60 protein-coding genes and 4 tRNA genes (1 of these 64 running past the window's edge) are annotated in these 57,671 nt (G+C 35.4%); 41 read left to right on the top strand and 23 right to left on the bottom strand.

The annotated features are described in order from the left end of the window. From N3C60_00860 to glnA, 6 genes are all read left to right on the top strand, one after another. A protein-coding gene (locus N3C60_00860; GenBank protein ID MCX8083460.1) for an ABC transporter permease crosses the window boundary here: on the top strand, window positions 1–107 show its 3' end. 670 nt of this gene lie to the left of the window's left edge; the window shows 107 of its 777 coding nt (coding positions 671–777); the start codon falls outside the window, past its left edge; it ends in the stop codon at window positions 105–107. Beyond that, complete coding sequence (locus N3C60_00855) at window positions 104–613, top strand: hypothetical protein (protein ID MCX8083459.1); 510 nt, start codon at window positions 104–106, stop codon at window positions 611–613. The genes N3C60_00860 and N3C60_00855 overlap by 4 nt, the downstream gene beginning before the upstream one ends. Further along, window positions 586–1,581: an MlaD family protein gene (locus tag N3C60_00850; GenBank protein MCX8083458.1), complete on the top strand. Its 996-nt coding sequence runs from the start codon at window positions 586–588 to the stop codon at window positions 1,579–1,581. Before N3C60_00855 ends, N3C60_00850 begins: the two co-directional genes overlap by 28 nt. Before the next feature lie 11 nt (window positions 1,582–1,592). After that, window positions 1,593–2,258 carry a hypothetical protein gene (locus N3C60_00845; GenBank protein MCX8083457.1) on the top strand — a complete coding sequence of 222 codons (666 nt, stop codon included), beginning with the start codon at window positions 1,593–1,595 and terminating at the stop codon, window positions 2,256–2,258. 78 nt (window positions 2,259–2,336) lie between these two features. After that, window positions 2,337–2,675: a P-II family nitrogen regulator gene (locus tag N3C60_00840; GenBank protein ID MCX8083456.1), complete on the top strand. Its 339-nt coding sequence runs from the start codon at window positions 2,337–2,339 to the stop codon at window positions 2,673–2,675. 18 nt (window positions 2,676–2,693) lie between these two features. Continuing rightward, window positions 2,694–4,106 carry a type I glutamate--ammonia ligase gene (gene glnA / locus N3C60_00835; protein ID MCX8083455.1) on the top strand — a complete coding sequence of 471 codons (1,413 nt, stop codon included), beginning with the start codon at window positions 2,694–2,696 and terminating at the stop codon, window positions 4,104–4,106. A 37-nt stretch (window positions 4,107–4,143) separates the two neighbouring features. Here glnA and dinB read toward each other — a convergent pair whose 3' ends face one another. The 6 genes from dinB to N3C60_00805 all read right to left on the bottom strand — a co-directional run bounded on the left by dinB (window position 4,144) and on the right by N3C60_00805 (window position 7,931). Continuing rightward, complete coding sequence (gene dinB, locus N3C60_00830) at window positions 4,144–5,352, bottom strand: DNA polymerase IV (GenBank protein ID MCX8083454.1); 1,209 nt, start codon at window positions 5,350–5,352, stop codon at window positions 4,144–4,146. After that, window positions 5,349–5,597: a hypothetical protein gene (locus tag N3C60_00825; GenBank protein ID MCX8083453.1), complete on the bottom strand. Its 249-nt coding sequence runs from the start codon at window positions 5,595–5,597 to the stop codon at window positions 5,349–5,351. Before N3C60_00825 ends, dinB begins: the two co-directional genes overlap by 4 nt. After that, on the bottom strand, window positions 5,578–6,192 hold the full coding sequence (gene lexA / locus N3C60_00820; protein MCX8083452.1) for a transcriptional repressor LexA: 615 nt from the start codon (window positions 6,190–6,192) through the stop codon (window positions 5,578–5,580). The genes N3C60_00825 and lexA overlap by 20 nt, the downstream gene beginning before the upstream one ends. Window positions 6,193–6,326: 134 nt before the next feature. Beyond that, the gene (locus N3C60_00815) at window positions 6,327–6,647 is read right to left on the bottom strand and encodes a metalloregulator ArsR/SmtB family transcription factor (GenBank protein MCX8083451.1); all 321 of its coding nucleotides are present in this window, start codon (window positions 6,645–6,647) and stop codon (window positions 6,327–6,329) included. Between the two features lie 77 nt (window positions 6,648–6,724). Next, on the bottom strand, window positions 6,725–6,958 hold the full coding sequence (locus N3C60_00810; protein ID MCX8083450.1) for a thioredoxin family protein: 234 nt from the start codon (window positions 6,956–6,958) through the stop codon (window positions 6,725–6,727). Between the two features lie 25 nt (window positions 6,959–6,983). Next, window positions 6,984–7,931 carry a permease gene (locus N3C60_00805; GenBank protein ID MCX8083449.1) on the bottom strand — a complete coding sequence of 316 codons (948 nt, stop codon included), beginning with the start codon at window positions 7,929–7,931 and terminating at the stop codon, window positions 6,984–6,986. 207 nt (window positions 7,932–8,138) lie between these two features. Between N3C60_00805 and N3C60_00800 the strand changes: the two genes are divergently transcribed. The 4 genes from N3C60_00800 to N3C60_00785 all read left to right on the top strand — a co-directional run bounded on the left by N3C60_00800 (window position 8,139) and on the right by N3C60_00785 (window position 11,287). Next, a complete protein-coding gene (locus tag N3C60_00800) occupies window positions 8,139–9,089 on the top strand; it encodes an energy-coupling factor ABC transporter permease (GenBank protein MCX8083448.1) in 951 nt (316 codons plus the stop codon). Window positions 9,090–9,096: 7 nt separating this feature from the next. Next, window positions 9,097–9,861 carry an energy-coupling factor transporter transmembrane protein EcfT gene (locus N3C60_00795; GenBank protein ID MCX8083447.1) on the top strand — a complete coding sequence of 255 codons (765 nt, stop codon included), beginning with the start codon at window positions 9,097–9,099 and terminating at the stop codon, window positions 9,859–9,861. Beyond that, window positions 9,858–10,574, top strand: coding sequence for an energy-coupling factor ABC transporter ATP-binding protein (locus tag N3C60_00790; protein MCX8083446.1), 717 nt, complete (start codon window positions 9,858–9,860; stop codon window positions 10,572–10,574). Before N3C60_00795 ends, N3C60_00790 begins: the two co-directional genes overlap by 4 nt. Window positions 10,575–10,693: 119 nt before the next feature. Beyond that, window positions 10,694–11,287 (top strand): hypothetical protein, encoded by a 594-nt coding sequence (locus tag N3C60_00785; GenBank protein MCX8083445.1) that lies wholly within the window; start codon window positions 10,694–10,696, stop codon window positions 11,285–11,287. A 24-nt stretch (window positions 11,288–11,311) separates the two neighbouring features. On the opposite strand, the gene N3C60_00780 is transcribed toward N3C60_00785, so the two are convergent. The 5 genes from N3C60_00780 to mdh form a co-directional block, all read right to left on the bottom strand. After that, window positions 11,312–11,854 (bottom strand): 2-oxoacid:acceptor oxidoreductase family protein, encoded by a 543-nt coding sequence (locus N3C60_00780; protein ID MCX8083444.1) that lies wholly within the window; start codon window positions 11,852–11,854, stop codon window positions 11,312–11,314. Window positions 11,855–11,863: 9 nt separating this feature from the next. Next, window positions 11,864–12,673 (bottom strand): thiamine pyrophosphate-dependent enzyme, encoded by an 810-nt coding sequence (locus N3C60_00775; GenBank protein ID MCX8083443.1) that lies wholly within the window; start codon window positions 12,671–12,673, stop codon window positions 11,864–11,866. Further along, the gene (locus N3C60_00770) at window positions 12,674–13,810 is read right to left on the bottom strand and encodes a 2-oxoacid:acceptor oxidoreductase subunit alpha (GenBank protein MCX8083442.1); all 1,137 of its coding nucleotides are present in this window, start codon (window positions 13,808–13,810) and stop codon (window positions 12,674–12,676) included. Between the two features lie 31 nt (window positions 13,811–13,841). After that, entirely contained in the window at window positions 13,842–14,045 is a 204-nt protein-coding gene (locus N3C60_00765) for a 4Fe-4S binding protein (protein ID MCX8083441.1), read from the bottom strand. A 104-nt stretch (window positions 14,046–14,149) separates the two neighbouring features. Beyond that, window positions 14,150–15,124, bottom strand: a complete 975-nt coding sequence (gene mdh / locus N3C60_00760; GenBank protein MCX8083440.1) for a malate dehydrogenase — start codon at window positions 15,122–15,124, stop codon at window positions 14,150–14,152. A gap of 611 nt (window positions 15,125–15,735) precedes the next feature. On the opposite strand from mdh, the gene N3C60_00755 reads away from it, so the two are divergent. Next, window positions 15,736–17,961, top strand: coding sequence for an NADP-dependent isocitrate dehydrogenase (locus N3C60_00755; protein MCX8083439.1), 2,226 nt, complete (start codon window positions 15,736–15,738; stop codon window positions 17,959–17,961). Between the two features lie 34 nt (window positions 17,962–17,995). On the opposite strand, the gene N3C60_00750 is transcribed toward N3C60_00755, so the two are convergent. The 5 genes from N3C60_00750 to N3C60_00730 form a co-directional block, all read right to left on the bottom strand. Then, window positions 17,996–21,343: an AAA family ATPase gene (locus tag N3C60_00750; GenBank protein MCX8083438.1), complete on the bottom strand. Its 3,348-nt coding sequence runs from the start codon at window positions 21,341–21,343 to the stop codon at window positions 17,996–17,998. A 2-nt stretch (window positions 21,344–21,345) separates the two neighbouring features. Then, window positions 21,346–22,140, bottom strand: a complete 795-nt coding sequence (locus tag N3C60_00745) for an ABC transporter ATP-binding protein (protein ID MCX8083437.1) — start codon at window positions 22,138–22,140, stop codon at window positions 21,346–21,348. Next, window positions 22,137–23,030 carry an ABC transporter permease gene (locus tag N3C60_00740; GenBank protein ID MCX8083436.1) on the bottom strand — a complete coding sequence of 298 codons (894 nt, stop codon included), beginning with the start codon at window positions 23,028–23,030 and terminating at the stop codon, window positions 22,137–22,139. Before N3C60_00740 ends, N3C60_00745 begins: the two co-directional genes overlap by 4 nt. A 53-nt stretch (window positions 23,031–23,083) precedes the next feature. After that, window positions 23,084–24,037, bottom strand: a complete 954-nt coding sequence (locus N3C60_00735; GenBank protein ID MCX8083435.1) for an ABC transporter substrate-binding protein — start codon at window positions 24,035–24,037, stop codon at window positions 23,084–23,086. A 130-nt stretch (window positions 24,038–24,167) separates the two neighbouring features. Beyond that, the gene (locus N3C60_00730; protein MCX8083434.1) at window positions 24,168–24,791 is read right to left on the bottom strand and encodes an outer membrane lipoprotein carrier protein LolA; all 624 of its coding nucleotides are present in this window, start codon (window positions 24,789–24,791) and stop codon (window positions 24,168–24,170) included. Between the two features lie 63 nt (window positions 24,792–24,854). Between N3C60_00730 and N3C60_00725 the strand changes: the two genes are divergently transcribed. The 3 genes from N3C60_00725 (at window position 24,855) to N3C60_00715 (ending at window position 28,741) form a co-directional block, all read left to right on the top strand. Further along, complete coding sequence (locus N3C60_00725) at window positions 24,855–25,211, top strand: hypothetical protein (GenBank protein ID MCX8083433.1); 357 nt, start codon at window positions 24,855–24,857, stop codon at window positions 25,209–25,211. 158 nt (window positions 25,212–25,369) lie between these two features. Continuing rightward, window positions 25,370–26,749, top strand: a complete 1,380-nt coding sequence (gene pepD, locus N3C60_00720) for a beta-Ala-His dipeptidase (protein MCX8083432.1) — start codon at window positions 25,370–25,372, stop codon at window positions 26,747–26,749. Further along, window positions 26,750–28,741 (top strand): cation:proton antiporter, encoded by a 1,992-nt coding sequence (locus tag N3C60_00715; protein ID MCX8083431.1) that lies wholly within the window; start codon window positions 26,750–26,752, stop codon window positions 28,739–28,741. Here N3C60_00715 and N3C60_00710 read toward each other — a convergent pair. Further along, a tRNA-Ala gene (locus tag N3C60_00710) sits at window positions 28,733–28,805 on the bottom strand. The two genes, N3C60_00715 and N3C60_00710, sit on opposite strands and share 9 nt — an antisense overlap. Window positions 28,806–28,864: 59 nt before the next feature. Here N3C60_00710 and N3C60_00705 point away from each other — a divergent pair. From N3C60_00705 to N3C60_00655, 11 genes are all read left to right on the top strand, one after another. Further along, window positions 28,865–29,533 carry a ComF family protein gene (locus N3C60_00705; GenBank protein MCX8083430.1) on the top strand — a complete coding sequence of 223 codons (669 nt, stop codon included), beginning with the start codon at window positions 28,865–28,867 and terminating at the stop codon, window positions 29,531–29,533. Continuing rightward, window positions 29,530–30,870, top strand: a complete 1,341-nt coding sequence (locus N3C60_00700) for a hypothetical protein (GenBank protein ID MCX8083429.1) — start codon at window positions 29,530–29,532, stop codon at window positions 30,868–30,870. The genes N3C60_00705 and N3C60_00700 overlap by 4 nt, the downstream gene beginning before the upstream one ends. After that, complete coding sequence (gap, locus tag N3C60_00695) at window positions 30,848–31,846, top strand: type I glyceraldehyde-3-phosphate dehydrogenase (GenBank protein ID MCX8083428.1); 999 nt, start codon at window positions 30,848–30,850, stop codon at window positions 31,844–31,846. Before N3C60_00700 ends, gap begins: the two co-directional genes overlap by 23 nt. A gap of 52 nt (window positions 31,847–31,898) precedes the next feature. After that, window positions 31,899–33,068: a phosphoglycerate kinase gene (locus tag N3C60_00690; protein ID MCX8083427.1), complete on the top strand. Its 1,170-nt coding sequence runs from the start codon at window positions 31,899–31,901 to the stop codon at window positions 33,066–33,068. 117 nt (window positions 33,069–33,185) lie between these two features. Next, window positions 33,186–33,611, top strand: a complete 426-nt coding sequence (locus N3C60_00685) for an ATP synthase F0 subunit B (protein MCX8083426.1) — start codon at window positions 33,186–33,188, stop codon at window positions 33,609–33,611. A 10-nt stretch (window positions 33,612–33,621) separates the two neighbouring features. After that, complete coding sequence (locus N3C60_00680; GenBank protein MCX8083425.1) at window positions 33,622–34,176, top strand: ATP synthase F0 subunit B; 555 nt, start codon at window positions 33,622–33,624, stop codon at window positions 34,174–34,176. A gap of 5 nt (window positions 34,177–34,181) precedes the next feature. Next, window positions 34,182–34,715, top strand: coding sequence for an ATP synthase F1 subunit delta (atpH, locus tag N3C60_00675; protein MCX8083424.1), 534 nt, complete (start codon window positions 34,182–34,184; stop codon window positions 34,713–34,715). A gap of 25 nt (window positions 34,716–34,740) precedes the next feature. Beyond that, window positions 34,741–36,249 carry a F0F1 ATP synthase subunit alpha gene (gene atpA, locus N3C60_00670; protein ID MCX8083423.1) on the top strand — a complete coding sequence of 503 codons (1,509 nt, stop codon included), beginning with the start codon at window positions 34,741–34,743 and terminating at the stop codon, window positions 36,247–36,249. Between the two features lie 13 nt (window positions 36,250–36,262). After that, a complete protein-coding gene (atpG, locus tag N3C60_00665) occupies window positions 36,263–37,117 on the top strand; it encodes an ATP synthase F1 subunit gamma (GenBank protein ID MCX8083422.1) in 855 nt (284 codons plus the stop codon). A gap of 25 nt (window positions 37,118–37,142) precedes the next feature. Next, entirely contained in the window at window positions 37,143–38,549 is a 1,407-nt protein-coding gene (gene atpD / locus N3C60_00660) for a F0F1 ATP synthase subunit beta (protein ID MCX8083421.1), read from the top strand. 2 nt (window positions 38,550–38,551) lie between these two features. Next, window positions 38,552–38,971 (top strand): F0F1 ATP synthase subunit epsilon, encoded by a 420-nt coding sequence (locus tag N3C60_00655; protein ID MCX8083420.1) that lies wholly within the window; start codon window positions 38,552–38,554, stop codon window positions 38,969–38,971. A gap of 28 nt (window positions 38,972–38,999) precedes the next feature. Here N3C60_00655 and N3C60_00650 read toward each other — a convergent pair whose 3' ends face one another. Further along, window positions 39,000–39,515, bottom strand: coding sequence for a ferritin family protein (locus tag N3C60_00650; GenBank protein ID MCX8083419.1), 516 nt, complete (start codon window positions 39,513–39,515; stop codon window positions 39,000–39,002). A 132-nt stretch (window positions 39,516–39,647) separates the two neighbouring features. Between N3C60_00650 and N3C60_00645 the strand changes: the two genes are divergently transcribed. The 5 genes from N3C60_00645 to N3C60_00625 all read left to right on the top strand — a co-directional run bounded on the left by N3C60_00645 (window position 39,648) and on the right by N3C60_00625 (window position 43,125). Then, complete coding sequence (locus N3C60_00645; GenBank protein MCX8083418.1) at window positions 39,648–40,955, top strand: aminotransferase class I/II-fold pyridoxal phosphate-dependent enzyme; 1,308 nt, start codon at window positions 39,648–39,650, stop codon at window positions 40,953–40,955. Window positions 40,956–40,999: 44 nt separating this feature from the next. Continuing rightward, window positions 41,000–41,587: a sulfurtransferase-like selenium metabolism protein YedF gene (gene yedF / locus N3C60_00640; GenBank protein ID MCX8083417.1), complete on the top strand. Its 588-nt coding sequence runs from the start codon at window positions 41,000–41,002 to the stop codon at window positions 41,585–41,587. 1 nt (window position 41,588) lies between these two features. Next, window positions 41,589–42,617 carry a selenide, water dikinase SelD gene (gene selD, locus N3C60_00635; GenBank protein MCX8083416.1) on the top strand — a complete coding sequence of 343 codons (1,029 nt, stop codon included), beginning with the start codon at window positions 41,589–41,591 and terminating at the stop codon, window positions 42,615–42,617. A gap of 351 nt (window positions 42,618–42,968) precedes the next feature. Beyond that, window positions 42,969–43,044 (top strand) — tRNA-Phe (locus tag N3C60_00630). 5 nt (window positions 43,045–43,049) lie between these two features. Beyond that, window positions 43,050–43,125: transfer RNA gene (locus tag N3C60_00625), tRNA-Gln, on the top strand. Here the strand turns inward: N3C60_00625 and hypF are convergent. Genes hypF through N3C60_00605 form a run of 4 tightly spaced genes read right to left on the bottom strand, consistent with a single transcriptional unit; the run spans window position 43,126 to window position 48,396 of the window. Continuing rightward, entirely contained in the window at window positions 43,126–45,360 is a 2,235-nt protein-coding gene (gene hypF / locus N3C60_00620; protein ID MCX8083415.1) for a carbamoyltransferase HypF, read from the bottom strand. Then, window positions 45,360–46,097 (bottom strand): methyltransferase, encoded by a 738-nt coding sequence (locus N3C60_00615; protein MCX8083414.1) that lies wholly within the window; start codon window positions 46,095–46,097, stop codon window positions 45,360–45,362. Before N3C60_00615 ends, hypF begins: the two co-directional genes overlap by 1 nt. A gap of 6 nt (window positions 46,098–46,103) precedes the next feature. Further along, window positions 46,104–47,498, bottom strand: coding sequence for a cardiolipin synthase (cls, locus tag N3C60_00610; GenBank protein MCX8083413.1), 1,395 nt, complete (start codon window positions 47,496–47,498; stop codon window positions 46,104–46,106). After that, the gene (locus tag N3C60_00605; GenBank protein MCX8083412.1) at window positions 47,473–48,396 is read right to left on the bottom strand and encodes a TIGR01212 family radical SAM protein; all 924 of its coding nucleotides are present in this window, start codon (window positions 48,394–48,396) and stop codon (window positions 47,473–47,475) included. The genes cls and N3C60_00605 overlap by 26 nt, the downstream gene beginning before the upstream one ends. Window positions 48,397–48,470: 74 nt before the next feature. Between N3C60_00605 and N3C60_00600 the strand changes: the two genes are divergently transcribed. Genes N3C60_00600 through rsmI form a run of 11 tightly spaced genes read left to right on the top strand, consistent with a single transcriptional unit; the run spans window position 48,471 to window position 57,593 of the window. Beyond that, window positions 48,471–48,656 (top strand): Trm112 family protein, encoded by a 186-nt coding sequence (locus tag N3C60_00600; protein ID MCX8083411.1) that lies wholly within the window; start codon window positions 48,471–48,473, stop codon window positions 48,654–48,656. Between the two features lie 4 nt (window positions 48,657–48,660). Next, window positions 48,661–49,653, top strand: a complete 993-nt coding sequence (gene rfaE1, locus N3C60_00595; protein ID MCX8083410.1) for a D-glycero-beta-D-manno-heptose-7-phosphate kinase — start codon at window positions 48,661–48,663, stop codon at window positions 49,651–49,653. A gap of 6 nt (window positions 49,654–49,659) precedes the next feature. Further along, on the top strand, window positions 49,660–51,165 hold the full coding sequence (locus tag N3C60_00590; protein MCX8083409.1) for an NAD(P)H-hydrate dehydratase: 1,506 nt from the start codon (window positions 49,660–49,662) through the stop codon (window positions 51,163–51,165). Beyond that, window positions 51,146–51,565 carry a tRNA (adenosine(37)-N6)-threonylcarbamoyltransferase complex ATPase subunit type 1 TsaE gene (tsaE, locus tag N3C60_00585; GenBank protein ID MCX8083408.1) on the top strand — a complete coding sequence of 140 codons (420 nt, stop codon included), beginning with the start codon at window positions 51,146–51,148 and terminating at the stop codon, window positions 51,563–51,565. Before N3C60_00590 ends, tsaE begins: the two co-directional genes overlap by 20 nt. Window position 51,566: 1 nt before the next feature. Further along, window positions 51,567–51,767: a hypothetical protein gene (locus N3C60_00580; protein MCX8083407.1), complete on the top strand. Its 201-nt coding sequence runs from the start codon at window positions 51,567–51,569 to the stop codon at window positions 51,765–51,767. A gap of 5 nt (window positions 51,768–51,772) precedes the next feature. Further along, window positions 51,773–52,024 (top strand): hypothetical protein, encoded by a 252-nt coding sequence (locus tag N3C60_00575; protein ID MCX8083406.1) that lies wholly within the window; start codon window positions 51,773–51,775, stop codon window positions 52,022–52,024. Window positions 52,025–52,033: 9 nt separating this feature from the next. Next, window positions 52,034–54,658: a valine--tRNA ligase gene (locus tag N3C60_00570; GenBank protein ID MCX8083405.1), complete on the top strand. Its 2,625-nt coding sequence runs from the start codon at window positions 52,034–52,036 to the stop codon at window positions 54,656–54,658. Then, on the top strand, window positions 54,655–55,497 hold the full coding sequence (nadC, locus tag N3C60_00565) for a carboxylating nicotinate-nucleotide diphosphorylase (GenBank protein MCX8083404.1): 843 nt from the start codon (window positions 54,655–54,657) through the stop codon (window positions 55,495–55,497). The genes N3C60_00570 and nadC overlap by 4 nt, the downstream gene beginning before the upstream one ends. Continuing rightward, entirely contained in the window at window positions 55,494–55,760 is a 267-nt protein-coding gene (locus tag N3C60_00560; GenBank protein ID MCX8083403.1) for a hypothetical protein, read from the top strand. Before nadC ends, N3C60_00560 begins: the two co-directional genes overlap by 4 nt. A 9-nt stretch (window positions 55,761–55,769) precedes the next feature. Continuing rightward, window positions 55,770–56,735 (top strand): thioredoxin-disulfide reductase, encoded by a 966-nt coding sequence (gene trxB / locus N3C60_00555; GenBank protein MCX8083402.1) that lies wholly within the window; start codon window positions 55,770–55,772, stop codon window positions 56,733–56,735. A gap of 36 nt (window positions 56,736–56,771) precedes the next feature. Next, window positions 56,772–57,593: a 16S rRNA (cytidine(1402)-2'-O)-methyltransferase gene (gene rsmI, locus N3C60_00550; protein MCX8083401.1), complete on the top strand. Its 822-nt coding sequence runs from the start codon at window positions 56,772–56,774 to the stop codon at window positions 57,591–57,593. 4 nt (window positions 57,594–57,597) lie between these two features. Here rsmI and N3C60_00545 read toward each other — a convergent pair. After that, window positions 57,598–57,670, bottom strand: a tRNA-Gly gene (locus N3C60_00545). Window position 57,671: the final 1 nt, after the last annotated feature.

Raw genomic sequence — 57,671 nt, 5'->3', positions numbered from 1 at the left:
TGGGCGTAGGTAAAGCCACTACAGATGTTCCTATAGCATTACTAAGAGGGATGATGAGGGTCTTTTATGGCTTGATGTTTGTTGAAATTACAGGGGTATTTATATGAGAAAATTTGTAAAAATAAATATAAAGCATGTAGATGACATCCTTGAAAAAGTTTCCCTTTGTAATGCTATTGAACTAAAATATTATATCATCTACAAACAGTTACCTATAATAGGTAACCTCTCCGTTTTAGAAAATATTGCTCTACCTATGTCTTATCACAAAGGCATGAAAATAAAACAATTAATAAGCACAATACAAGATTATCTAAATATATTTAATCTATCAGAAAAGATCCATAACCGGAGAGATACACTCTCTAATTACGAAATTTTTTTAGTAAAATATATTACAGCGCTTATGTTTCCAGTTGAGTTAATACTCTTTATAATGCCTTTGGATCATGTAGGTATTGAACACTCACACCATTTAATGGATTTTTTTATAAAATGTAATGAAAATTATGCAATTTTAGATTATAATGAGAACTACGATAAATATGCACAAATATCTAATATTATAAAATTGGAGTACGATGAATGGCTGACCCAAGATTTAAGGGTATAGAGTATAAAGTTGGTCTATTTATACTATTGGCTGTTTTAACCATTTTAATTGTCATTGGGCTTATTGCCTTTAACAAAAAAATCCTTACCCCAAAGGTAAAGATTAAGATATATTCCGAAAATGGTGAAGGACTTACGAATGGAATGCCAGTCATTTTTTCAGGATTTCAGATAAGTAGAGTTCAGGATATCAATCTTGAAGATGATGGTAGGGTTACCATGACAGTAAAAATTCCAAAAGACTATATTAAATGGATAAAAATAGATTCCGAATGTAAGTTAGAAGCTAAAAATATATTGGGTGCCACAAGTATAACATTTTCAGGGGGTAAAGGTAGAGTTATTCAGGATGGGGATAAATTTCACTTGATAAGAAGTAAGGGGTTGGAAGAGATAATAGAAAAAGCAAAACCTGTATTAGACGATGCAAAACAGATCGTTGCAAATATACGGGATATAACAGATGATTTGAAAAACCCAGATGGAGATCTGACAAAACTGATGAGGGGCTTGGGACATGTAGGGGATGATTTAACCCTCAAAAGAGGTTCCTTAGGCAAATTAATAAGAACCGATGATCTTAATAACAAAATTCATAAAATAACTGATGATATCCAGATGCTACAAAAAAACCTTAATGAGATCTCCATAAAGGTAGCAAATATATTGGATAAAGTTGATCAAAGGGTAGTAACAACGGAAGAAACGATAAAAGATGTAAATAACTTAATCAAAAAATCTAACACACTTATAAACGACATAAACAAGAGGGTAAATGAATTAGAACCTATTATCAAGAACACAGAAATGATTACAAAAAATGTAGCTGAAACCACCGATAACCTAACTCATATAAAAAAAGAAGCAGATGAAATACTCAATTCTACAAACAGACTGTTGCTAAATCTTGAACAGAGATGGCCGTTTTCCGGTCCCAAAAAATCTGAAGGAAGCATAAAAATACCTTAGGAGATCGTTAAGTGAAAAAGATTTTTATAGCACTACTACTCTTTTTAATTGGGTGCTCATCAAAAAAAGTATCGGATGGTTTTTTATTAGCAGAACGTTATTTTGAAAATTACATTAGATATTACAACTCTGGAGATTTTAAGCTATCGGAAATAAATTTTCTAAAATCTGTTGATTCACTTCAAAAAGCTGATGACAATTGCAATCTATCAAAGATTTATATCGGCAGATACCTTTTAGAAGATAATGCCACTTATATTGAATACGCAAAAAGATACGCTCTTATCGGTCATTGTGAAGATGAAATCAATAGCATAAACTTCCTTGTAGGACAAAAATATGACTATAAAAAGTTACCCAAAAGCTTACAACTACAAGCAAAACATTATAACTCATCACAAGATGCCATAAAAGAGCTCTCAGATGAGACCATACCAGATTGGACAAAATCAAGACTTGGTAGAAATATAACCCTTCGCTTTATAAATATCAATCTCTTAGAAGAAGCCAACAAACTTATAGAATTTGTCCTACAAATAGATAGGTACAACAGCTGGACCTATAATCTAAAAAAAGATCTAACGATTAAAAAAGATATATGTAACCTTAAAAAAGATAATTGTGAATTTATCGATGAAAGATTAGACATGATAAACAAGAAACTGAACAAAAATTAAGCGCTTTACTACAATTTGTCATGTTTTATACAAAAAATAATTGGCATTAGGATTGCATAAATAAAAAAAGGAGGAATGATGAAAAAAATAGAAGCGATAATCAAACCTTTCAAGCTTGACGAAGTCAAGGAAAAACTAACCGAGATAGGTATAAGGGGTATCACCATAAGTGAGGTAAAAGGCTTTGGTAGACAGAAAGGTCATACAGAGCTTTATAGGGGAGCAGAGTATGTAATTGACTTCATACCCAAAATCAAAATAGAACTTGTGCTACCCGATGAGATGGTGGATGATGCAGTTAGAGTAATTGCTGAAACCGCAAGAACAGGAAGAATAGGTGACGGCAAGATATTTGTATCATCTATAGATTCAGTAGTAAGAATAAGAACTGGCGAAACAGGTGAAAATGCACTTTAATAAATAAATGGAGGCCTTATGACACCAAAAGAGGTTTTAAAGCTCATAGAAGAGCAAAATATCAAGTTTGTTGACCTACGTTTTGTAGATTTCTTTGGGCTGTGGCAGCACTGCTCCTATCCAGTATCTATGTTTGATGAAGATACCTTTGAAGAGGGTTTAGGATTCGATGGTTCCAGTATTAGAGGTTGGCAAGCAATCAATAACAGCGATATGTTGATCATCCCTGATCCATCCACGGCAAAGATAGATCCTTTCACACAAGTTCCTACTTTAATTATGCTCTGCAAAATAGTAGATCCTATTACAAAAGAGCCATATTCAAGGGACCCAAGAAACATAGCAATGAAAGCTATCAAATACCTTAAAGGTACCGGTATTGCAGATACAGCTTATTTTGGTCCAGAGGCTGAGTTCTTTATCTTTGATGATGTCAGATACGCATGCAACCCAAATGAAAGCTTCTACTATTTTGACTCTATAGAAGCAGCGTGGAACACAGGTAGAGAAGAGTTACCAAACTTGGGTTACAAAATAAGACATAAAGAGGGTTACTTCCCTGTACCTCCCCACGATACCCTTATGGATATTAGAGCCGAAATGGCCCTTGCAATTGAAAAGTTTGGTATCGAAGTTGAGGCTCATCACCATGAAGTGGCCACTGCTGGTCAGTGTGAAATAGATATCAAATTTGCCTCATTGGTGGAACAGGCTGATAATTTAATGTTCTACAAGTATGCAATTAAAAATGTAGCAAAAAAATATAATAAAGTTGTTACCTTCATGCCAAAGCCTATGTTTGGGGATAACGGTAGTGGTATGCACTCCCATCAATCTTTGTGGAAAGACGGTAAGCCTCTTTTTGCAGGGGATGAATATGCCGGATTGAGCGAATTAGCCCTCTACTACATCGGTGGTATTATCAAACATGCAAAAGCTATAGCTGCATTCACAAACCCATCCACAAACTCTTATAAGAGACTTGTACCTGGCTATGAAGCACCTGTTAATCTTGCATACTCTTCAAGAAATAGAAGCGCAGCAATAAGAATTCCAATGTACTCAGCATCCCCAAAATCTAAGAGAATAGAAGTAAGATTCCCTGACCCATCTTGCAATCCATACCTTGCATTCACAGCTATGCTCATGGCTGGTCTTGATGGTATAGAAAACAAGATAGATCCAGGTGAACCAATGGACAAAAACCTCTACGATCTTGATCCTATCGAGCTTTCAAATATTCCAAAGATGCCAGGATCCCTCGAAGAGGCCCTCGATTGTCTTGAAAAAGATCATGAGTTCCTACTCAAGGGTGATGTGTTCACAGAAGATGTTATTTCGACATGGATAGCTTACAAGAGACAAAACGAAATATCTGCCGTAAATATGAAACCTCATCCAATGGAGTTCATGCTATATTTTGACTGCTAAAAATACCATCTAAAAGGGGGCTTAGGCCCCTTTCTTATTAATTTGACGTGACATGTACATTTCTTACCCCGTCTGGACGCCAGGCAGGGGAGATGGTTTTACTACCTATTCTTGAACAACTTAATACAGATGCTGGACATATAGTCCAATTGCCATAACGATTGTTTATTTTATCTACTGCATTATAAATATCCACCAATCTTGGGTTATCAAAAAGATTAATTAACACTTTACAACCATGAATAAGGTTACCTATAGATAAACCTATGAGTCTTACACCCATAGTTATGTTAAAACCCTTTAAAATATCCCTTGCAACGTCATAAACATGATGAGTAGCTGACGTATAATAGGGTAAAGTAATACGCCTTGAGTCCTTTTCCATATTGGCATATTTTAAAAAAACAGTTATGGTTTTACCTGCAATATTGTTGTTTCTGGCTCTTGCAGAGACCATTTCAGAAAGCTGTAAAACATAAGGTAAAAGCTCCTCCATAGAATAGATATTTCTGGGTAGTGTCATACTATGACCAACAGATTTGACAAGCGGCTCATCAGAAATCAATGGGCTATGCCTTCCGTTAGCAATTTCATAGTAGTATATACCGTTCTTACCGAACCGTTTCACCATCTCCTCTACCCCTAAACGCCTTATATCCCTTAGAGAAGATATCCCCTGGGAAAGAAATCGAGATTCAAGCTTTTTACCTATTCCCCATATATCCGAAAGCCTAAACTCATCCAAAAATGATATGCTATCATCCTCTTTTACAAAATAATAACCATCAGGTTTGTTTACTCCACTGGCCATTTTGGCTATCAGCTTATTGGCACCAATACCTATAGAACAGGTAATGTCAAATTTCTCTTTTATCCAGCTCTTTATAATATAAGCAATATCAGCATAGGTGAGATCTTTTATATGGGAAAGATCAAAGAAAGCTTCATCAACAGAATATGCTTCCACAACAGGAGATAACTGGGATAAAAACTCCACTATCTGTTTTGAGATATAGATATATTTCTGATTATTCCCCACCACAAGAATTAAATCGGGATATTTAGCCAGAGCTTCATACTTGCTCATACCAGTCTTTATACCATACCGTCTTGCTTCATAGGAACAGGTGACAACAACAGTCCTCTCTTTAGCACCTATTACTGCAATAGGTTTACCCTTTAAAGCTGGATTCGATGCCTGTTCCACAGATGCAAAAAAAGCATCCATATCGAGACAGCCTATCAATGCACTCCCTCCACAGTAGATATCAAGTACCACCGCTGTAAATGGGAGTTAAAAGCAATTTCATATAGATTTTCCCCGTCCGTTACAGTAAATTTATAAATAAGATAGTACCCTTCTCTCTCATGCCACTTATAGATGATCCTCAAGATCTTGATCTTATTGCCATTTTTTAAGAACCATTTTGGCCTTATATCACCTTTATCAAATATGACCGCTGCAGCGATCTCAATATTTTCTTGCCTCATAATGATCCCCAAAAAGTCTAACAACCATCCTCAATACCCCAATAACTTCAAACATATCCCCATCCCCCACATATATAGGTAGATAACTATCATTTTCAGGTTTAAGACAGATCTCACCATTTTCAGAAACTTTAAAGGTCTTAAGTGTAAACTCCCCATTTATCATAAAAGCCCCAATCTGATTATTAAAGATATCTGGCTGTTTTTTTATTATCACCAAATCTCCATCGAATATACCTCTTCCCATCATACTGTCCCCCACGACTCTTAGACCAAAATATCTATCATCACCCACAAACTCATCAAGTGACAAATAACCCTCAATATTCTCCTCAGCAGTAATGGGAAGCCCTGCAGTAATCTTTCCAACTATCGGTAACCCCTTTTTGGATATAAGATCTATCCCCCTTGAAATCATTGGATTTCTTTTGATAAGCCCTTTATCCTGAAGAGCTTTTAATAGCTTAAACCCTGCATTTTTAGATTTTATCTTCAGCCCATCACATATCTCTTGAACCGTAGGTGGATAGCCATACTCGGCTATATAATCTTTTATGAAAGAAAGACATTCCAACTGCCTTTTACTGATCTCCATAAAAAACCTCATCAGGTGAACTTATGTTTACCATATACTTTTCTCAAAAAATGTCAAGAGGTTAAAATAAAATATAATCCTATCAATCAGGGTAAATAATTATAACAACAAATCACAAACAGCTTCTAAAACACCTAACAAAATCTATCCATCTCCTTTGTATCATTTTTGTGTAAGTTCTTTATAAGTCGTTCTCTTTCAATGGCAATATCGATATCATCTATACGTTCTATAGTGGAGAGCAAAAGTACCCGTTTAAACATATCATCATATCTCAATGAATAATAAGACCATTTCCCCTGTTTTCTGTCCCGAACCAAGCCCGCCTCTTTTAATATGGATAGATGAAAAGATATCTTTGGTTGAACAGTATCGAAAGCATGAGCAAGTTCACAAACACAGAGCTCACCATGTTCAAGGATCTTTAAAATCTTTAAACGCGTTTTATCAGACAAAGCTTTATAAGTTAACAGTAGGTCATTAAAAGCCAATATTTATACCCCTAACATTAAAATAGATCTTAAAAAGTCTCCTATTTACTAATAATTTTTTTTATCTTCTCCAGATCAGGTAGAGGTTTTCCAGCATGTACCACGTTACCATCTACTACAAGAGCCGGTGTGGTCATAGAATATTTCATAATTTCAGCTATATCCTCCACCTTTTTTAGATCAGCCTCAATATTCAGTTCTTCCAAAGCTTTTTTGGTCATTTCATATAAATTTCTACAATTTTGACATCCAGTTCCTAACACTAAAATTTCCATAACAACCTCCTAAAAACCGTTCTATCTATAAGATCATATTAAACATATAACCAACAAGTATTATCGACACAGTCATAATACCAACGAATATAAACAAGAGCTTTGGTTTTAACACTTTCCTTAAAATGATCATCTCAGGAAAGGACAAAGCAGTAACCGCCATCATAAAAGCAAGAACAGTCCCGATGGATAGACCTTTGTGCATGAGGGCATATACTATTGGGATCACACCTGCTACGTTGGAGTATAAAGGAACTCCGAGAACAACAGCAATAGGTACAGCAAATATATTATCTTTTCCAGCATATCTAACAAGAAAATCCTCCGGAACATAGCCATGTATAAACCCACCTATGGCAATAGCAATGATTATATAAAGCCAAACCTTTTTTAAGATCTCAAGGGTATTAACCTTAGCATAATCGATCCTTTCCCTAAAAGTCGGAGACATTACTTTGACATCCCCTATCTTAATATTATAAACATACTCTTCAACATACTTTTCTAACCTAAGCCTACCTATAATTATTCCCCCAACGATCGCAACTGTAAGTCCAGTTATAAGATAAATAGTGGCAATCTTCCAGCCAAAAAGACTAAAAAGCATCACAAGCGCGACTTCATTAACCATAGGTGATGAAATCAAAAAAGAAAAAGTGACACCAAGTGGAACACCAGATTCTACAAATCCGATAAACAAAGGTACTGCAGAACAGGAACAAAATGGTGTAACAATACCCAAAAGAGCTGCAAGGATATTACCTATAAACTCTTTTTTATGTGACAAATACTTTTTTGTTTTTTCCGGGGGGAAAAAACTTCTTATAAAAGATACAGTAAATATCACAACAACAAGAAGGGTAAAAATCTTTAAGGTATCATATATAAAAAACTCTAAAACAGCAGAAAACTTCATACTTCTCTGAAGAGACAAAAGATCATAAACAACATACTTCGCAATAAGCTCAAACACAAACGACTCCACAGATATAATTTTTTTTATATAACTAATACCTTAATATTCAATTGTCAAGGTTTATTCCATAAAACCCTTTTTTATATGAGGATGTTAAAAAATATTCAAAAGATCATGATAGAGTATTTAAAAACAATATCAAATTGACTTAGTGAAAAAATATTATATAATGTATATACAACGTGTAATTATACGGAGGTGTTTATGCATATGTCAGATGCTCTTATATCGATACCTGTGGCAACATCCTTTTGGACAATTACAGCAGGAACAGTTGTTTATTCATCTATAAAGTTTAGAAAAAATTCCCATGATAATATAATACCACTTATGGGGGTTATTGCATCTCTTGTTTTTGCCCTTCAAATGATCAATTTTTCTATACCTGGCACTGGTTCAAGCGGTCATTTTACAGGAGGTTTTCTGCTTGCAGCTGTACTGGGACCCCATCTCGCCTTTCTTGCCATGTCATCGGTATTAATAATACAAGCACTATTTTTTGCTGACGGTGGTATTTTAGCTCTGGGCTGCAATATATTTAATTTAGCCTTTGTGCCATCTTATATAATCTATCCTATTATATCATCTTTCTCAAAGGAGAAACTATCCTATCCAGCTCTATGGCTTGGAGCGTTCTTATCTCTTATCTTAGGCGCTTCTATGGTTACACTACAAACCACTTTATCAGGTATATCTGATCTTCCTTTTACAAAGTTTTTATCATTAATGCTTTTTATTCATCTTTTAATAGCCATAGCAGAAGGAGCAATTACCGTTGGAGTTTATAAAATTATCAAAAATACTGCTTTTTATAGCATTCAAAAAAATGATACCAGATTTTTTAATCCTGTCATGTCACTATTTTTATTGAGTCTTATTACCGCCGGTGTGTTTTCCCATTTAGCCTCTGATAACCCTGATGGGTTAGAGTGGAGTATATCCAGGATCATAGGAGAATCAAAAGAATTAGAAGCAGTTTCTAATAAAATCCATCTTGTTTTCCAAAAAATACAGAGTATTATCTCTTTTTTACCCGATTACAATCTACCGAACTCAGATTCACCTTTGGGTCTCTCGTTAGCTGGCATTGTTGGAGCACTCTTAACCATCATTCTTGTAATGACAATAGGTTTCTTAACGAAGAAAAAATCTTAAAACAATCATGAACACCCAGATAGCCTTAGAATACGTTTTGTCCTTTGAAGAACTAAACCATAAAAACAGCTATCTAAACAAACTTTCTCCACTAACAAAAATTCTCATTTTAGCAATCTTTTTATTAACTAACGTATCAATAAACAAGTATGATCTTACTAAAATACTGTTTATGTCAGCTTTTGTATTGTACCTCTTTATACTGTCACCTTTGCCTTTGTCTTTGATGATAAAGTTTTCCCTTACTACCTCACTATTTATAGTACCACTGATCATCTTTAATCCTTTCCTTGACAACAATGTAATAAAACTAAACAATGTCTTTATAAACGCAGGCTTAGTATCTGCAATAACTACCTACATAAAATTTTTAAACATAATTATATGTACGTTAACCATTATTTCATCAACAAACTTTAAAGATCTCGTTCACATACTCAGTAAGTTCAAAGTCCCCAAAGAGCTTTTGATGACCTTATTACTGATGTATAGATTTCTCTTCATTTTTCTACATGATCTACTACAAGTACAAGAGACAATCAGTTCAAAAAGAACTTGTTATAAAAAAATAACCTTAAAAGATATGAAATATATCATTTCTACCATGTTCATAAGGGCTATAAACCGTGCTGAAGCTATCTGTGAATCTATAAATGCCAAAGGTGGTATATCGTCTTTTCATTTTAAAAAAGATTTTGATATAAACAAACACGATTACATTTTTATTTTTTCTACAATTATCTACATCTTTTTAGTAAAAGCAACACTATGAGTCATCACTTTATAGAGGTTTCCAATATATCATATACCTATCCTGATGGTACCAAAGTGTTACACAACATTTCCTTTAGACTGGAACATGGAGACGCCCTTGCAGTCTTAGGAGCCAACGGTGCAGGCAAATCAACACTACTCAAACACTTAAACGGTACAATTCTGTGTCAGGAGGGCAGTATAAATATCGGTGGTATATTTATTTCAAAAGATACATTAAAAATAGTTAGAACAAAAGTCGGTATAGTTTTTCAAAATACTGACAATCAATTGTTTATGCCCACTGTGTATGATAATATTGCATTTGGATTAGACTCCCTTGGTTTTACCGATCAACAGATCAAAGAGATTGTTTATGAAATATGTAATATTTTATCCATAAATCACTTAAAAGATAAACACCCTTTTAAACTATCAGGAGGGGAAAAAAGAAAGGTATGCATCGCCTCTGCTTTAGCTTTTTCTCCGGAAATATTGGTATTAGATGAACCAACTGCAGAATTAGATCCAAAAAGCAGCTTTGAGATAGCAAACATTTTAAACGATTTCAAACATACAAAAATAATAGCCACCCATAACTTAACCCTTGCTCAAAAGCTATGTAACAAGTGCCTAATATTAAGTAATGGTAATATTCTGTATTTCGGCAACTATGAAGATCTTCAAAAAAACGAGGAGATTCTCATAGAATCCAACCTCTTGATTAGATAAATTATTTAAATACAAATACATTATTAATAAACTTAAAATCGTTCTAAACATATAACCATTTTATCCGATCATATAGTTAAGAACAGGGAAGTCAGAAATAGTACACAAGGAGGTGTATTATGTTAGTAGTAAAAAATATATCATCAGAAATGTACGACATAGTCACTGAGAACGAACGGAAAGCATCCCTTCAGTTGAATGAATATGCCAAGTTATATCTTATGACCATTATGAAAAACCTGATAGAGAAAGAGGACTTTTTTTATAAAAATATCATTAACGATGATGCCTTAGGTGAGGCATTTATGAAGGCATTTGCAAAGGACCTTTTTGGAAAGATACAGACAATTAAAGCTGTAGGGGATTTATGTCTCATATACTCTGGTCTCTTCCCGGATAAGCTTAACAGAAAGCTTGTGGATATAGATTATTTTATAAAGCTCGGTCAGGTATCATTCCTGACGCTTTACAGAATATACAACCACATTGATACACTAAGTGACATAAAAAACCTATATCTAAATGTTTATAAAGAATTTTTAAAAATAACCAGTGTCTTGATGGAGATAGCCAAAAGCTTTAGATTGATAGACGAAGAAAACATATTAAAAATCTACGAAAGATGGCAAAAAACAAAGATAAATGCTCTATATAATATATTGAAAGCTAAAAATATTATACCCTTAGATTACAACTCAGACAAAGCTAATTAAAAAAGCGGGATAAACCCCGCTTTTTTATTTTTTTGCAGCTTTTGCAAGCTCTATACCAGCTTTTAGCGCTTTTTTGTTAAGCTCTTCTGTACCTTTTGGGACTTTACTTAAAACACCTTTTTCAAGCTTTTCGTAGTCTATAAGGTTTGCAAGTTCGTTTATTACACCCAGCGTTACAATATTAGCCACCATAGACTTACCCACATCCTCAGCAGCAGTCTTTATGATAGGTAGTGAGTAAAGCTTAAAATTACCTTTAGGCTTATTCTTTACCATGAAATCGTCCACGACTACGATGCTACCTTCCTTAGCATCCACTACAAATTTATCACAGGCCTCTTGAGTAAGAGCTACAAGTATATCAGATTTTAAAACCTTAACATAGTTTATCTCTTCATCGCTAATAACTACTTCACCCCTAGCAGCTCCGCCTCTTGCCTCTGGACCATAAGACTTCGTTTGAACAGCATTTTTACCTGCATATACAGCTGCATAACCCAATATGGCAGCAGCTGTAATGGTACCTTGACCACCTGATCCACCAATTCTTATATCTATCCTTGCCATCTTATACTCCTATTTTTTTAATCCAACTACTGTATCATACGTATCAAGATATTCAGGCTTCTCCTCTTTGTGAAGAACCCCTATTGTGATTTTACCAGCGAGCTCCTCAGGAGTCATATTCTTTGCCCTTTCAATATTGACCGCATTATCTTTCATCCATAGAAGCATTGACGCAGGAGTTTTAAATTTGTTCTTTCTACCAAAACCTGTTGGACAAGCGTTTATGATTTCCAATACACTTGTACCCTTATGTGTAAGGGCTTCTTTTATCATCTTTTCACAATGGGCTACATGATACGCTGTTGTCCTTGCGACAAAAGTAGCACCAGAACCCTTAGCAAGATCAGTAATTTCAAAAGTATTTTCAGTCATACCATAAGGAGATGTTGTTGCCCAAGCACCTTTTGGAGTGGTAGGTGAATATTGGGAACCAGTCATACCATAGATATTATTGTTAAATACAAAGATAGCCATATCAAGATTTCTTCTGCATGCATGAATGAAGTGATTACCACCAATAGCTGTCATGTCTCCATCACCACCTAAGGCGATAACCTTAAGCTTTGGATTAGCTATCTTTACACCTGTAGCAAAAGCAATAGATCTACCGTGTGTAGTATGCAAAGTATTAAAATCCACATAACCTGGTAAACGACTTGCACATCCAATACCTGAAGTAACAACGATATCGTTTTTATCCCAACCCAAAGAATCTATAGCTCTTATCATAGATTTCAAAACTATACCATAGGTGCAACCAGCACACCATATATGGGGTAATTTCCCCTTTCTTATATATTTAGCGTAATCGTAAGCCATTTATACAAACCTCCTAATTTTTTCAAGGATATCACTCGGAAGTATTGGCTCCAATAACAAGCTGTATAAACCTTCTACCCCACAGCGACCCTTAGCAACCCTCTGAACTTCGAGAGTCATCTGCCCCAAATTCATCTCAGGGACAACAATACCCTTAACTTTATTCTTCTCTATTAATCTATCCAAATGTTTCTCAGGGAAAGGCCATATTGTAAGTGGTCTTACAAGTCCTGCTTTTATTCCAGCATTTCTTGCTTCCACAACAGCATGCTTTGCAGATCTTGCAGAAACCCCAATAGCAAAGACAAGCACCTCTGCATCATCAGTCATAAACTCTTCCACTTTCACAATATCATCATAGTTTTTGTTCAACCTTTCTATGATTCTTATAGTGTTTTTTGTATGCAATACCGCATCATTAGTAGGAAATCCGTCAGAGTTGTGATGAAGGCCTGTTATATGGAATCTGTAACCAGATCCAAAAGGAGCAAGGGGTACGATCTCTTTATCCATATCAAAAGGGAGGTACTCTTCCGGCTTACAAGTAGGTTTTGGTCTTTCCACAACCTCCAGCTCGCCAGGTTCTGGAATAACAATCTGCTCCATCATCTGCCCTATAATAGCATCGGTCAAGACGAAAACTGGACAACGATACTTCTCAGAAAGATTGAAAGCTCTTACAGTCTCTGTAAACTGTTCTTGAACAGATGAAGGTGCCACAGCAATAACTGGATGATCACCATGAGTTCCCCATTTTGCAGCCATAATATCGGATTGGCTTGGTCCTGTTGGCATCCCTGTAGAAGGACCCCCTCTCATGACATCCACTATTACCACAGGAATCTCACAGAGCATTGCATAACCTATATTTTCCTGTTTAAGAGATAATCCCGGACCACTTGTTGCAGTCAAACTCTTAACACCAGCAATAGACGCACCTATTACAGCAGCCATTGCAGCAATCTCATCTTCCATCTGTATAAACCTTCCACCTACTTGAGGCAACCTCTCTGCCATCCTTTCTGCAACCTCTGTGGAAGGTGTAATGGGATATCCACCGTAAAAACGGCATCCAGCATATAGGGCACCTTCAGCAACTGCATGGTTACCCATCATAAATTCTACTTTTTTAGCCACTTAATGCCTCCTAACATATTCATTCTGTTTCTTATTCTTTCTCTTTCTTATAAACGATAATTGCAAAATCAGGACATCTTAATTCACATTGCATACATGCAGTGCACTTTTCTAAGTCCTTCACTGAAGCTTTAAAATCCCTCATTTCAAGGGCACCGGTTGGGCAAAGCTCCACACATATCTCACAGCCTTTGCACCATTTCTCAATAATTTCTATTCTTTCAGCTTTAGCCATCTAAAAAACTCCTTTAAGTTTATTAGAAAAATCATATATTTCAGTTTTAAAAATATTTCAACATAATTTTAAAAAATTAAGGAGGGTTAAACCCTCCTGAGGATTTATGACAAGAAACCAAGCCTCTTAAGATCTTCGACAAGCCCTTTAACGGCATTAACAGATATATCCATCATCTTCTGCTCTTCTTCGTTGAGCTTGAGTTCTATAATCTTTTCAACACCATTAGCACCCAAAACTACTGGTACACCAACATAAAGATTTTTCACACCATATTCTCCGTTTAAAAGTGCACAAACTGGTAGTACCCTCTTTTCATCTCTGATAACAGCTTCGGCCATTTGAATTGCAGCAGAAGCTGGAGAGTAAAAAGCAGAACCTGTCTTAAGAAGAGCAACCACCTCACCACCAGCATTTCTTGTTCTTTGAACCATAGCTTCCATAACCTCTTTAGCCTTTTCTGCCCCATACTTTTGCTCAAGAAGCTCCATAACAGGACAACCATTTACATTTGCATATCTTACAAGAGGAACCATAGTATCCCCATGCCCCCCAAGTACAAGAGCATTGACATCTTTCACAGAAACCCCAAGTTCCCAAGCTATAAAAGTAGCAAATCTGGAGGAGTCAAGAACCCCAGCCTGTCCAAAAACCCTATTTGCTGGGAACCCAGTAATCTCTTTCATCAGGGTAACCATAGCATCAAGGGGATTGGAAATAACTATGACAAAAGAGTTAGGAGCATAAGTTTTGATACCTTCAGCAACCTGCTTTATAATATTGGCATTTGTAGTCAAAAGATCATCTCTACTCATACCGGGTTTCCTTGGAAGACCAGCAGTTACAATACATATATCTGCATCTTTAATATCTTCGTAGGAATTTGTACCCTTTAATTTAATATCAAATCCATCGATTCTCGCTGCCTCAGCTATATCAAGGGTTTTACCTTGGGGCATGTCTTGAACAATATCAAACATAACAACATCACCAAGCTCTTTGATAGCGCAAAGCTGTGCAAGAACTCCACCGATCTGTCCACCACCTATTAATGCTATCTTTGGTCTTTTAAAAGCCATAAAAGCCTCCTTAACTTTATTTTATATATCGCGACCTTTTATGTATACTGTATACACTAACACAAATATAATGAAAATGTCAAGCAATATCGACTTAACAATTATCAAAAGATTTTATAATTTTTAAAAACCCACAAAACACAGATAATCAACATTATAAAAAAACAAACAAACACAAAACCATCACCAGAAGTAAACATATATCAAACAAACATTTTCATCAAAACACAAAAAATTGCTCCGACACTTTCAAATAGAACAACTCAACACAAAAAACAAATACAACAAACAATAGAAAACCCATCACAACCAAAACCCATTTTCAAAGAATAAAGAACAAAAATCGTAATGATATGCTATAGAAAAACTATATACAGACTATAAGCCAAATCTATGATTATTTATCAGACACTTACTTGACACCACACAACAATGAACATGAGCAACACTTGTCAAGCACCTACCTTTATCAATAATAACACCGTTTTATCCAAAGAACTACTTTCATAATAATTTTTACAATTCACTTGACAAATAGAAGAAACTCTAATATATATTTTGTATACTGTATACAAAGATTTTAGATAAAAAACATAATAAGGAGAAACGTTATGTCAGCAAAAAAAATCATCTGGACAAAAATTGACGAAGCACCTGCACTCGCCACATACTCCCTTCTACCCATTGTTCAGGCTTTTTTAAAAGGGACGGGCATAGAGGTAGAAGAGAAAGACATATCTCTATCTGGTAGGATTTTAGCTACCTTTCCCGATTTCTTAAAACCTGAGCAGAGGATTCCAGACCATTTAGCAGAGTTAGGTGAGCTTGTTTTAAAGCCTGAAGCAAACATAATAAAACTACCAAACATTAGTGCATCAGTACCACAACTTAAAGCTGCCATTAAAGAGTTACAGGACAAAGGCTATGCAGTACCCGATTACCCAGAGGATCCTAAGGATGAAAAAGAGAAAGAGATTCAGACCAGGTACTCAAAAGTTTTAGGTAGCGCAGTAAACCCAGTACTCAGGGAGGGTAACTCTGATAGAAGAGCCCCATTATCTGTAAAAAACTACTCCAAAAAGAATCCCCACAAATTAGCTCCATGGGATCCAAATACTAAAGCCCATGTAGCCCACATGTCAGGGGGTGATTTTTATGGAAGTGAAAAGTCTGTTACCATTGATAAGGCTACATCTATTAGATATGAATTCGTTGATAAAAATGGTAACTGCAAAGTGTTGAAAGAAAAAGTAACTCTTCTTGATGGAGAGGTACTTGACTCCTCTGTAATGAATGTTGCTGCCCTCAGAAAATTTTATCAAGAAAGCATAGAGGATGCAAAACAATCTGGTCTTTTACTCTCTCTTCACCTTAAAGCTACAATGATGAAAGTTTCTGACCCTGTTATGTTTGGTCATGCCGTATCAGTATTCTATGAAGATGTTTTCAAAAAACACGCAGATACATTCAAACAACTGGGCGTAAATCCAAACAATGGTTTGGGAGATCTTTACAAAAAGCTCGAATCCTTACCTGAGGAGAAAAGAAGAGAGATAGAGGCTGATATTCAGGCCGTTTATGATAAAAGACCTGCTCTTGCAATGGTGGACTCTGACAAAGGTATTACCAACCTACATCAGCCAAACGATATAATCATCGATGCCTCAATGCCTGTTGTTATCAGAGATGGTGGTAAAATGTGGAACAAGGATGGCAAGCTTCAGGATACCAAAGCTATGATCCCTGATAGGTGCTATGCCACTATGTATAAAGAGATGATGGAGGATTGCAAAAAAAATGGTGCTTACGATCCTGCCACAATAGGCTCAGTGTCCAATGTTGGTCTTATGGCTCAGAAAGCCGAAGAGTACGGATCCCATGACAAAACTTTTATAGCTGAGGATGAAGGTATAATAAGAATTGTTGATAACAATACCAATCAGGTAATAATGGAGCAAAAAGTAGAAAAAGGTGATATCTTCAGAAGCTGCCAAACCAAAGACGCTGCCATAAAGGATTGGGTAAAATTAGCCGTAACCAGAGCAAGGCTCACAAAAACTCCTGCTGTATTCTGGCTTGATAAAAACAGGGCCCATGATGCTCAACTGATTATTAAAGTAGAGAAGTATTTAAAAGAGCACGACACAACAGGTTTAGAATTTCATATACTTGCACCACAAGAAGCTATGAGATTTACCCTTAAAAGGTTCAGAGCTGGACTTGATACAATATCAGTCACTGGTAACGTTCTAAGGGATTACCTCACAGATCTTTTCCCTATAATAGAGCTTGGTACAAGTGCAAAGATGCTTTCTATTGTACCACTACTTAACGGTGGTGGGTTATTCGAAACCGGTGCCGGTGGCTCTGCTCCAAAACATGTTCAGCAATTTTTAGCAGAAGGGTATTTAAGATGGGATTCTTTAGGGGAGTTCACAGCCCTCTGTGCATCATTAGAACACCTTGCAAATGTTTTCAACGATGATAAGGCCCGTGTATTGTCAGAAACCCTCGATAAGGCTGTTGAGAAGTTTTTAGACAATAAAAAATCTCCAGCAAGAAAAGTAGGTGAAATAGATAACAGAGGTAGTCATTTCTACCTTGCACTTTACTGGGCCGAAGCTTTGGCAAATCAGGACAAAGATCCCCAACTTAAAGAACGATTTGAAAAGGTATATAAACAGTTGAGTGAAAATGAAGCCAAGATCAACAAGGAGTTAATCGACGCCCAAGGGAAACCACAGGATATAGGTGGATACTATAGACCAGATGATGAAAAAGCCTCTAAAGCTATGAGACCAAGCCCTACATTCAACGCAATCATAGACTCCATGTAACACAACCACAAAGCGGGGCCTGCCCCGCTTTTTTTTAATCCATCTTTATCGAAACAATCTTAGAAACTCCGGGTTCCTGCATTGTAACACCATAAAGATATTGGGCAGACTCCATCGTTTTTTGGTTATGCGTAATTATAACAAATTGAGCCTTCTGGGAAAGACTTTTAAGCATATTTACAAACCTACCGATATTCGCGTCATCCAACGGTGCATCTATTTCATCAAGAAAACAGAATGGTGATGGTTTGTGAAGGAACATCGCAAAAAGAAGAACACAGGCTGTCATTGCCTTTTCACCACCTGAAAGCAACGCCATATTTTGCAATCTCTTACCAGGAGGCTGTACAAATATCTCCACACCAGTATTCAACAAATCTTCCTCATCAGTAAGGGATAACTCAGCCTTTCCATCGCCGAAAAGGTTTTTAAAAATATCTTTAAAATGTTTTCTTACAGAGAAGAAGGTTTCCTTAAATGTTTCCACTGTTTTATTATCGATCTCATGAATAATCTGGGATATGCTGTCTATAGCCTTTACTATATCCTCTTTCTGTTTTTCTAAAAACTGGTATCTCTCGCTAATCTCAAAAAATTCCTGTTCTGCAGCCATATTAAGAGGGCCAATATCCTCTATTCTTTTTTCATACTCAGTTAGCTCACCCTTCAACGTTTTTAGATCATGGTCATCATTATAGTATAACTTGTAATCTTCCTTCAAAAGGGAAGAATACTTCTCTTGATAACTGTTTTCAAGATTCTCCATGCTTGTTTTGTTTTGGGCAATTCTTATCCTTATATTCTGTAGATCATTATCAATCTTTTTCACAAACTTATTCCTATCATCTATCTGTTCTTTTAATTTTTTTATAGAATCGTTTTTACTTATGATCTCACTTTCTAAAAACTTTTTCTCATCATAAAACCTGATCTTCTTTTTTTCCAGTTCATCAAGCTTTTTTTCATTCATCTTAAGGCTATTTAACCAATTATTAATATCCACAGACATCAACCTTGCCAGCCTCTCCTTTATATGATGAACCTTTGATGTAGCTGAGGTTATCTCTTTATCAGTATAGGAAAGATCTTTTTTTGAAGAGCTCAGTTGCTCATTTAATCTTGACAACTCAACCCTTAAATCTGTCAACTTCTCCTTTTCACTCTCTATTCGCTCCTCATAATAATCCAACTTACTCTTAATATCATCATACTCTTCCTCCAACTCCTTCTGGCTCAAAAATATCTCTTTGAGATGCTCCCCTTCTATGGCAATTTTCTCTTCGAGATTTTTTAGCTCATCATCCAATAATACAATCTCTTTTTTAACAGTGAGTTCCCTTTTAAGTATATTATCCCTTATCGTGTTATTGTTCTTAATGATAGCATCTATATTGACAATTTCCTTTTCCATTTCCCTTATTTGTTGATCATAGTTGGCCATCTCATTAAGTATAGCCTCTCTCTTGTTATGTAGATCTTTTAACTCTTTATCCAATGTCTCTAAAACACTGCTCGACTCTTCCAATTCATCCACAAGGCTTTTTAGCTTAATCTTCATTTGGATGAGTTTTGTAGATTTTTCATCTTCACCTATCTTATAATATACACCGTTGAATTCCCTAATTGTATTATTTATCAGTTTAATAGAAGAAAGATTATTTTTTAAAGTATCGATATCTTCCTCAAAAACAAATTTCAATGACAAAATCATCTTATCCATTAGAGAAAAGATAACCTGCCTATCAGTATTCTTAAAGACAACCACATCACCATAGAGCTGTTTAATGCCATCATCAATAGGATAATCCATCAATAAAGCCATCTGATTCTCATCAAAGTTATTAAAGAGTTCTTTACCAAACGATGAAGCCCTTATCTCATTCTTTAAAAACTCAATCTCCTGTTCTTTACTCTTATTTTTTATGATTAGGGCTGTTCTTTCCTCTTGGATTCTTTTGATTTTATTGTTGATCTCTTCAAGGGTTGCTTTTTGGGCTAAGAACGACTCCTTTATAATGCCAAGATCATTCACAAACATATCTCTTTTTATCTTCAAATCGGTAAGGAGTTGATTAACTTTTTCTAAGTCACCTAACAGCTGCTCCTTCTCTTGATCCATCCTTAATGTTTCCCGCTTGATTCTGGCAATCTCAGTTTCGTACCTTATAATCTGATTGCGTAACTTTGTACCCTTTTCTGCAATATCCAGATACTTAGTCCTATTTACATTCAGATCCTCTTTATAATCATCCCTTTGATCTATCAATTCATCTAATAAAACCTCTAATTCACGAATTTCATCTTTCTTATTATTCACAACAGTAGCAAGCTCATCGATTTTCCCCAAATATCCTTCCCTAAGCTTAGAAAGATCTTTCAACCTGTTTGATAAAGACATAAGTTCATCATTCATTTGAGTCTTGGATTTTTCTGCAGAATCTATATTACTTTTCAAAACATTTATCTCTGAATTAACCAAACCAATCTCTTCGGTACATCTTACAATATCATTATTTACTCTTCTAAGCGCAGTTTCAGTTTCTAAAAGTTTTTCTTCAAAATGCCTTAAATCTTTTTGCAGTTGTTCAATCCCATAAACCTCTTCAGATAACAGAATTTGTAATTGATCATTTTTTAAATGCAACTCCTCTAATTGACCCAGCAGATTATAATAACTGATTGCATATATAATTTTATCAATTCGTTCCTTTTCGGCTTTTAACTCTCTATAAAGATGAAGCTTTTCCATTTGGCTCTTGAGCAAACCATATTTTTCCCTAACCTCTACTATTATATCATTGACCCTATTGAGATTGTCTCTTGCCTGTTCCAGCCTCTTCTCAGCCTCTTTTTTCTTCTCTTTGAATTTGGTAATACCTGCAGACTCATCAAAAAACTGCCTTATTTCCTCACCAGAAGCAGAGATTATTTTTTCCACCTTACCCTGCTCTATTATGGAAATACTTCTTGCACCCAAACCGGTGTCGTAAAAGATCTCTTTGATATCTTTTAGCTTACATTTTTTATTGTTTATATAATATTCCCTATCACCATCCCTATAGTACTTACGTGTAATCTCTATTTCACTAAACGATCCCCACTTTCCAGCTAATTCTTCATCTAAATCGGTTATAACAAGAGTTACAGAAGCAACGTTGGATTGATTTCTTTTTTCAGAACCACCGAAAATAATATCATCCATGTCAGAGCCTCTGAGTTCTTTTGGATTCTGTTCACCTAAAATCCATCTTATAGCATCCAGAATATTGCTTTTACCACTGCCGTTTGGACCTACAATACAGGTTATACCTTCAGGGAAATCTATCACAGTTTTATCAACAAAGGATTTAAAACCATGAATAATAAGCTTTTTAAATCTCATACTTATACTAACAACAACTTATCATCCACTATCTCTTCCCCTCTTACCTTTGAGAAGAGTTCCAAAAGATCTTTAACAGTCAAAGTATCACGCTGGGGGGATTTCACATCAAATATGATTTCACCCTCATGCATCATTATGGTTCTGTTACCTAAGCTTAGAGCTTGTCTCATGTTATGAGTAACCATGAGAACTGTAAGTTTGTATGATTCTACAAAATATTCTGTAAGCTCTATTATCTTGGCAGCTGTTTTAGGGTCTAAAGCAGCTGTGTGTTCGTCCAATAGCAATATTTCGGGTTTTACCAATGTAGCCATTAGCAGTGTCAAAGCCTGTCGTTGCCCACCAGATAATAGGCCTACCCTGTCCTTTAATCTATACTCAAGCCCCAAACCTAATTTTGACAATTGATCCCTAAAATACTCCCTATCAGCTTTTTTTACACCAAGCCCCAAACCTCTTTTACTACCCCTTTTCATAGCTATTGCCAAATTCTCCTCAATGGTAAGGGATGCAGCGGTACCACTTAAAGGATCTTGAAAAACTTGCCCAATAAAACTAGCCCTTTTAAAGACAGGCATTTTAGTAACATTTTGATCATTGATAAAAATATCACCCTCTTCAGGCATCAGGTTACCAGATATAAGATTTAACATAGTCGATTTTCCCGCGCCATTACTACCAATAACCGTTATAAAATCATATTGTTCTATCCTTAATGACAATGATTTTATTGCTATATTTTCATTAATGGTCCCAGCGTTAAAAATCTTCTTTACATTTCTTAGTTCTATCATGTCCTACTCTTAATAATTTGTCTGATTTTTGGGGATATAAGGGCAAAGGTAACCATTGTAGCTGTTATTAGGTTTAGATCTGAAGGGCTTAACTGAAAACTCCCAATTCTAAAAGAAAGAGCCAGTGCAATAGCAAACCGGTACAACATTGATCCTATCAACACAGATAAGACAGCTCTAAATACTGTTCTTGGTTCCAAAAAAGCTTCACCAAGAATCACTGAAGCCAAACCTGCTACTATCGTACCTATACCCATGTTTACATCGGCAGACCCCTGGCTCTGGGCAACAAGAGCCCCTGACAAAGCCACCAACCCATTTGAAAAAGCTAAACCTAATATGGTGATAAAATTATTATCAACCCCTTGAGCTCTTACCATCTTCGGGTTATCACCAGTTCCCCTCATTACCAAACCCAAATCTGTATGAAAAAACCAAACTATCAAAAGGATTAACATAAACACTATTAAAGAAAAGAATACCGGTGTTACTACATATCTGTCTACCTCAAACAGCTTTTCAAAAGGAGAAAACACCGTCTCAAAACCCAATAAAGCAGTATTTGGTTGCCCCATAACCCGTATATTGACAGAATACAGTGCAATCATCACAAGAATGCCGGATAAAAGATTGAGTATTTTAAGCTTTGTATTCAATATACCGGTTATCATACCAGCAAATACTCCAGCTGAAAGTGCACAGATTGTGGCAAAATAGGGATTAAAACCGTTAGTAATCATAACCGCTACCACTGCTGCACCTAAAGGGAATGTTCCATCCACAGAGAGGTCTGGAAAATCAAGTACTCTAAAAGTTATAAAAACACCAATAGCCATTATCCCAAAGACCAAACCCTGTTCGATGGCACCCAAAAAAGCATAATAACTCATACGCCACCCTTTCTAAAGCTGGTCATTTTTTAAAGAGTAAACATCTTTTAAACTCACTTAATAACCTTTTTTGCAGCCTTTAAAATATCTGGATTTAATTTTATACCGATCTTGTTTGCAGTGGACTCATTTACAAAAAGGTCCAAATCTTTTAAGGTCTCTACAGGTATATTAGATGGTTTTTCACCTTTTAAAACCTTAGCAACAATAACACCTGTTTGCAAACCCAACTTATAATAATCCATCCCTAAAGAAGCCAAAGCACCCCTCGTTACAGAGTCTGTATCACCAGTAATGACAGGTATTTTATTCTCAAAAGACACTTGTAACACCGACTCAAGAGCAGACACAACTGTATTATCAGTAGGAACATAGATCCCATCAACTTTTCCCACAAGAGACTTTGCAGCCATTAAAACACCACTACTATTTGTTACAGTTGCCTCAATTAATTCGATATTCTTGTTCTTAATAATTGACTTTAGGATCTCTACAATTGCTCTACTATTTGCCTCTCCAGAATTATATATCACCCCTAATCGCTTTAACGGTATCTTAAGCTTTTCAAAAAGCTCTATCTGCTCCTTGACTGGACTCATGTCTGTCGTACCAGTGACGTTCCCACCAGGTTTCTCAAGTGACTTTACAAGCTTAGCTCCAACAGGATCTGTAATAGCTGATATAATAATAGGAGTAGTCTTAGTAAGATTGGCCACAGCCTGAGCAGTAGGAGTTGCAATCGCTATTATTAGATCCTTTTTATCCCCTACAAATTTTTTAGCTATCTGATTTGCTGTAGCAATATTACCTTGAGCTATCTGAATATCATATTTAACATTTTTACCATCCTCGTAACCCAACTCCTTCAACTTGTCAATTATACCTTTTCTACAGGCATCAAGAGCTGGATGTTCTACTATCTGGGTAATACCTATTTCTATCATCTTAGCATACGATAGAAAAGCTGTTGATAGTAACAACATAACCACTAAAATAAGTCTCTTCATAGTACCTCCTTTTTTATTTTTACTTAACAACTGCCAATTTCATTTCCGATTTTAAATGAGAAATAAAGTTAAATAATTTTTAAAATTAAATCAAGAAGATTTTACTACCTTACATATAAACAAGAAAAAACTAATACTCAAAAACCTGAGCACTCTCAGGATATTTAACATTAAATACAGATTTATCTATCTTCTTATTTATTTCAAGATTAGAAAACGTGATCTCCGTTACATTACCATTGATATCTTCACTGTGTATCCCGGTTATATCATTATGAGCATTGACCAACAACATTACATATTTCAGCCCAATATCCACCTTTGGTTTTAATTGAATCTGACTTTTTCCATTAACCACAACAACGAAATTCTTTTCGATCTCTCTAAAGTTGAAGAGCACAGACAAGACTAAACCAGCTTCTCTAGAAGAGTTTTTTGTCTGGCGTATAACCTGATTTGTAGACCCATCATAGTACTCCATACCTCTACTATCAAAAAAGTAGTACTGCTTATATGGCTCGGTATAATCCCAAAGGGCTTTTTGATTAGCTATTAGATAAAATTTCCCTTTGTAAGTCTCTTTGGAAAAGTTTTTAATCGTTGTTACCTGAACAAAGTCAGCTGAAATCGTCTCGATATTTTTTAGCCTATCCACCACAGAAGGCTGAACCGGTTTTTTATTGTTCTTTTTAGTGGCATAAGTTGGAGAAATCAAGAAAAATGTAAGTACAGTGATCAACAATATCTTTTTCAATGTTACCTCCAATTTTTATTGCTTTTTTTATAAAACAATCTACAATAAAAGTAAAGGTTAATTATGTTCAATTTGCTTTTCGTCGAAGACGAGGATATATTTTACACTATTATGGAGATGTTATCTAAAAAATTTTATTTCAATCTCTTTATAGCTAAAACCGTATCAGAAGCAAAAAAAATACTTGATAACAATAAAATAGATGTAGCAATAATAGATTACGAGTTACCTGACGGCAAAGGGGACGAGATAAGCGATTATATAGCTATATACCACAATGATATCATCACAGCAATCTCATCGGGGCATGGGGGGACCATTATTAGTAGTAAATCCAAATATAAGTATGTTGTAGATAAATCAGATTTAATCAGTTTTATAAGGGAGATTGCAGCTAAGGTTAATGAAACAAAATCATAAAATCAATTGCTTTGATTGTGTACATTTTGCAATAAGCTGGGATAAAAATTTCCCATATCTATGCAAAAAAATCGGATTTAAGAGCAAACTTTTGCCCTCTATCCATGTAAAAAAAAGTTCCGAGATAGATTGTCTATTCTTTGAACAGAAGGTGAAAAATGCTGGAAAAAATTCTTAACTATTTTAGTGAAATATCAAAAATCCCCAGGTGCTCAAAACAAGAATCCGCAATAGTTCAATATATTCAAAAATGGGCAATTGCAAAAGGGTTTAAATATATGACAGATCCCTATGGCAATACCCTTGTATATCCCCCTGAAACAACCCCACAGATCATATTACAATCCCACGTGGATATGGTATGTGAAAAAACAAAAGATTCAAACCATGATTTTGAAAAAGACCCAATTACCCTAACAGACGACGGAGTCTACATAAAAGCAAACAAAACAAGTTTAGGTGCAGACAACGGAATAGGTATGGCAATTTCGATGTGCCTTAAAGAGGAGCTGATGTCAAGTACCCGGAATATCTCTTTACTTTTTACCGTCGATGAAGAGACTGGCCTAAATGGAGCCAAACATCTTGATAAGTCATTTTTAAATAGCCGTTACCTAATAAATCTTGACTCAGAAGAGGACAATACCTTCATAGTAGGCTGTGCTGGTGGCACAGATATGATTATCAAAAAGGAATTATCAAGTAAAACCTCAGAAAATATTACAGTTACCCATATAGAGATAGATGGGTTAAATGGTGGTCATTCAGGTATAGACATAGACAAAGGTTATGCAAATGCAATTAAACTCTTAACAGAACTAATGATTGCAATCGAAGTTGAATACATTTTAGATATCAGAGGGGGAACAGCCCACAATGCAATACCAAGAAGTGCATCAGCAGCTCTTTTAACCAATTATACAAAGGAAGATATAAATAGGATCTTTTACCAGATCTGCCAAAGATACCCTTTAGATAACGCTAAACTTACAATCTCCCATGTTACCCAACATCGTGGGGTATTATTCTACTTCAAAGAGATTTTAAAAACCCTCTCTAAATTAAATCATGGGGTATTTACCAGAATGAAAGGGAGGTTTCAAGGTATCGAAACATCTTCAAATCTTGCAAAGATAGAGTTGGCAAACAATACACTAATCATTGTAGAAAGTTTAAGAAGTACCACAGATGGTGCAATGGATCTACTCAAAAAAAATATCGAAAAAAAGCTCACTGGGTTTTCTTATTATTACTGCTGTGATTATCCAGGATGGGTTCCAAAGGAAAACTCAACGTTGCTTGAGGAAGGTATCAGATCCTATAGAAAACTTTTCAACGAACAACCAAATATAAAAGTGATTCATGCTGGTCTTGAATGTGGTGTTTTCTCACAAAAGAACCCTTTTCTGGATATTATCTCATTAGGGCCTAATATTCATAACCCCCACAGCCCCGATGAAAAATTAGAAAAACTCTCCGTTCAAAAAATTTATAATCTCACAAAGGATATTATAATATCTCTAAGCCACAGGGGTTAGATGGAAAATAATATCTTTTTATATATCATAATACTGTTAGGATCTTCAGTTGTTATCACCACAATTTTAACAAAATTGAAAATACATCCAATAATAGGTTTTATTCTTACAGGTGCTATTATTGGTCCGAATGGACTAAAACTTATATCTAATAGTCATACAATAGAAGCCATTTCTGAAATCGGCATAATACTCCTACTTTTTACCCTCGGACTGGAGTTCTCAATAGATAAATTGATTAGATTAAAAAGATATGTTTTCATTGGAGGTTTTATTCAGGTTATAGGTACCTTTGCTATATTTTTTATCATTGGAACCATGTATTATAACTATCTAAATGCCATACTTTTAGGCATACTTACTGCCCTAAGTAGTACAGCAATAGTTCTAAAACTAATTTCAGAAAAAGGTCTTACCGACTCACCCATCGGCAAGATAGGTATAGGTATCTTACTCTTTCAGGATATTATGGTTGTACCAGTAATGGTTATTGTACCTCTTTTTGCATCCACCTACATATCTTTCATCGATATAATTTCAAAGGTATTGGTATCAATTGTTCTTGGAATAATAGTATTTTTCATATCAAAATACCTAACTAACTTTATACTATCAAAAATAGCAAAGCTTAGAGTAAAAGAGATTTTTATCCTTACAATCATCGTCATCAGCCTCGGTATGGCATACATTACAAGTCTTATGGGTATATCAACCTCATTAGGGGCTTTTTTGGCTGGTGTTGTTCTTGCAGACTCTATCTATACCCATCAGATAATTGCCGATATCGAACCCTTTAAAGATAGCTTTTTAGCAATCTTTTTCGTGTCAATTGGGTTACTAACCGATACAGCATTTATCATAAAAAATCTGGACAAAGTAATTATATTTTTTATAGCCTTGCTCATCATAAAAGGCTTTGTAATATTTTCAATATCCTACTATCTTTCTAAAAGTACAAAGATCTCCTTTAGATTAGGTATGTCTCTATTTCAAATAGGTGAATTTTCTTTTGTAGTGGCAGCACTTGCTAAAAGTCTCAATATAATCGATAACAATTTTTATCAGCTTTTCCTTGCTGGATCAGTTTTTTCAATGGTACTTACACCATTCGGTTTTAAGTATGGCTATAAGATATACGATATCTTTTTCAAAAAACAAGAAAAACAGCCTCAAGAAGAACATCAGGACGAGCTTTCTGATCATGTAATTATAATTGGGTATGGTTTAAACGGTAGGAATTTAAGCCATGTTCTGAAGGAAACAAATATTAGTTATATCATTTGCGAAATGAACATAAGTACTGTAAAGCAGATGCAAGAAAAAGGCGAACCTATCATATTTGGTGATGCAACAAAAGAAGAGATATTAAAAAGTCTTTGTATTAAAACAGCCAAGGTTGTAGTAATAGCCATTTCTGATCCAGAAGCCACAAAAAGGATAGTAAAGATGGCGAAAACAATCAATGAAAATGTCGTAATAATAGTTAGAACCAGATATGTTGCCGAAGTGGAGATGTTTAAAAGATTAGGAGCAGATGAGATAATACCTGAAGAGTTTGAGACATCTATAGAGATCTTTTCAAGAGTTCTTGTTAAATACAATATCCCTATCAATATAATCCACCTAATGACTCAAAAAATAAGACAGAACAACTATGAATCCCTAAGGACTATCGACATTTCCCCTAAAAAACTGTTTACAGACAAAATCGATGACCTCATCATAGATATAGTACCCTATATGATACTACCTGATAGCCCATTAGCTGGTGAAAGGATCAAAGCAGTCGGCCTAAGAGCAAACACAGGTGCCAGTATAATAGCTATCCGTAGAGGTGATCATATAATACAAAGTCCAAATGCAGAAGATATTTTAAAATCTGAAGATATCATATATATAACAGGTACCAAAGATATAGTCGAAAAAGCTATCGAATTTTTAAACAACTATGGGAACCCAAAAGAACAAACAATTGAACCATTATGGAGCTGAGGGGGATCGAACCCCTGGCCTCATGAATGCCATTCATGCGCTCTCCCAGCTGAGCTACAGCCCCATCCCTTATTGCGTATGTGTGCTAATATATCTTTTAAAAAGATTTGTCAAGTGCAGTTTATGTTAGATGAGTTATTTTATGCAGAATGCATAGGCTGTTCTTGCAAGATAGTTTATTATCAAACTTTATGCGATAACTGTCTTAAAAACATTAAAAAAATTAACACTTTTTGTCAAAAATGTGGTTATCCCCTATCTATAAAGGCAAGTACTTGCAATAATTGCATCATCCCCAAATACTATAATAAGCTCTTCATACCATACTGGTATCAAGGTAGTATCAAAACCTTACTTAAAAAGATTAAATTTCATTACAATCTAAAGGGTTTGACCCTATTAGATTACCTAATAAAAAAACAGTTATTTAAGTTTGACTTCTATGATATTATCACCACCGTTCCATCAAGCTTTTTAAGAAGATTTAGAAGATTTATACATCCGGCTGATTACATTGCAAAAACTATAGCTAAGATATATGGAATTAAATTTGAAAGAATACTAAAAAGAAAGAGACATACTACGTATCAATGGAAACTCAGGAAAAAAGAACGTTATGAAAATGTAAAAAACGCTTTTAGCTGTGAAAAAAACTTATTTGATTTGAAAATTTTGTTAGTTGATGATATAATGACTACAGGAGCTACAATTAATGAGTGCAGCAAAGTTTTGATGAGTGCAGGAGCTAAGAAAGTGGATTGTTATATATTTTCAAAGGGGTTATTTACATGACAAACATTGAACAACTACTTACATATCTAAATCTTGATGAATTTATTAACATATTTCTATACCAACTCGATGAAGAAAAATTCAAATACTATACAAACGGCAAATTTACTGAGACCCCAATCCCTGATTTTATAAAAAAATATTTGTTAAACGAGAAGGTAAGTCTCTATTTCTTTAGAAAAAACAAAGATATCATAACCTTCTATTTTTTCAGAATAGAGATTCAAAATAAACGATATGTACTTATAGTTCAGGATAATAGGGAAGGTAAATATTTAAACAAATTCATCGCAACAATATTTGACAATTTGATAGAGCTTAAAAATGAAATTGTTCAGACAAATAAAGAGATAGATTTCTTAAGGGATGAGCTTAGTATATGTGAAAAAGAGCTCGCCACAAGGGAGCAGGAAAAAAGTAGACTAGAGGAAACATTAGCCTCTAAAGAATCCCTCATAGAGAGTTTAGAAGAAAGTGTGAATATTTTGAAAAAAAGTCGCCAAAAAATGCTCAAACTCATCGACGGATTTAATCTACCTTTTTTTTCGATGGACCTCCACTACGATATTAACAATGTTAACCTTGCAGCCGGAAAATTTGCAGGAGAAACAAATCTACCAAGATTAGTTGGCGGAAAATGTTTTAAAATGATCTATAATCTCTCAGACAAATGCCCTTGGTGTAAAATCGATCAGATTCGAGCCGAAAAAAACTGTATTAAACAACACATCACAATAGAGAGAGATGGGGAAAAATATACCTACGAACAAAATATGTTCCCCATATTCGACCAAGAGGGCAATCTGATAGAGGTAGGCGAATATATACATGATATCACAGAACAGTACCAGCTTATAGATTCATTAAGAAAATCAGAGATTGAATTATCAGAAATAAGTAAAAAGAATATAGAAAATATAAACGAAATAAGCTCATTAAAAAAAGCATATGAAGAACTTTTAGATGCCTACGATAAAGCAAAAACTAAGATATCCAAAATGACAAATGTTCTTAACACCATTATGCAACAAGATACTGTAAATGAACTTCTAAGGCTCAGAGCTGAGAAAAAAGAGTTAGAAATCAAACTATCAAAAGCTCTTACAACAATTAAGAACTACGCCAAAAGATACGAAGAACAAGCAATAAAACAGAATGAAACGGCTAAAAAGACCTTTTATTCAATAGAAAGACTCTTTAATATCATTAACAACAAAAAGAGGATAGAAGATGAAGAAATTAAAAAAGTTTTTGACTTTTTAAGTGGTCAGATATTATATATAAAGAACATGTTAGAAAAAAAGGAGGACAATAATGAGCCTAAAAGTAGCAATTAACGGTTTTGGCCGTATAGGTAGATGCGCCTTCAGAGCTGCATTTGCTCAAAAACTTGATATTGATTTTGTAGCAATTAACGATTTAACAGATGCTAAAACATTGGCACATCTTTTAAAGTACGACTCAGTTCATGGCATAGCTGACCTGGAAATAAGCTACAAAGATGACAACCTTATAGTCAATGGCAAGCATATAAAAGTATATTCCATAAAAGATCCTGCTCAGCTACCATGGAAGGATCTTAACGTAGACGTTGTTTTAGAGTCATCTGGTATATTTACAAAAAGGGAACAGGCATCAAAACATCTTGAGGCAGGTGCCAAAAAAGTTGTTATCTCTGCACCTGCAGAGGACCCTGATATAACAGTCGCTTTGGGCGTTAATTTTGAATCCTACGATAAAAACAAACATCATATTATATCCAATGCCTCATGTACTACAAATTGTTTAGCTCCTGTAGCAAAAATTATCCATAAAAAATTTGGCATAATAAATGGTCTCATGACTACTATCCATTCCTACACCAATGATCAAAGGATTTTGGATCTTCCACACAAAGATCTTAGACGAGCCAGAGCTGCTGCTCTATCTATGATCCCCACCTCAACGGGAGCAGCAAAAGCTGTGGGTCTCGTTTTACCGGAACTAAAAGGTAAACTCGATGGACTAGCAATAAGAGTCCCCACACCAAACGTCTCCCTTGTTGATCTAACATGTAACGTTTCAAAAGCCACTACAAAAGAGGAGGTAAATGCCGCCATCAAAGAAGCCGCAGAGGGTGAATTAAAGGGGATTCTTCAGTATGTTGATCAGGAACTCGTTTCCTGTGATTTCAATGGCAACCCTCATTCTTCAATTTTTGATGCCCCTCTTACCAAGGTTATTGAAGGTACATGTGTAAAGGTGTTTAGCTGGTACGATAATGAATGGGGATACTCAAATAGGGTGATCGAACTTATAACAAAGCTACTTTAAATAATCATGGGCACTGAAGTGCCCTCTTTTATATTTAATACAGGAGGACTCTGTGATAAGAAACATTGAATCCTTAGCGGTAGAAGGGAAAAAAGTTTTTCTTAGGGTAGATTTTAATGTACCCATAAAAAATGGAACAATAAAAGATGATACCAGAATTATAGAAGCATTACCAACAATCAACTATTTAAGGAATAAGGGAGCAAAAGTCATTTTAGCATCACATTTAGGCAGACCTAAAGGGGAATTCAATAGCGAATTCTCTTTAAAGCCTGTGGCTGAGTATATCAACAGCAAGCTATTTCCAGTCAGGTTTGTAGAGGATTGTATCGGAGAAAAGGTTATAACAGAAGTGGAACAAATGAAAAACAAAGACGTTATCTTGCTGGAAAACCTCAGATTTTATAAAGGTGAAGAGAAAAACCTTCCTGAGTTTTCTTCTGAATTAAAAAAATTTACCGAAGTATATGTAAACGATGCCTTCGGTACCTGTCATAGAAAACATGCTTCTGTATATGGTTTGCCTGAGTTAGTCGATCAAAAAGCTGCTGGTTTCCTTGTAAACAAGGAGGTTACTTATTTCGAAAAGCTCCTTAAAAAGCCAGACAAACCTTTTACAGCTATTTTAGGTGGTGCAAAAGTTAGCGACAAAATAGGTGTTATAAAGGCCCTTATCAATATAGCAGACAAAATAATCATCGGCGGAGCAATGGCCTATACTTTTCTAAAATTTTTGGGTAAAAACATCGGTAAGTCTCTTGTAGAAAACGAATTCTTAGGCGTTGTAGAAGAAACACTAAAACTGTCCGAAGAAAAAGGCGTTCCCATAATACTTCCCGTTGACCACATATGTTCAGAAGAATTTGATGGCAATCCAGTATATGTGGATACCCAGGATATTCCAGATAACTTGATGGGCCTTGACATAGGGAAAAATACCTTAAAACTCTTTGTAAATGAGATTCTAAACTCGAAAACCATCCTTTGGAATGGACCTATGGGTGTTTTTGAAAATGAAAACTTTTGCAAGGGCACCTTTGAAATAGCCAAAGCTCTCAGTGAAGCAGATGGGACAACTGTTGTTGGCGGTGGTGACTCTGTTAGTGCCATAAAAAAAGCTGGTTATGCTGAAAAGATATCCCACATCTCAACAGGTGGGGGAGCCTCCCTGGAATATATCGAATTTGGTAGTCTGCCAGGGATAGATATTTTAAGAAAGTAAAACATATTCATCAATAATAAATTATGTTTTATCGGAAATAAACATAATTTTATTATTGACAAAAAACTGTAAATTTGATATCAAAAATTGTGTACAGTATACATCGGAGTGTGAATAATGATTAGTATTGACCATACCTTGCTGTTACAGATGTTTCAGTTCTTAGTTATTTTGTTTTTAGGAAAAAAATTGATATTTGATCCTGTCTCTTCAAACGTGCATAGTAGAAACAGCAAAATACAATCCCTTTTAAAAGATGCAGAGGCTCTCAGAAATGAGGTAGCAAGCTTAAAAAAAGAATACGAAGAGAAGCTCAATGCAGTAAAAGCCGAAGTGGCTGACTATCAAAAAAAGATAAGAGAAGAAGCTATTGCAATAGCCTCTGAAAAGGTAAATAAAGCAAAAGCTGAAATAGACAAGAGGATTTCTGATGCGAGAGTTGAAATAGGGCTACAGTTGGAAAGATCAAAAGCCACTCTGGCTTCAGAGTCCAATGAAATAGCTGATTTGATAATCAATAAGATCTTAGGCAACGCGTCATAAGGAGATAGATGTGAAAAAGATTATACTGTTTACAATTATATCAACATTTCCAATGCTCAGTTATGCCTCTGGCGTTAGTAGTGGTAATCTGGTGATGGGCTTTGTTTGGAGATCCATAGTGTTTCTTGTGTTTGCATTTATACTCTACAAGCTGTTGAAAGAACCTATATTAAATGCCCTTGACAAACGTACTGACGATATAAAAACTGCTATAAACGAGGCCATCAAGGCAAAAGAAGATGCACAGAGGGAGCTTGCAGAATATAAATCTAAACTCTCAGCCATGAATAAAGAGCTTGAAGATATGAAAGAGAGGGCTATTAAAGCTGTCGAAGCAGAAAAAAATAGAATATTAAATGAAGCTGATCAAACTGTTAAAAAGCTAAAAGATTTCGCCGAGTCTCTCATCGAGTCAGATGTTATTAGGGCTAAAGCAGAGTTAAAAAGGTATTCCTTTGAACTGGCAAAGAACACTGCATTACAAAAAATAGAATCCTCCCTTGATACCAATAAACATGAAACAATCATAAACAATTACATTAACAAGATAGGAGACTTACATTGAAAGATATGGTCGTTTCAAAAAGGTATGCTATAGCAATTTACAATTCCCTCAAATCTCTCGAGGACAAAAAAAATGTTATGGATGAGTTGCGCAAATTAAAAAATCTCATTGATACAAACCCAGATCTTGAAAAAGTGATAAAAAGTCCGATAATTAAAAAAGCCGATAAGCTATCAGCTATAAATGCTGTGGCAGAAGTACTAAAGCTATCCAGTGAGATTAAGTCCTTTTTAATACTACTTATTAACAAAAATAGACTAAACATCTTCCCTAGTGTTTACGAAAGCTTTGTTCAGTTTTACAATGATGAAATAGGTGTTGTTGAAGCATCTGTAGTAATAGCAGAGGAATTAAAAGAGGATACACTTAAAAAGATAGAATTTAAACTAGCTGAAATAACCAAGAAAAAGGTTTTATTAAAAGTTATTAAAGATAAGTCTATAATTGCAGGTTTTACTGCAAAAATTAAAAGCAACCTCTATGATGCAAGTATTAAAGGGCAATTGGATAGACTAACAGATAAATTGATGGAAATATAAATACATATTTCAAGGAGTTATGCTGATGCAGATAAGAGCTGAAGAGATTAGTAAAATAATAAGGGAACAGATCCAAAACTTTGAGCAAAAAGTTCAAATGGAAGAGATCGGTACTGTTCTTAGCGCCGGTGATGGTATCGCTAAGGTATACGGTCTTGATAATGTCATGGCTGGGGAGCTTGTGGAATTACCTGGCGGTGTTTATGGCATAGTTTTCAACTTGGAAGAGGACAATGTTGGTATCGTTGTTATGGGTGACTATGAGCATATCAAAGAAGGTGACGTTGTCAAGAGAACTGGTAGAATAGCATCAGTTCCTGTGGGTGAAGCATTGGTAGGAAGAGTTGTAAACCCATTGGGTATGCCTATCGATGGTAAAGGTCCCATAAACACTACAGAGTATGATGTTATTGAAAAAATTGCACCAGGTATCATCAAAAGAAGACCTGTTCATGAACCACTACAAACTGGTATTAAAGCCATTGACGCCATGATCCCAATAGGTAGAGGACAAAGGGAGCTTATCATTGGGGACAGGCAGACAGGTAAAACAGCAATCGTAGTGGACACAATTATCAATCAAAAAGGTAAAAATGTAATCTGTGTTTATGTGGCAATAGGTCAAAAAAGATCCACTGTTGCCAGAATTATAGATACACTCGAAAAGCATGGAGCTATGGAATATACAATAGTAGTTTCCGCTACTGCGAGTGATCCTGCCCCTCTTCAATTTATAGCTCCTTTCGCTGGTTGTACCATGGGGGAATATTTTAGAGATAGAGGTAAACATGCTCTTTTGATCTACGATGATCTTTCAAAACAAGCTACTGCATATAGACAGCTTTCTTTGCTACTTAGAAGACCTCCTGGTAGGGAAGCGTATCCAGGTGATGTCTTTTATCTACACTCAAGGCTTCTTGAAAGAGCAGCAAAACTGAACGAAGAAAATGGTGGAGGTTCACTCACAGCTTTGCCAATAATAGAGACTCAGGCTGGAGATGTATCTGCTTATATTCCAACAAACGTTATATCGATCACAGACGGTCAAATATACCTTGAAAGTGATCTATTCTATTCTGGTATCAGACCAGCAGTAAACGTTGGTTTGTCAGTTTCAAGGGTTGGTGGTGCTGCTCAGATTAAGGCGATGAAACAGGTGGCAGGAAGACTTCGTCTTGAGCTTGCTCAGTATAGGGAGCTTGCAGCTTTTGCCCAGTTCGGTAGTGATCTGGATGCTGCCACTCAAGCTCAGCTTAATAGAGGTGAAAAACTCGTTGAACTCCTAAAACAGGGACAATACGAGCCAGTACCTGTAGAAGAACAAGTAATTGCCATATTCTGTGGTGTTAACGGATATCTCGATGATATCCCCACCAAAAGTGTCAGAAAGTTTGAATCAGAGTTTATAAACTATGTCAAGATCAATAAACCAGAGATCTTGAATGAAATAGTAGAGAAAAAAGCCCTTTCCGATGAACTTATAGACAAAATAAAAGCTACAGTTGTAGAATTTAAAAAGCAGTTTACTGCATAATCAGGATGCTAAAATGCCAGGAATGAGGGATATAAAAAGAAAAATAAACTCTGTTAAGAATACACAGAAGATAACCAAAGCTATGAAAATGGTTTCTGCTGCTAAAATGAGAAAAGCTCAAGAAGCAATGCATGCAGCAAAACCTTATGCACGTAAGTTAACAGAGCTTGTTAACAACATAGGCTGCAGAGTATCTAAAGAGATTCATCCTTTTTTACAGCCGAGGGAAGAGGTAAAAAACATAGGTGTGGTTATAGTAAGTTCTGACAGAGGTCTGTGTGGTGCATTCAATAACAACATAATAAAGTCTTTTGTCGCATTTACAAAACAACACACAGATAAGAACATAAAAATAATCACAGTGGGTAGAAAAATTGATGAATTTGCCCGCAAAAGAAAATACAACATTCTTGACAGTTACATAACCTTTGGTGGCAGAATTAGATACGACGACGCCGTTGAAATCGGAGAAAAGATCAATAATTATTTTATAAACGGTGAAATAGACGAACTGTATGTTATTTATAATGAATTTAGATCCATAGTCTATCAAACACCAAAAGTTGTAAAACTACTTCCGATTTCATTGGATGAAGCAACTGCCGACTCCACAGATTATTTATATGAGCCAAGTCCTGCTTTACTCATCAAAGAGATTTTACCAAAGTTCTTAAATTTTAATATCTTTAGCATCCTTCTTGAGTCAACAGCGGGAGAACATGGGGCGAGAATGGCTGCAATGGACAATGCTACAAGAAATGCTGGTGAGTTTATAAAGAAGCTTGTCCTTACTTATAATAAGGCAAGACAAGCTGCCATTACCAAAGAGATACTTGATATTGTAAACGGTGCAGAAGCTTTAAAATAAAATAACAGTTTCATGGAGAGTTATGATGACAAATGTCGGTAAAATAGTTCAGGTTATCGGTCCTGTAGTCGACATAAAGTTCGACTCAGGTGTATTACCTGAAATCTACAACGCAATTAAGATTGAAAACAAAGCAACCGGAGCCACAGTCATCTGTGAGGTTGAACAGCACCTTGGAGAGAATACGGTAAGAACCGTATCTATGACTTCCACCGATGGACTTGTCAGAGGCATGGAGGCAATAGATACAGGCAAAGCCATAACTGCTCCTGTTGGAAAAGGTGCTTTGGGTAGGATCTTAAACGTCGTTGGTGAACCTATCGACGAAAAAGGTCCAGTAGAGGCCATAGATTATTGGCCGATCCACAGACCAGCTCCCAAATTGGAGGACCAGGATACCGGTAGCAATATCCTCGAAACTGGAATTAAGGTTATCGACCTTTTGGAGCCCTACACAAAAGGTGGTAAAACTGGTCTTTTTGGTGGTGCTGGTGTTGGTAAGACAGTTCTTATCATGGAATTGATTAACAACATTGCAAAACAGCACGGTGGTTATTCTGTATTTTGCGGTGTTGGTGAAAGAACAAGGGAAGGTAATGATCTTTATTTAGAGATGCATGAGTCAGGTGTTTTGGATAAAGTTGCCCTTGTTTACGGCCAGATGAATGAGCCCCCCGGTGCGAGGATGAGGGTGGGTCTTACCGGTCTTACCATAGCTGAGTATTTTAGAGATGTGGAAGGGCAAGACGTGCTTCTTTTTATCGATAACATATTCAGATTTACTCAGGCTGGTTCTGAGGTTTCTGCTCTGCTTGGTAGGATGCCATCTGCGGTTGGTTACCAGCCCACACTCGGCACTGAGATGGGTGAGTTACAGGAGAGGATTACATCCACTAAGAAGGGATCTATTACATCTGTTCAGGCTGTTTACGTGCCTGCAGACGACTTGACCGACCCAGCTCCTGCAACAACGTTTGCTCACCTTGACGCTACAACAGTTTTGTCAAGGCAGATAGCTGAACTTGGTATATATCCTGCAGTGGATCCCCTTGACTCAACCTCAAGGATCCTTGATCCTAACATTGTTGGGGTAGAGCATTACACTGTGGCAAGAGAGGTTCAGAAGATTCTTCAGAGATATAAAGAGCTACAGGATATCATTGCAATTCTCGGTATGGAGGAATTGACAGAGGAAGATAAACTGATAGTTGCAAGAGCAAGAAAGATCCAGAGATTTTTATCTCAGCCTTTCCATGTAGCTGAACAGTTTACCGGTATGAAAGGAAAATATGTTAAACTTGCCGATACGATAAAAGGCTTTAAAGAGATCATATCCGGTAAATGTGATGATCTCCCAGAGCAAGCCTTTTATATGGTGGGTGGCATAGAAGAAGTTTATGAAAAAGCTGAACAGCTTAAGAAAAGAGGATAATCATGGCCGATAAGCTTAGATTAGAGCTCGTTTCACCAGAAAGACAGCTTCTCTCCATCGATGTGGATGAAGTTGTTGCTCCTGGTGTAGAAGGTGAATTTGGGGTTTTACCTGGCCATACAGCTTTTCTTACAGCTCTAAGAATTGGTGAACTTGTCTACAAAGTCAATGGCAAAGCTGAATATGTTGCCATTGAAAAAGGCTTTTTCGAAGTGATCGATAACAAGGTAACGGTCCTCGCTGAAGGTGCTGAACTCGGTAGAGAGATAGACCTCGAAGAAGCGATAAGAAGAAAATTAGAAGCCGAAAAAGCGTTAGAGCATATTAGGCATGAGGATGAAATAAAATTTAGAAAAGCTGAGGTTCAGCTTAGAAAAGAGCTTTTAAGAGTAGCCATAGCTGAAAAATACAAAAATATATAATAAAAAAAGCGGGGTTTACCCCGCTTTTTTATTGGTTTTCCTCTAGGGTAAACTCTTGGGTATCAAACCAGAAGCCATCCTGACTTATAAAATCTAACTCCGCTTTTACAATATCGAAATGTTTCTTTTCTACTTCAGCTAATTTAGTAAAAAACTCTTTTACTTTGGGATCTGTAGCTTTTTCAGCTTCCTCATAATAAAACTTCATAGCTTTTTCCTCATGTGCCAAAGCCACTTTCAAAGCGTCTTCGTCACCCAAAGAAGATTTTTCTGTAATCTTAGGCTTAAGTTCCTTTGCGGAAGGCATAAATTTGGATATTCTTGCTTTTGGTACATTCACATGTTCTATGGGTTGCCCCGCCAATGTTTTTTCCATAAACTTTTCGATAAGCTCCATATGGTCAACTTCATCCAATGCCAATTGAATAAACATATTTTTACCAGTGGAAACCTTTGTTTGTTTTGCATATTTAAGATATGCCCTTAGGCCCTCCTTTTCTGCTTCATAAGCTGTCTTTAGGGCTCTCATAAGTTCTGTAGGCATTTTAACCTCCTTATTTTTTTATAAATACGTTTTACCTGAGAATATTATAAACATAAATTTCCTTTTTTCAATAAAATATTGCATATTTTATCGATTTATCTTAATATGATAAAAATTTTAGGAGGTTTACACATGAATCCATTGGCAAAAGAATTAAATGACATTATAGCTTCAGAAAATTCTGTAGTTTTAGAAATGTTATCGGATCTTGGTAAAAATCTTTTCTTCCCAAAAGGTATTTTGACACAGGCAGCAGAAGCCAAAGAAAAAGCATACAAATACAACGCCACTATCGGTATAGCCACCGAGAAGGGTGGCCCCATGTACCTTGATTGTATATACGAACCATTAAAAACATTTAAACCAGCAGATCTTTTCCCATATGCCCCAGCTACTGGTAGAGCTGATCTTAGAAAAAAATGGAGAGAGAAACAGATAGAAGAAAACCCCTCTATGAAAGGCAAGTTTTTCGGAACACCTATTGTGACTAATGCCCTGACTCATGGGCTAAGCATTATTGCTGATATGTTCGTTGATACAGGAGATTATGTCCTTATGCCAGACATGTTTTGGGGTAACTATAGATTAACCTATGTTACAAGAAGAGGAGCAGAATTAGTTACTTTTAATACCTTTACTCCACAGGGTGGCTTTGATGTGGAGGCTTTACTTACTAAAACAAAAGAACTCGGTGAAAAAAAGGGTAAGGTGGTAATTATTTTAAACTTCCCAAATAACCCATCAGGATACATGCCTACTGTTGAAGAAGGCCAAAAAATGGCAGATGGTCTTGTGGAGATCGCAGAAAAGGGTATAAAGCTCGTTGTGGTGACAGATGATGCTTATTTTGGACTCTTCTTTGAGGATACAATGAAAGAGTCCCTATTTGGTATGATAATTAACAGATCAAAAAATCTCCTCGGGATAAAGCTCGATGGAGCCACAAAAGAGGAATATGTATGGGGATTCCGTGTAGGTTTTATAACTTTTGGAGGGACTGATACCAAAGATCAGCCGGGTATTTTTACAGCTCTTGAAAAAAAGGTTGCAGGAATTATAAGAGGTACAATATCTAACTGCCCTCATCCGTCTCAAACATTTGTTCTATATGGACTGAATCATCCAGACTTTAAGAAACAAAAAGAGGAAAAGTACCATATCATGAAGGCAAGAGCAAATAAAGTAAAAGAGGTTCTAGACACAGGTAAATATAATGATGAGTTTATTTATTACCCATTTAACGCGGGTTATTTTATGTGTCTTAAGCTAAAAAATGTTGATGCTGAAGCTCTAAGGATTCATCTTTTGGATAAGTATGGTGTGGGAACGATATCAGTCAACAAAACAGACCTAAGAATTGCTTTTTCCTGTATGGAAATAGAGAATATTGAGGATCTATTCAATATCATATATCAAGGTTGCAAAGATCTGAGAAAATAGTTTAAAAGGCAGGTTTTTACCTGCCTTTTTTTTGGAGGTCATCAATGATCATAGACGCTCGTGGAAAGCCATGCCCTACTCCTGTTGTTATGACCAAAAAATATTTGGATAGTATCAATGAAGGCGCATTTACAGTTTTGCTGGACTCAGAAGTTTCAAAGAATAACGTTGTTAAATTTTTAGAAAGTCAAGCTGTTATTTATAATGTAAAAACAGATAAAAACGGTTTTACAATAGATGTGGTAAAAGGTTATACTTGTAATACCAAAAATGAGTCAACGGAAAATCAAAAAAATAATATAGTACTTTTTTTAACCGCTGAAACCATAGGCCACGAAAATGCAGAATTAGGGAAAATTCTCATGAAAGGTTTTCTAAGTAATCTAAAAGAACAGCCCCGATTACCTAATACGATTATACTGGTAAATACTGCTGTATTGTTAAGTACTAAAAATTTGGATACAATACCTCCGTTAAAAGAATTAGAAGATTTGGGCATAGAGATTCTAAGTTGCGGCACTTGTTTAAATTTTTTACAAATAAAACCAGAAGATCTTAAAGTAGGTAGTATAACCGATGCCTATACTGTAACGAAAAAGCTTTTAGAGGCTGATAAAACTATAAGGCTATAAAATGATAAAACTTACACATCTATCAAAAGCTGCCGGTTGAGCAGCCAAAATAAGCCCGGAGGGCTTAAGCAAGGCTTTATCTGATTTAAAGATCTACCGGGACAAAAATGTACTGGTGGGTTTCGAAACTAATGACGATGCAGGTGTATTTAAAATAGATGAAAACATTTATCTTGTTCATACCGTTGACTTTATCACACCAGTTTGCGATGATCCCTACACTTTTGGTAAAATTGCTGCAATAAACTCTTTAAGCGATATCTACGCTATGGGGGGCACACCTATTAATGCCTTATCGATTCTAACTTATAGTTGCAGTATCGACATCAGTATTATCAGGGAAATGATGCAAGGTGCATGTGATGAATTTGCGAAGATCAACTGTTCTCTCATTGGTGGGCATACCGTAGATGATAACGAACTGAAATTAGGCTTTTCAGTAACTGGACTAATAACCGATGGAAAAATTTTCAAAAACATTGGTTTAAGAAAAAAAGATCATCTCATCTATACAAAAAGATTGGGCATTGGTATCATCACAACCGCCATTAAAGGTGAATTGGCTACAGCCGAAGATATATACAATGTCACATCAGAAATGTTAAAATCAAACCAAAAAGCTTCAGAGATCCTTAGAAATTTTGATATTTCTGCTGTGACAGATATTACAGGTTTTGGGTTGGCAGGGCATTTATATGAAGTAGCAAAGGGTTCGAATATGTCTATATTGATTGAGTTAGATAGATTAAAATTGTTACCTAATGCAATCGAATATGCTAAAATGGGTATAATCCCAGCAGGTGCCTACCATAACAAAGAATTCTTATCAGGAAAATATAATTTCTCAGCAGATAATAAAGAACTAGAAATAATTACCTTTGATCCACAAACCTCTGGTGGCCTTTTAATAGCTGTATCACCAAATGACTCAGCATCATTAAAAGATTGTTTAATCACTTTAGGTTACGAGGCAGAAATAATCGGATATGCTGATAATATATCAAAAGCCCCAAAAGTAAATTTCATCTAAAAATGTAATCTTTTGTTATCTCCTTAAAACAAGAATCATACTTTTTTCAATTACTCACACCCTCTCCCACTCAAACCCTACAAGATTTTTCTTCACTTTATTAAAAATTATATCTATCTGATCTATCACATCATACCGACCCATACACTTAAACACATACCCACAGACCTGATCTGGGATAATGCATTACTAACCCATCAAATATTATACTAAAAATATACCTATAACATAAAGCTGTTTTCGAGAATAACTTATTATTGTTTAACACATTTTCATTCTTTTATAAATAGCTAAAGTAAAAATAATATTGACAATTATTTTTTTTTAGTTTAGATATTTCTTCCTCACAAAGCCCAGGTAGCTCAGTCGGCAGAGCAGCGGACTGAAAATCCGCGTGTCGGTGGTTCGATTCCGCCCCTGGGCACCATTCATTGGGGTGTCGCCAAGCTGGTAAGGCAGCGGGTTTTGGTCCCGCCATTCGGGGGTTCGAATCCTCCCGCCCCAGCCATTAAAAGTTTACCATTTTCATAACACCATAAAAAGCCTGCCCTACAGATATGTTAGCATCGTTAGGTGGTAATAACCTGTGAGTGTAAACGTTGAAGTGATTATTTTCTAGTAATTCCTTCGACATACTAATGAGAATAAGATTTTGAAATACTCCTCCAGAAAACATGACATCATTTAAACCGATTTCAGCTCTAATAATACTACAACAATCCAATATAATTTTGGAAATGGTATAATGAAACCTAAGGGCTATTTCAGATTTATCCAATCCAGCAAAAAAATCAGCCACTATCTCCTCTAATATTTGAGATATATCTATGATATTATCATTTATACTATAATTGTACGTCTTTAGATTACCTGATCCCACCATCGATTCAAGTACTATCGCTGCATGCCCCTCGAACTCATTATTTTTAAGCCCAGCCAACAAAGCCCCTACTGCTTCAAAAAAACGCCCCATACTTGATGTATATGGAGAATTTATACCTAACTTCAACATCTTTTCCATAAGATTCAACTCATGCTCAACATTAAACAATTCAGCCACTTTATAGATAAATTTGCTATTCAACTGTATAAGATAACCAAGAAGCATTCTGTAAGGCTCTTTAGCTGCCATATCTCCACCAATTTGCCTAAAATAAGCTAGATGAAATCTCCTAACAATATCCCCTTTCATATAGAAAATCTCACCCCCCCATATCGATCCATCTTCTCCAACTCCTAAACCATCAAAAATGACCCCTATAGTGTTATCAAGTCTTCCACTTTCAAGCATAATCGAATAAAAATGAGCCTTATGATGCTGCAACTTATAGAAATAAGCCCCTTTTTCCTGTGCAACCCCTTCACCAAATATACTAGAATAATAGTCCGGATGAAGATCAGTAACAACCACGTTTACCTCTATCGAATATAAATCCACCAATTTTTTGTATGTTTCTACATAAAAATCCACAGATTCAGTGTTATCCAAATCACCTATAAACTGGCTATGTATAACATATTTACCCTTCGTTAGGGATATATGATTTTTTAGACCTGCTCCACTTCCAAATACAGATGAATTACATTCAAAAGGCAAAAGCATAGGTAAAGGTGCAAAACCTCTTGATACCCTTATAGGATATAATTTCTTCTCCAGTATTGTAAAAACAGAATCATCCACTCGATTATGTATAGGCCTGTTGTGATGTAAGAAAAAATTAGTAAAAGAGGCTAATTTCTTTTCGGCAGTTATTTCATCGATTACTATAGGTTCATCTTTTTTATTTGCACTGGTAGCTACAATAAACTTGGTATTGAGGTAATAAAAAAGTATCCTATGAAGAGGTGTATAAGCTTTCATAAAACCTACTCTACCATTTATTGGAGAGATCACATCAGGCAGAATCTTTTGCTTTAGATCAAAGATAATTATAGGGGCCTCAATAGAGTCAAAATCCCTCTCAAATGCTTCATCAACATAGCCTCTAATACTTTCAAAATCCTCCACCATTACAGCAAATGGCTTGAAATATCTATTTTTACATTTTCTAAGCTTGATTATAGTAGCCTCATTGGTAGCATCGCAAACAAGGTGATATCCCCCCAACCCCTTAATCGCCAATATCTCACCACTATCAATAAGAAAAGCTGCTTTTCTGATGGCATCCAAACCCTTCATCTCACCTAACCAAACGTTTGGTCCACATGCCGGACAACAGTTTGGTTGAGCGTGAAACCTTCTATTATTTTGATCGTTATACTCTTCTTTACAACTATTACACATAATAAAGGTTGACATGGTGGTATTTATACGATCATAAGGAATCCTCTTTATTATTGAATATCTTGGTCCACAATTAGTACAGTTTATAAAGGGATATAGATACCTACGATCAGAAGGATCAAACAACTCTCTTCCACAATCCTTACACATAGCTATATCCGATGGTATAAGTGTTATCCCCACGTCCTTTTCTGAATGAACAATCTCAAAGCAGTTAACTCCTATATCTTCAGTCTCTTGTACAGAGATAGACATAACTTTACTGTTTTTTGGAGCTTTATTCTTTAGATCAGATAAAAAAATTTCAAGCCATTTTCTATCACATTCAAGATATATAACCACTCCACTGGATCTATTCTGCACATATCCATTTAAACCCAAAGAAGTTGCAAGATTGTAAACAAATGGTCTAAAACCAACCCCCTGAACAATCCCATCCACATAAATTTTATAAGCCATTAGCCACCACCCCTATTTTTCCACCAATTTTCATCGCTATATTTAAGAAAATCATAATTTATTATTCCATTTATATTGTGAAAAATTGGTGGTTCTATAACCAACTCAACCCCCACCTCTTTTCTGTATTCCACAAACACCACCCTACCCTTTTTCCCCATATCAGGAAATAGTATTTTGAGCCTTTTAGGCTCAAGTCTAAAGATTCTGACTGAATTCATAATTTCCACAAGCCTATCAGCGATAAAAGATAGGTACAATGAACCACCCGTTTTAAGATAGCTTTTCGAAAAATCAAATATATCCTCCACTGTTAAAAGATCACTAAATCTTGCCCCTACCTTGTTTTCATGCTTTGATTTATAGCCGGTATCTCCCTTTCTATAAGGTGGATTACTGATAACCATATCTACACTGTTTTTATGCCTATATTCCTTTATATCACTATTGATGGGTATAATTATATCTCCAAGTCTATTTAATTCGACTGTCCTGCAAAGACAATCGTAGTAATCTCTGTTTATTTCAATTGCATATACCTTTTTCACCTTAAAAAATTTTGCTAAGAGAACGGAAATTATACCTGATCCAGCCCCAATCTCTATCACTTCACCATACTGTTTATTTTTAACAAAACCAACAAGTAAAAGGGAATCAGTAGTAAAGCGAAACCCATCTTTAGGCTGACAAATCTTGATATCACTGCATATAATGCTATCTATTGTAACATTTTCCATACCAACCTACAATATCGGAGAAAATACCCTACAGATACCCTCAAAAAGCCTCATATAAATAGGCTTTCCTCTAAGATAATCCTCATCCAACTGTATGGAAATACTGAGATATTCTTCAGCTATAGCCTGTATCCTGGTAGCAAACTTAGAGGAATAAACTAATACACTCACTTCAAAATTGAGCTTCATACTTCTATTGTCCATATTTACAGTACCCACTGAAACAAAATTTCTATCCACTATAATTAGCTTTGAATGTACCATATATTTAGTTTCATATATTTTAACTTTAGCTCTCATCAATTCCTCATAATAAGACCTACCCGCAGCCCCCACAATGGGATGATTATTTTTACCTGGAACGATTATCTTTACCTCAACTCCCAAAAGCGATATATTTTTTAAAACATTTAGGATCGTTTCATCAGGTACAAGATATGGTGTAATTATCGTCACATGTTCTTTGGCTGAAATAAAAACAGATAATAACGACTCATAAATAAAATTAAAATCCTGGTCTGGACCAGATGGGATTACATGGGCATACATATCAGATACTTTATTGTTTTTCATCAACAAAATCTCATTAGAAATATCCCTTTTAGTGGCATAATACCAATCCTCACAAAAAATTTTAATAAATTCCGTCACCACATCCCCTGTTAACCTTATATGGCAATCTATCCACTCCTCCATCCCAGCGTATTTACCTAAGTACTCATTACCTATATTTACTCCACCCGTGTAACACACAACACCATCTATTACAGCGATCTTCCTATGATTTCTAAAATTTACCAACGAAAATGTTCTTAACCTAAACACAGGTAAAAAAGGAACCGCTTCCCCACCAGCTTCCCTAAACTTTTTTATCAATTTAGATATTGCTAATGAAAAAGAACCTACGCCATCATAGAGGAGATATACCTTTACCCCTTCATTCAGTTTATGAATCAATAGATTAATGAAGAACTCCCCTGTTTCATCAGTATCAAAAATATAGTATTCTAACAAAATAAGCTTTTTTGCTCTTAAAATATCTCTTGCCAACCTATCGTACTTCTCTTTTGCCCCTAAAATGTCGATATTCTCTATTGATACCGGCATATTTTTTGTGATGGTACATACCTTATTACAAAAATTATTGTTTATAAGATCGGATTTGGTGTATAAAGCTCGTCCAATATGGAAAGTCTTCTTTAATTTTACCTCTATAATCCTTTTAAGCCTTGGATTACCAATCAGTAGATAAAAAAGAACACCCAGTACAGGGAAAAAAATCAGCGTAAGAATCCATGAAAAAGTAGCCCTGGCATCCCTTCTACCAGAAAGGATGTTAAGTATCAGAAAGATAGCTACAATGTTGAAAAGATACTCAACGATCAGAATAGTGATTTTCATTATAATATTTACCCTGATAGAGATCTTGCTCTAACATGAATTTATTTAGTTTTTCAATAAAAAGACTCTTTTTGGTTAACCATTTTGGTGCAATAACCATGTTATCAGGTGCATCTCCAACTAATCTTAAAATAATCATATTCTTAGGTAAATGGGCTAAAGAAAAAGCCAAGATCTTGATGTACTCCTGCTCACTTAAAACCTCAAAATCACCTAATTGTTTGTTGAGATACATTTCAGCAAGGGCTGTACCTTTTACAATATGTAAATGATGAAATTTAACTCCATCAATACCCAATTTAGCCACATAACAAGCAGTATTAATCATATCATTCTTATTTTCATAAGGTAGTCCAAAAATTAGATGGGTAACTACTTTTAATCCATAAGACTTTGTCAAGTAAACTGCTTTTTCAAAATCCTTTACGGTATGCCCTCTTTTTACAAACTTCAATGTTTCATCCTTTGAGCTCTGAAGACCGTATTCTATAAAAACATCATATTTTTCAGATAGCATAGACAAAAATTTTAGTTTATTGTCATTTATCACATCTGGTCTTGTACCAACAAAAATAGCCACAATCCTATCATCTATTAGCGATTCTTCTACCATTGCATAAAAATATTCATCACTACAATAAGTGTTTGAATAGGATTGAAAGTATATTGCAAACTTTTTCACACCTTTTTTTAAAAGTCTAGTAATACCATTTCTTACCTGATGAACAATACCTACATCATCGGTAAACACAAAAGAACTGTTATCACAATATATACATCCATCAAAACCCTTACTACCATCCCTATTGGGGCATGTCAGACCAGTATTAATGGATATCTTAAAAACTTTTTCTCCAAACCTATCTCTAAAATACTGATTAAGTGTATAGTATCTCATAGCAAAATTTTTTCTTGTATTTATGTAAAGAATATTCTAAATTGCTTTCAATTGCAACATAAAACGAGGTGATTATGGGTATAAACAAAGAATTACTTAACATTTTAGCCTGTCCAAAGTGTAAAGGGGATATCAGGCTTTCAAAAAATGAAGATGCTCTTATCTGTGATAAGTGCAAGTTGGTCTACGAAATAAGAGATGATATCCCTATCATGTTAATAGATGAAGCTAAAAAAGTAGAATCCACAGAGGAACTATAGTAAAATGACTAAAAATAAAATATTTAACTTATTAGATAAACTTCACGAAGTAAAACTACTTGTCATCGGAGATGTAATGCTGGATATCTTTATATACGGCAAGGTAAATAGAATATCCCCAGAAGCCCCTGTGCCTGTAGTAAACATAACCCATGAAAAAAAGATGCCTGGTGGAGCTGCAAACGTGGCATTAAACCTAAAGGAATTGGGAGTTAATACCACCATCATAGGTATTATTGGTGGCGACGAAGAAGGAAGATTTCTTGAAAACTACATGCATAATCGCAATATAAAAACATTCCTAATAAATGATGGACGTCCAACTACAGTAAAAACAAGGATTATCGCCAATAGTCAGCAAGTGGTAAGAGTAGATAAAGAGATTGCCCATAAACTTTCAGAAAAAAAAGAAACACAGGTGATAGAGTATATAACAAAACATCTTCAAGACTTTGATGGTATAATCATATCAGATTACGCTAAAGGGATGATAACCAAAAAGCTTATAAAAAAATTGGTGGACATCTGTAAGCAAAACAACAAAATAGTCACCGTTGATCCCAAAATAGAAAATTTTTACCATTACAAAGAGGTAACAACACTTACTCCAAACAATAAAGAGGCCTCCAGTGCAACAGGTATAGTGATAAAGGATGAAAAATCGTTAGAAAAATGTGGAAAACATATCTTAAAAAAATTAAACTCCAAATCCCTCATAATAACAAGAGGGGAAAAGGGGATGACAATCTTTGAAAATGGACACATGGAACATCTTCCTGCATTAGCTAAAGAGGTCTTTGACGTCACTGGAGCAGGTGATACAGTCATATCGGTGGTTTCAGCATTACTTGCTCTAAACACACCCCTTAGATTGGCTGCCATCTTAGCCAATATTGCCGCTGGTATTGTAGTTGGTAAAATAGGCACGGCGACTGTTACAATAGATGAGCTTAAAAAAGGTGTTGATGAATATATTGCGCAAAAAGGAGCATTTTGATCTTTTATGGAGATATTAACTTCAGAGCAGATGTCGCTGGCTGATAAAATTACCATCGAAGAACTTAATACACCTTCAATTGTCCTAATGGAAAACGCTGCCAGAGCTTCAGCAGAATACATAAAGAGTTTTGGCTTGTGCAAGGAAAGGATCGCCATAGTTGTTGGCCCTGGGAATAATGGAGGAGATGGACTAGCTATAGCAAGGCATTTATACAATTTTGGTATTGATGTAGAAATTTTTTTAATAGAACCAGTGGAAAAGTTCACACCAGATGCAAAGGTAAACTATGAAATAATAAAAAACTATCCCATAAAAATCGCTGATTTCTCTACTTTTCACGACAATTACGATATAATCATAGACGCAATCTTCGGTACTGGCCTTAACAGACCTGTTGAAGGAAAATACCTAAATATAATAACCACAATTAATAACAGTAGGGCAAAAAAAATATCCATCGATATCCCGAGTGGCTTAAGCGGTAGTAAGCCTTATCCCATTGGGGAATGTATCAAAGCCGACTGGACTATTACTTTTTGTAGACCCAAAATATCCCATTGTATCTATCCAGCAAGGTCTTATTGTGGCTCAGTAAAAGTATTGGATATCTCAATCCCTGATTTTATTTTACCGAAGGTTGGACCTTATATCTTTCTCATGGAAAAAAAGAACTTGCCAAAGATCCCAAAAAGAAACCCATCATCCCATAAGGGTAATTATGGTCATACTGTTTTTCTGGGAGGATCCGATGGTAAATCTGGAGCAATCACTATATCCACTTTTGCAGCCATTAAGACTGGATCAGGATTGACCACATCTATAGTACCTAAGTATGTATCTTCCGTTCTTACATCCTTTGTACCTGAAGCTATGACTTTACCGATAGATGATTACGATATGTTAGATGATAATAACATAGAAGAGATCATTACTTTTTTAGCAGATAAATCTGTCTTAGCTATAGGCCCCGGCATGGGGGTATCAAATGGAGCCAAAAAATTACTCCAAAACATATTAGCTCAAACAGCAATAAAGTTAGTTATCGATGCAGATGGTATAAACAATTTGAATGATATCCCTTTAGAAAAGCTCAGATATCGAACAATCATTACACCTCACATTGGTGAGTTTGCAAGACTACTTTCCATCTCAAAAAATGAATTACTTAAAGATATTATAGAAAAAACAAGACGTTTTGCTATTGCAAATGGGATCATCGTTGTTTTAAAAAGCTCTTCAACCATTATCGCTGATGTTGATGGTAACATTTACGTATACAAAGGTGGAATACCAGCCCTTGCAAAAGGTGGAAGCGGGGATTGCCTTACTGGTATTATTGCTTCCTTTGTATCCCAGAGCTTTAGTCTTATAGATGCTGCAAAGCTTGGTGTGTACATTTTTGGAGAAACAGGTAGAATACTTGCCGCAGAAATGAATGAATTAACAATAACAGCAACAGATATAATAAAAAATATCCATAAGACCATCAATGAAATACAATATCAATAGCGTAGAAGAATTAGAAAAGATTATTATTGATAACATCGATATTTTCAAGAATAATAAAATATTTCTAAATGGTGAGCTTGGAGCGGGCAAAACTACTTTTGTAAAGCTATTGGTCAAAATACTTGGTTTCAATGATGCAAACAGCCCTACTTTTACAATCATAAACAGATATTTGAATGGTAGCGAAGTCTTCATCCACATGGATCTTTATAGATTAGATTCATTAAATGAACTTGAAAATATCGGCTTTTTTGATTATATTGATAAAAACTGGACAATAGCAATAGAATGGGCTGACAAATTTGACTTAAAAAGATATATTGAAAGCTATGTTGAGGTTTTTATCACAAAAATTAGCCAAAATGAAAGAGAAATTACTATAATTAATAAGGGAGATTGATATGGAGCCCACGTTTTGCCCCTACTGTGGTGAAGAACATTTGGATGAACTAGATCCAACAGAGCTCATGGTGGATAACCAAAAGTGGTTAATTTATCACTATGAATGTCAAGCCTGTGGCGAAGTATTTGACAAGATTTTCATAGATGAAGACTTTGAAGAGTTAGACGATAAAGATGATGAAGAAAGATTGTGGAGTTGAAATCTATGAAAAACAACGATTCTGAATTAAAGAAATTAAACACAGTGAAAGAAAGCCTTGAAGATATTAATCTCTTTTTACCAGAGTTAGAAAAAACCACTTTAGAGTTAATTAGCGCTGGACTAACAGATGATCCAAAGGAATCCAGCTATCTATCTTACAAACTAAGAATTTTAGAGCAGTATATCGAAAATCTGAACAAAAAAGTCCAACAAGAGCTTGGTGTAGAGCTTAAGAATGCGAGAAAACTTTCATAAGGAGTAATAATGGACTATAGCAACCTACCCACAAGAATCTCTCCTGAAGAATTTGAATCGGATATCTACAAAAACTGGGAATCAAAAAAATATTTTCATGCAGATGAAAATTCTAAAAAACCACCTTATTCCATAGTAATCCCTCCACCCAACGTTACTGGATCTCTACACATGGGACACGCATTAAACAATACTCTACAGGACATCCTTATAAGATACTATAAGCTTAAAGGGTTTGAAACAATGTGGATCCCAGGTACAGATCATGCAGGGATAGCCACACAAAATGTAGTAGAAAAAATGTTGCAACAAGAAGGTAAAACCAGACATGATTTAGGTAGAGAAAAGTTTACCGAAAGAGTCTGGCAATGGAAAGAGGAATCTGGTGGTACAATCATAAAACAGTTAAAACGATTAGGTACCGCTTGCGATTGGGATAGAGAAAGGTTTACAATGGATGAAGGGCTATCAAGGGCTGTCAGAATAGTTTTTGTTTCTCTCTATAAAGAGGGATTGATTTATAGATCTAATTATATTGTAAACTGGTGTCCACGATGTCATACTGCCCTGAGCGATCTGGAAGTAGAGCATGAAGAGAAAGAGGGTTTGATTTACGAGATAAAGTATCCTATTAAAGACTCAGATGAATTTATCACAATAGCAACGACAAGACCGGAAACCATGTTAGGTGATACAGCGGTAGCGGTTCATCCAGAGGATACAAGATACACACATCTCATTGATAAAACCGCAATTCTACCAATACTAAACCGAGAACTACCAATCATAGCAGATGAATATGTAAGCATGGATTTTGGTACTGGGGCTTTAAAAGTAACACCTGCCCATGACCCCAATGACTTTTTATTGGGGAAAAAATATAATCTACCAGAAATAAATATTTTTGATGAAAATGGTATTATAAACGAAAATGGTGGCAAATACAAAGGTAAAGATAGGTTTGAGGCAAGAAAGCTAATAGTACAAGAATTGGAGCAACTTGGCCTAATTAATCAAATCCACAAGCATATCCACAAAGTAGGTGGTTGTTACAGGTGTAAAACTATTGTAGAACCTCGCATATCGATGCAGTGGTTCGTAAAAATAAAGCCATTGGCAGAAGAAGCTATAAGAGCTGTAGAAAATGGTAGCATAAAGATCTTCCCCCAAAACTGGGAAAAAACTTACTACGAGTGGATGTACAATATAAGGGACTGGTGTATCTCAAGGCAGATATGGTGGGGGCATAGAATCCCTGTATGGTATTGTGAAAACTGTGAACATCTAACAGTGGTTATAGACGATCCTGATTGTTGTGAAAAATGCGGTTCCAAAATGATCTACCAAGATAATGACGTACTTGATACATGGTTTTCTTCCGCATTATGGCCATTTAGCACAATGGGGTGGCCGGAGAAAAATAAAACAATCGAAAAATTTTACCCTACAAGTTGTCTTGTCACAGGATTTGATATCCTCTTTTTCTGGGTAGCAAGGATGATAATGATGGGTATGAAGTTTATGGGTAAGGAGCCCTTTAAGCATGTATATATACATGCCCTCGTAAGGGATCAATATGGTCAAAAGATGAGTAAATCCAAAGGCAACGTCATAGATCCATTAACCATCATAGATAAGTATGGCGCCGATTCCTTCAGGTTTACCCTTGCCTCTTTAGCTGCGCAGGGTAGAGATATTAAGCTTTCTGAAGACAGGATTGAAGGGTATCGCAATTTTGTTAACAAGATATGGAATGCCTCCAGATTCATACTTATGAATCTTACAGGTTACACCCCAAAAAATCCAGTATTAGAGAAATTACAAGATGAAGATAAGTGGATCCTTTCAAAATTGAAAGAAACTGCTGATTTTGTTGCAAAAGCTATAGAAACCTATAATTTTAACGAAGCTGCACTCAAAATTTACCATTTCTTCTGGCTCAACTTCTGCGATTGGTATATTGAGTTCATAAAGATGAGGATTTTCAAAAATGATAACAAAGATTCAGCTCTTGATACAGCACTTTATGTTTTAGAAAAATCTCTAATCATTCTTCACCCTTTCATGCCTTTTCTCACTGAGTATATCTACAAGCTTATTGGTAAAAAAGAGAGTATCATGTTAGAGGAATACCCAGAAGACCTAAAAGAATACCCCTTTGAAAAAAAGAAGGTCGAAACAATTATAGATTTCATTTCCTGTATCAGAACAATAAGAGGGGAGTATAATATATCCCCTGCAGTCAAGCTTCAAGTATTATATAAAACAGACTCTCTGGAGATCAAAACACTCATAGAAACCAACACAACACTTATATCCAATCTAGCAAAAACAGAATCCATCTCCCATATTGATAAGGAAATAAAAAATGCCGCAGTTGAGGTATCAAAGGATTTTACGATATTTATCCCATTAGAAGGTTTAGTAGATATATCTGCCGAGATAAAAAAACTCGAGAAAGAGAAACAACTCCTCGAAAAAGATTTTTCCATTTACAATGGTAAGCTCAACAATGAAAATTACCTTAAAAAAGCAAAAGAGGAGATAATAGAAAAGGACAAAGAAAAATTAGAAGAGATCCTAGCTAAATTAGAAAAAGTAAATGAATCACTGAAAAGGTTTTCTTCCTTATGATTTTCAATCATTTACTGGATAAATTAATAGATCTGGCTTTGGAAGAGGACATAGGTGTAGGAGATATCTCTACATCTACCCTTGATGAGTATTTCGGATACGGTGTATTTGATTATAAAGCAAAAGAGAATTTTATCCTCTGTGGGATAGATGTAGCAAAACGTGTTTTTAATAGATTAGATCCTGATATAAAAGTGACCTTTAATTACAAAGATGGTACATACCTAAAAAAAGGTGACATATTCGGTACAATAGAAGGAAAAGTATCCTCTATATTAAAAGGTGAAAGGGTCTCTTTAAACTTTTTACAAAGACTTTCCGGGATTGCCACTAATACACGCCGTTTTATAGACGAACTTAAAGATACAAATATAAAAATAATTGATACGAGAAAAACTCTTCCAGGTCATAGAATCTTAGAAAAATATGCAGTAAGAACAGGAGGAGGCTTCAATCATAGATTTGGGCTGTTTGATGGTGTAATGCTCAAAGACAACCATATAGATGCCTTAGGTGGTATAACAAAAGCTATTGCCATTATCCGGGAGAATATCCCTATAACCATAAAAATAGAGGTGGAGACAAGAACTTTGGATGAAGTCAAAGAGGCTGTTAAAGCTGGTGCAGATATCATTATGCTGGATAATTTTGACATAGATAATATTAATGAAGCATCAAAAATTATATGTGGTAGAGCTAAAATAGAGGTTTCAGGAGGTGTAAACATAGACAATATAAAACTATATCGTAACCTGCCAATCGATTATATCTCAATAGGTGCGTTAACCCATCAGGCAAGATCGGTCGACATAAATCTAAAATTGAGGAGCAAGCTATGAACAAAATCGATGATGTAGAAAAAGCTAAAAGACTTGCCAGAACAATTATTACTGATATTGTCCTTTATAATCAAAACAAAGTAGAAGATGGCATAAAAAACGACAATATCTTTGATATCCTTCACGAAGAGATCGAATTGGGTAAAAAACTATTTGCCGAGAAGGTAAATACAGAAGTGATCCCCATGAAAACTTTTGAAAAGATATTAATTGATATACTAATAGCCAAATATGGCAGTAAAATAGAATCAAAAATTTGGTAAGGAGTAAAAATGGAACATTTTTTCAACTTTGATGATCTTCATGATCTTTACGACGTTGTAATTGTAGGTGGGGGGCCAGCTGGGCTAACCGCAGGGATCTATGCTGCAAGGGATAACTTAAAAGCGTTAATTTTAGAAAAAAATTACCCCGGTGGTCAAGTTGCCATCACAGAAATAATAGAAAACTATCCTGGCTTTCCTGATGGTATTTCTGGGGGAGATCTAACTGAACAGATGTACAAACACGCACTACATTTCGGTGTTCAAGTAAAAAATGGTGAGTGTTGCAAAATTGATATTGATGGTAATATTAAAATCGTATCCCTCAAACACAATGATATTAAAATCAAAACAAAAAGTGTTATAATAGCAGCAGGTGCAAAACCCAAAAACATGAATATTCCAGGAGAGTCAAACTTTTTAGGTAGAGGGATCTCCTTTTGTGCCACCTGCGACGGAGCTTTTTATCGTGGTAAAACAGTAGCTGTAATAGGCGGTGGTGATTCCGCCGTCGAAGAGGCAAACTATTTAACAAGATTTGCCGAAAAAGTATACATTGTCCATAGAAGGGATAAGTTTAGAGCAGCAAAAATACTTCAGGATAGGGTATTTAAAAACCCTAAAATAGACATCATTTGGAATGCCGAACTAATAAGAGTAAACGGTGAAACAAAGGTGGAGTCCCTTACAATAAGAGACAAACTAACAGAAAAAGAATTTGATCTAAGAATAGATGGTATTTTTGTATTCATAGGATGGATAGCAGATACTGAGCATTTTAAAGGGCTTTTAGAAATGGATGAAAACGGTTTTATAAAGGCTGATGAATCTACTAAAACCAATATTCCAGGTATCTTTGTAGCAGGTGATGTTAGAACTAAAGAGTTAAGGCAAGTTGTCACCGCAGTTTCTGATGGAGCGATGGCTGCTAAATCCGCTGAAAGATATATTGAAGAGGTTTTTGGTGAAGAATAGGAAAAGGACATTTAATCCTTTTCCCTTCTTTTAAAAATGCTTTTCATTGTTCCCACTCCGATAGGTAATCTAAATGATATCACTTTGCGCTCTTTAGAAGTGCTGAAATCTGTTGATATTATTTATTCGGAGGATACAAGAAACACACTTAAACTACTTAACTATTTTGAAATAAAAAAAAGATTACTGTCCTACCATAAGGATAACGAAGAAAAATCGTCAGATGAAATAATAACCCATCTCAAATCGGGCAAATCTATAGCTTTAGTCAGTGATGCAGGAACACCATGTATCTCAGATCCAGGTAATTTACTCATAAAAAAATTACTCACTCACAACATAAATTTTGAAGTTCTACCAGGACCAACAGCTTTTGTACCGGCAGCAATAAAATCTGGATTCCCCACAGATAAAATCTTTTTTACAGGTTTTCTGCCCACAAAGAAAAAAGATAGAGAACAGTATCTTGAATACCTTAGGAATAACGTTATAGCCACTATAGTTATATATGAAGCCCCCCATAGAATTATTTCTACCCTTGAAGAACTATTACAAATCTTTATTCCACCTATCTCCGTTTCTCGGGAATTAACAAAAATTTATGAAACCACATACTATATCACTGATACAGAATCTATAAAAAGTATAACAGCTAAAGGAGAATTCGTCATAGTAATAAATAACAACGTCGACCACAAAAAAGATCTACAAAATACATCAGAATTAAATAGAACAATAGAAAAGCTCAAGAATGAAGGTTTTTCTAATAGCGATATCTTAAAAATTCTTAAAACTTTTGGTATAAAAAGAAATACTGCCTATAAAAGTATAAACGATTTCAAGAAAAAAGATAAATAAAAAAAGCGGGCAACGGGATTCGAACCCGCGGCCCTCAGCTTGGGAAGCTGATGCTCTACCAGCTGAGCTATACCCGCT

Source organism: Calditerrivibrio sp. (assembly GCA_026415135.1).
In the GTDB taxonomy this organism is placed as follows: Bacteria; Chrysiogenota; Deferribacteres; order Deferribacterales; family Calditerrivibrionaceae; genus Calditerrivibrio.
Note: the sequence above shows the minus strand (reverse complement) of the source record. Positions and strands in the feature narration are given on the sequence as shown.

Excerpts from the sequence above, each read along its gene's own strand:
- N3C60_00855 (MCX8083459.1), top strand. The coding sequence starts at position 104 with ATGAGAAAATTTGTAAAAATAAATATAAAGCATGTAGATGACATCCTT.
- N3C60_00850 (MCX8083458.1), top strand. The coding sequence starts at position 586 with ATGGCTGACCCAAGATTTAAGGGTATAGAGTATAAAGTTGGTCTATTT.
- N3C60_00840 (MCX8083456.1), top strand. The coding sequence starts at position 2,337 with ATGAAAAAAATAGAAGCGATAATCAAACCTTTCAAGCTTGACGAAGTC.
- glnA (MCX8083455.1), top strand. The coding sequence starts at position 2,694 with ATGACACCAAAAGAGGTTTTAAAGCTCATAGAAGAGCAAAATATCAAG.
- N3C60_00825 (MCX8083453.1), bottom strand. The coding sequence starts at position 5,597 with ATGAGGCAAGAAAATATTGAGATCGCTGCAGCGGTCATATTTGATAAA.
- lexA (MCX8083452.1), bottom strand. The coding sequence starts at position 6,192 with ATGGAGATCAGTAAAAGGCAGTTGGAATGTCTTTCTTTCATAAAAGAT.
- N3C60_00810 (MCX8083450.1), bottom strand. The coding sequence starts at position 6,958 with ATGGAAATTTTAGTGTTAGGAACTGGATGTCAAAATTGTAGAAATTTA.
- N3C60_00800 (MCX8083448.1), top strand. The coding sequence starts at position 8,139 with ATGCATATGTCAGATGCTCTTATATCGATACCTGTGGCAACATCCTTT.
- N3C60_00795 (MCX8083447.1), top strand. The coding sequence starts at position 9,097 with ATGAACACCCAGATAGCCTTAGAATACGTTTTGTCCTTTGAAGAACTA.
- N3C60_00790 (MCX8083446.1), top strand. The coding sequence starts at position 9,858 with ATGAGTCATCACTTTATAGAGGTTTCCAATATATCATATACCTATCCT.
- N3C60_00785 (MCX8083445.1), top strand. The coding sequence starts at position 10,694 with ATGTTAGTAGTAAAAAATATATCATCAGAAATGTACGACATAGTCACT.
- N3C60_00780 (MCX8083444.1), bottom strand. The coding sequence starts at position 11,854 with ATGGCAAGGATAGATATAAGAATTGGTGGATCAGGTGGTCAAGGTACC.
- N3C60_00775 (MCX8083443.1), bottom strand. The coding sequence starts at position 12,673 with ATGGCTTACGATTACGCTAAATATATAAGAAAGGGGAAATTACCCCAT.
- N3C60_00765 (MCX8083441.1), bottom strand. The coding sequence starts at position 14,045 with ATGGCTAAAGCTGAAAGAATAGAAATTATTGAGAAATGGTGCAAAGGC.
- mdh (MCX8083440.1), bottom strand. The coding sequence starts at position 15,124 with ATGGCTTTTAAAAGACCAAAGATAGCATTAATAGGTGGTGGACAGATC.
- N3C60_00755 (MCX8083439.1), top strand. The coding sequence starts at position 15,736 with ATGTCAGCAAAAAAAATCATCTGGACAAAAATTGACGAAGCACCTGCA.
- N3C60_00750 (MCX8083438.1), bottom strand. The coding sequence starts at position 21,343 with ATGAGATTTAAAAAGCTTATTATTCATGGTTTTAAATCCTTTGTTGAT.
- N3C60_00745 (MCX8083437.1), bottom strand. The coding sequence starts at position 22,140 with ATGATAGAACTAAGAAATGTAAAGAAGATTTTTAACGCTGGGACCATT.
- N3C60_00740 (MCX8083436.1), bottom strand. The coding sequence starts at position 23,030 with ATGAGTTATTATGCTTTTTTGGGTGCCATCGAACAGGGTTTGGTCTTT.
- N3C60_00735 (MCX8083435.1), bottom strand. The coding sequence starts at position 24,037 with ATGAAGAGACTTATTTTAGTGGTTATGTTGTTACTATCAACAGCTTTT.
- N3C60_00725 (MCX8083433.1), top strand. The coding sequence starts at position 24,855 with ATGTTCAATTTGCTTTTCGTCGAAGACGAGGATATATTTTACACTATT.
- pepD (MCX8083432.1), top strand. The coding sequence starts at position 25,370 with ATGCTGGAAAAAATTCTTAACTATTTTAGTGAAATATCAAAAATCCCC.
- N3C60_00715 (MCX8083431.1), top strand. The coding sequence starts at position 26,750 with ATGGAAAATAATATCTTTTTATATATCATAATACTGTTAGGATCTTCA.
- N3C60_00705 (MCX8083430.1), top strand. The coding sequence starts at position 28,865 with ATGTTAGATGAGTTATTTTATGCAGAATGCATAGGCTGTTCTTGCAAG.
- N3C60_00700 (MCX8083429.1), top strand. The coding sequence starts at position 29,530 with ATGACAAACATTGAACAACTACTTACATATCTAAATCTTGATGAATTT.
- gap (MCX8083428.1), top strand. The coding sequence starts at position 30,848 with ATGAGCCTAAAAGTAGCAATTAACGGTTTTGGCCGTATAGGTAGATGC.
- N3C60_00685 (MCX8083426.1), top strand. The coding sequence starts at position 33,186 with ATGATTAGTATTGACCATACCTTGCTGTTACAGATGTTTCAGTTCTTA.
- atpH (MCX8083424.1), top strand. The coding sequence starts at position 34,182 with ATGGTCGTTTCAAAAAGGTATGCTATAGCAATTTACAATTCCCTCAAA.
- atpA (MCX8083423.1), top strand. The coding sequence starts at position 34,741 with ATGCAGATAAGAGCTGAAGAGATTAGTAAAATAATAAGGGAACAGATC.
- atpG (MCX8083422.1), top strand. The coding sequence starts at position 36,263 with ATGCCAGGAATGAGGGATATAAAAAGAAAAATAAACTCTGTTAAGAAT.
- atpD (MCX8083421.1), top strand. The coding sequence starts at position 37,143 with ATGACAAATGTCGGTAAAATAGTTCAGGTTATCGGTCCTGTAGTCGAC.
- N3C60_00655 (MCX8083420.1), top strand. The coding sequence starts at position 38,552 with ATGGCCGATAAGCTTAGATTAGAGCTCGTTTCACCAGAAAGACAGCTT.
- N3C60_00650 (MCX8083419.1), bottom strand. The coding sequence starts at position 39,515 with ATGCCTACAGAACTTATGAGAGCCCTAAAGACAGCTTATGAAGCAGAA.
- N3C60_00645 (MCX8083418.1), top strand. The coding sequence starts at position 39,648 with ATGAATCCATTGGCAAAAGAATTAAATGACATTATAGCTTCAGAAAAT.
- yedF (MCX8083417.1), top strand. The coding sequence starts at position 41,000 with ATGATCATAGACGCTCGTGGAAAGCCATGCCCTACTCCTGTTGTTATG.
- hypF (MCX8083415.1), bottom strand. The coding sequence starts at position 45,360 with ATGGCTTATAAAATTTATGTGGATGGGATTGTTCAGGGGGTTGGTTTT.
- N3C60_00615 (MCX8083414.1), bottom strand. The coding sequence starts at position 46,097 with ATGGAAAATGTTACAATAGATAGCATTATATGCAGTGATATCAAGATT.
- cls (MCX8083413.1), bottom strand. The coding sequence starts at position 47,498 with ATGAAAATCACTATTCTGATCGTTGAGTATCTTTTCAACATTGTAGCT.
- N3C60_00605 (MCX8083412.1), bottom strand. The coding sequence starts at position 48,396 with ATGAGATACTATACACTTAATCAGTATTTTAGAGATAGGTTTGGAGAA.
- N3C60_00600 (MCX8083411.1), top strand. The coding sequence starts at position 48,471 with ATGGGTATAAACAAAGAATTACTTAACATTTTAGCCTGTCCAAAGTGT.
- rfaE1 (MCX8083410.1), top strand. The coding sequence starts at position 48,661 with ATGACTAAAAATAAAATATTTAACTTATTAGATAAACTTCACGAAGTA.
- N3C60_00590 (MCX8083409.1), top strand. The coding sequence starts at position 49,660 with ATGGAGATATTAACTTCAGAGCAGATGTCGCTGGCTGATAAAATTACC.
- tsaE (MCX8083408.1), top strand. The coding sequence starts at position 51,146 with ATGAAATACAATATCAATAGCGTAGAAGAATTAGAAAAGATTATTATT.
- N3C60_00580 (MCX8083407.1), top strand. The coding sequence starts at position 51,567 with ATGGAGCCCACGTTTTGCCCCTACTGTGGTGAAGAACATTTGGATGAA.
- N3C60_00575 (MCX8083406.1), top strand. The coding sequence starts at position 51,773 with ATGAAAAACAACGATTCTGAATTAAAGAAATTAAACACAGTGAAAGAA.
- N3C60_00570 (MCX8083405.1), top strand. The coding sequence starts at position 52,034 with ATGGACTATAGCAACCTACCCACAAGAATCTCTCCTGAAGAATTTGAA.
- nadC (MCX8083404.1), top strand. The coding sequence starts at position 54,655 with ATGATTTTCAATCATTTACTGGATAAATTAATAGATCTGGCTTTGGAA.
- N3C60_00560 (MCX8083403.1), top strand. The coding sequence starts at position 55,494 with ATGAACAAAATCGATGATGTAGAAAAAGCTAAAAGACTTGCCAGAACA.
- trxB (MCX8083402.1), top strand. The coding sequence starts at position 55,770 with ATGGAACATTTTTTCAACTTTGATGATCTTCATGATCTTTACGACGTT.
- rsmI (MCX8083401.1), top strand. The coding sequence starts at position 56,772 with ATGCTTTTCATTGTTCCCACTCCGATAGGTAATCTAAATGATATCACT.